Below are 57,671 nucleotides of genomic sequence, written 5' to 3' on the forward strand. Positions count from 1 at the left end.
TTATTTTTTGGCGCCCCCCGGCGGGCCTTTCCCGGTGCGGCGGGCGGGCAGAAAAATTTTTTGCATATGGATGGATTTCCTAATTTGGAAGGAGTTAAGCCACTAACTGCTCTGTGACCGAACCGTGCGATGGAAATTCTGGCATAACCAAAACGTTCGCCACCAATCCAGAAATCCATAATTCCCTTCCTATGAGCATGCGTCAACTCAAGATCTCGCAGTCGATCACGAACCGCGAATCGCCCAGTCTCGAAAAGTATCTCCAGGAAATCGCCAAGGTAGAAATGATCACCTCCGAAGAGGAAGTACGCCTCGCAGGCCGCATCCGTGCCGGCGATGCCCGCGCCCTGGAGCGCCTCACCAAGGCCAACCTGCGCTTCGTGGTGTCGGTGGCCAAGCAGTACCAGAACCAGGGCCTTTCCCTGCCCGACCTCATCAACGAGGGTAACCTCGGCCTCATCAAGGCCGCCCAGCGCTTCGACGAAACGAAGGGCTTTAAATTCATCTCCTATGCCGTTTGGTGGATCCGCCAGTCGATCCTCCAGGCCCTGGCCGAGCAGGCCCGCATCGTGCGCCTGCCCTTGAATAAGGTGGGGCTCACGGCCCGCGTGGCCAAAGCGGTAACGCAGCTGGAGCAGGAATACGAGCGCGAGCCCACCGCCGAGGAGCTTGCCGAGTTGCTCGATATGGAGATCGATGAGGTACGCGCCAGCCTGAGCATGAACAGCCGCCACCTGAGTGTGGACACCCCGCTGTCGGACGGCGAGGACGGCACCCTGCTCGACGTGCTGGAGAATACCAACTGCGAAAGCACCGACCGGGGCGTTGCCTACCGGGAGTCGCTGCGCACCGAAATCAAGCGCACCCTGCAAACGCTCACCGAGCGCCAGAAGGAGGTCGTGATCTATTTCTTCGGCATCGGGATCGCCGAGCCGCTCAGCCTCGACGACATCGGCGTGCGCTTCAACCTCACCCGCGAACGCGTACGGCAGATCAAGGACAAAGCCATCGCCAAGCTGCAGTCGACCCATAAAACGGCGCTGCTGCGCGGCTACCTCGGCGCCTGATAGCGCCGGAATATCAAATAACGAATTTCGAATATCGGTTTGCCGGCCTCCATGATGGGGGGCAAGCCTGCCTGTAAGGCCGATATTCGTCATTCAATATTCGTTATTCGATATTCTTCTAACGTATCTTTGCCCCCTCATTCTAAGTGAATCCTGTTGATTCACTTTTTCTTTTTAAAAACCTGACCTCAATATGTTCGAATCATTACAGGACCGGCTGGAAGGTGCGTTTAAGAATCTGAAAGGTGAAGGCCGTATCACCGATTTGAATATCGCCTCTACGATCAAGGAGATCCGCCGCGCCCTTGTGGATGCCGACGTGAACTACAAGATCGCCAAGGAATTTACCGACACGGTGCGCGAGAAGGCACAGGGTGAAAAGGTGCTCAACGCCATTTCTCCCGGCCAGCTGATGGTGAAGATCGTGAAGGACGAGCTCGTGAGCCTGATGGGCGGCGAGGTGGCCGAATTCAATGCGAAGGGCGCCCCGGCCGTGATCCTGATCGCCGGCCTGCAGGGCTCGGGTAAGACCACCTTCTCGGGCAAGCTGGCCAACTTCCTCAAAACACAAAAGAAGCTGAACCCCCTGCTGGTGGCCGCCGACGTATACCGCCCCGCGGCCATGGAGCAGCTCCGTGTGCTGGGCGAGCAGATCGGGGTGGACGTGCACATCGAAACCGAAAACAAGAACCCGGTGGAGATCGCGCAGAACGCCATCCGCGACGCCCGCTCAAAGAATAAGAACGTTGTGATCATCGACACCGCCGGCCGCCTGGCCGTTGACGAGGCGATGATGACCGAGGTAGCCAATATCAAGAGCGCCGTTAGCCCCAACGAGATCCTCTTCGTGGTGGATTCGATGACCGGCCAGGACGCGGTGAACACCGCCAAGGCCTTCAACGACCGTCTCGACTTCTCGGGCGTGGTGCTCACCAAGCTCGACGGCGACACCCGCGGCGGTGCGGCCCTTTCCATCAAGTACACCGTCAACAAGCCGATCAAGTTCATCTCCTCCGGTGAGAAGATGGATACGCTCGACGTGTTCTACCCCGAGCGGATGGCCCAGCGTATCCTCGGCATGGGCGACATCACCACCCTCGTGGAGAAGGCCCAGGCCCAGTTTGACGAGGAAGAAGCCAAGCGCCTCGAGAAGAAGATCCGCAAGAACCAGTTTGATTTCGATGATTTCAAAACCCAGCTGGAGCAGATCAAGCGGATGGGTAACCTGAAAGACCTCATTGGCATGATCCCCGGAGTGGGCAAGGCCATCAAGGACATCAACATCTCCGACGATGCCTTCAAGGGAATCGAGGCGATGATCAACTCGATGACCAAGCAGGAACGCGCAAACCCCGACGTGATCGATGCCTCCCGCCGTAAGCGCATTGCCAAGGGCGCCGGCAAGGACATCTCCGACGTCAACAATTTCATGAAGCAATTCGAGCAGATGCGCGAGCTGATGAAGATGATGAACAAAATGCCGATGGGCAAGATGATGCCCGGCGGCTTCGGTAAGCGATAGTGTGCTAGTGTGCTGGTTTGCTAATGTGCTAAAAGAAAGCCGCTCTGCAGGGGCGGCTTTCTTTTGCTGGTAGGTCAAAGGTATTAGCACACTAGCACAGGAACCCACTAGCACATTCTCCCGTGGCATGTGTTTTATGCGTAACTTATAATGTGCTGCACCGTTCTACCATACAACTACTGCGCTTTCCTTTTTCGCTCTTCCTGCTGCCGGTATACCTCTTTGCCATCAGCCAGGTGCCGGAGGTGGATCGCGGTCGGGCGGCACTGATCTTCTTCATCCTGCACGTGCTGGTATACCCGGCTTCTAATGGTTACAATTCGTATATGGACCGCGACGAGACGCCCATCGGCGGCCTCCGCGCGCCGCTGCAGCCCACACGCCAGCTGTTCTGGACCACGGTGCTGCTGGACGGCATTGCCATCCTGCTCTCGCTGCTTTTTGTGAACGCGGTTTTTGCGTTCGGCGTACTTGCTTATATCGCTGCATCGCGGGCCTATAGCTGGCGCGGCCTCCGTCTCAAGCGCTTCCCGGTGACCGGCTTTCTGACGGTATTCCTTTTCCAGGGCGCCTGGATCTACGCTGCCGTGGCATTGGCTTTTCACGCGGGGGGCGGCTCGCTGCTGCTGCCGGCGCTTGCAGCTTCCTGCCTTGTGGGCGCCCTTTACCCGCTGACGCAGATCTACCAGTTTGAGGCCGACCGCGCCGACGGCGTCACCACCATCTCCTACAAATTGGGCAAGCGCGGCTCCTTCCTGTTCAGCATGTTCCTGTTTGCAGCAGCAGCGGCATTACTTTTCTGCTATTTTTCAGCGGCAGGACAACTCAACCATTTTTACCGCTTTCTCGTTATTACCCTGCCGGTGGTCGGGTTTTTCTTTTACTGGATGAGGAAGGTGTGGCGCAATGAAGCCGCCGCCGACTTCCGCCACAGCCTGCAGATGAACCTGGTGGCAACAGCCTGCACGACCCTTTATTTTCTCACCCTCATCTATTCGAACCATTGAGCAAGATCTTGTCCATCGGCACTGCAGTACCCGCCTACGGCCACCGGCAGGAAGACATCCTGCAGTTTATGCAGGCAGTGTATGCCCCCGACGAGCCTGCGCGCCGCAAGCTGCGTTTTCTCTACGCGCAGAGCGGCATCGCGCAGCGCTACTCGGTGCTTCCCGATTTCAGCCGGCCGCCAACAGAATGGCGCTTCTTTCCCGCCACCGAAGGCCTCGAGCCTTTTCCGTCGCTGGAGCAGCGGATGGCGGTATACCACAAGCAGGCGCCGCTGCTTTCGGTTGATGCGGCCCGTGCCTGCCTGAAGCATAGCTGGGAGGCGCACAGCATTACGCACCTCATTACCGTAAGCTGTACGGGCATGAGCGCCCCCGGCCTCGACCTGCAGGTAATGGAGCTGCTCGACCTGCGTCCCGATGTCTTCCGCACCTCGGTCAACTTCATGGGCTGCTATGCGGCGGTGCACGGGCTGCGGCTGGCCGACGCACTTTGCAAAACAGACGCGGCGGCGCGGGTGCTGGTGATCTGCACCGAGCTGTGCACGCTGCATTTCCAGCGCGAAGCCACCATGGACAATATCGCGTCTTCGCTGCTGTTTGGCGACGGGGCGGCAGCCGTGCTGCTGGCACCCGACGATGCGCCGGAGGAAGGCCTTTTTCTCGATGGATTTCACAGCGAAGTGCTGCCGAAAGGCCGCCGCGATATGGCCTGGGAGCTGTCGTCGACGGGGTTCCTGATGACCCTCAGCGGTTATATCCCCGATCTGGTGGAAGCCGACTTCCGTCCCATCGTGGAGCGCGCACTCGGGCGGCAGGGCGTCGCGCTATCCGAGGTAAGCCATTGGTGCCTGCACCCGGGCGGCAAGCGCATTCTCGACGCCGTGCACCGGAGCATGGGCTTCAGCGGTGGCGAGCTGGAAGCTTCGAGGAGCGTGCTGCACGATTACGGCAACCTCTCTTCGGCCACCGTGCTTTTTGTGCTGCAACGCATGCTCGAAACGCGCGCGCCGGTAAGCAGGCTGGTGGGCGCCGCCTTCGGGCCCGGACTTACCGTGGAAACCTTTACCGCACACAGCTGATGCCTTCTTTACGTACACGCACATACGAAAAAGAGCTCCTCGACCGCGACGATATTCCCTTCGCCGACATCGCTCAGAATATGCGCGAGCTGGATGTGATCAACACCCGGCTCGGTGGGCACGTTATTACCACATCCGGGCTGCGGACATTGCTCGGGGATGAGCGGCCAACGCGGCCCGTGCGCGTGCTCGAGATCGGCTGCGGTGGTGGTGATAACCTGCGCGCCATCGGTCGCTGGGCCCGTCGCGAAGGGGTGGCCGTGGCGCTGACCGGCGTCGACATCAACCCGGAATGCATCGCTTTTGCCCGGCAGCGGCCCGGATCTGCCGGCATTCATTTTATTGAAAGCGACTACCGCACCCTGCAACCGGAAGCAGCTTACGATATCGTTTTCTCCTCGCTCTTCTGCCATCATTTTACCGACGCCGAGCTGGTGGAGCAGCTGCGCTGGATGCATGCCCGCGCGGTTCGCGGATTTTTTATCAACGACCTGCACCGGCATCCGCTCGCGTATCATGCCATCCGGCTGCTCACCCGGGCTTTTTCGCGGAGTTACCTCGTACGCAACGATGCACCGCTATCGGTTCGCCGGGGCTTTCAGCGGGTCGAGTGGACAAGTTTGCTGGAAAAAGCCGGGATCCGCAATTACCAATGCCGCTGGCGCTGGGCCTTCCGCTGGCTGATTATCGCACCTCATGAGTAGTGATTCACGATACGATGTCATTATCATTGGCGGCGGCCTGGGCGGGCTGGCCGCGGCCACCTGCCTGGCCCGGGCGGGCCACAGCGTTGTTGTTTTTGAAAAGGGCAATTATCCGGCGCACAAAGTCTGCGGCGAATATGTGTCGTTGGAAAGCTGGTGCTTTCTGCGCGACCTTGGGATGCGGCTCGAAGAAATGGACCTGCCGCAGATCGACCGCTTCCGGCTGACGGCGCCCGACGGGCGTGCCTTCGACACGCGCCTGCCGCTCGGCGGCTTTGGTATCAGCCGATTTGCCCTTGATGCTGGGCTTGCCGCCTGTGCCCGCGGCGCCGGCGCCACCGTGGTGGAGGGCGCGCGCGTGGAAGACGTATCCTTTGATGGTCGTTTTAGAGTATCCGTAGAAATACGGGGCGCGGGGCGAAGGGAGTTTGAGGCGGCCGCCTGCTGCGGCGCCTGGGGCAAGCGCAGCAATGTAGACCTGCGCTGGAACCGCGCCTTCCTGCAACGGCAGGACCGGCGGCTCGACAATTTTATCGGGGTGAAATACCACCTGAGCACTCCCTGGCCGCAACATACCATCGGGCTGCACAATTTCCAGGGTGGCTATTGCGGCATTTCGCGGGTGGAGGCCGGCCGCTCCAGCGTTTGCTACCTGGCGCGCGCGGAGGCGCTTCGTGCCTGCGGCGGCAAGCTTGCGCGCCTGGAGCGGGAAGTGCTGTGCCGGAATCCGCACCTCGCACGCATCTTCGACGATGCAGAAGCGGCTGAGCCTTTCCCACTCACCATTTCGCAGATCACTTTTCAAACAAAAGCACCTGTAGAGCAGGGCGTGCTGCTGCTGGGTGACGCTGCGGGGATGATCTCGCCGCTCTGTGGCAACGGCATGAGCATCGCACTGCACTGCGGCAAGCTGGCCGCCGCGGAGATCTCCGCCTTCCTGCAGGGAAAGCAGGGACGCGCCGCCATGGAAGCCGCCTACGCAGGGGCCTGGCGCCACCAGTTTGCCGCGCGGCTCGCACGCGGCCGCCTGCTCCAGCGCTTCTTCGGCGGGCAACGGGCAACCAATGCTTTTGTCCGGCTTTTCTGCGCTTTCCCGGCACTCGCCCGCCCGGTGATTCGCAGCACACACGGGGAGATTTTCTGATTTTGGATTTTGATATTTCCCGCAATGACGGTTGCGCCGTCGCGCAAAGCGCGGCCGCAATTGGCGCCAGCTTTCATGATTCAAGCTCCCGACACAGGCACACCCTTTGTACCTTTACGCCCATCGTTATGAGCCAATCGAAAAAAACATTGGTGCTGGGTGCCTCGGACAATCCCAGCCGCTACAGTTATCTTGCTATCCGCCGCCTGGCGGCCCACCAGTATCCGGTGGTGGCCATCGGCCGTAAAACCGGAGAAGTATCGGGTGTGCCCATCGCTACCGAAGCCGCGCCTGTAGAGGGCATCGACACGGTAACGCTTTACCTCAATCCCCAGAATCAGAAACCCTATTACGAATATATCCTTGGCCTCAAGCCGCGGCGGATCATCTTCAACCCCGGCACCGAAAACGACGAGCTCATCGAGAAAGCGGAAAGCGCGGGTATCGAGCCCGTCATCGCCTGTACGCTGGTGATGCTCAGCACCGGGCAATATTGATCGCAGATGTCAGATCTGAGATAGTTTGATCCGACATCTGAGAGGTATTAGCTCTTCCATAGGATAATTTTACCATATTTTAAAGCCTGTTCCTCCACGGAACGGGCCCATTGGGCGAAAACGCAGCTTCCGGGCTGCTGGGAAAGGGAACTTTGCGGGTCAACCTTACCGTAAAGCACCGACATGAAACCCTTTTTCCTCATCCTTTTCCTGCTGGGCAGCCTTTGCCTGCACGCCCAGGGCCGCGCGCCGCTTCGCGAGCCCGACCCCCATAAGCCGTTGCTTTTTGCGACCCTGCCTTCTGTGCAGCCGGTGCAGCCCGAAAAGCTGGAGGTGTTGCTGGGTCATGCCGTCGGCGATACGGTAACCTTCCAGCTGAGCCCGGCCCTTCGGGTGACGGGAGTGGTTACATCGGTATCCGATGGCAGCGATAAGACGCTCAGCAGCGTCGTTATCCGCAGCCAGGCACTGGGTGGCGCCACCTTCAGCTTTGCCCGCCGTATCGGCGGCGATGATACTGAATACACCGGCCGCCTGCTGAGCTATAACCACGGCGATGCCCTGGAGCTCGTGCGCGAAAACGGGAAATACCGCCTCGAGAAGCGCGGCCTCTACGACCTGCTGAGTGAATAACCTTTAACTGCTTTTGCCATGCGTGCCCTGCTCTCCTTACTGCTGCTTGTTTTTAACTGTGCCGTATTCGGCCAGACACCCCCGGCCTGGAGCTCGATGCCCGATGTCCGCCCGACGATCTTCCTGGATTTTGACGGCCATACTGTTACCGGCACCCAATGGAACACTGCCGGCCCCGTGGTATGCGGTCCTGCGAACATCACCCAGGCGCAGATCGCCGAGATCTACGAGCGGATTGCCGAAGACTACCGGCCTTTCGCGGTCAACGTTACCACCGACTCCACCAAATACTGGGCAGCGCCGGCCAAGCAGCGGATGCGGGTCATCTTCACCATCAGCAACAGCTGGTACAGCAACGGCGTCGGCGGTGTTTCGTATACCAACTCCTTTACCTGGGGCGACAACACACCCAACTTCGTTTTTACCACGCTGCTGCAATACAATACCAAGTGGCTGGCCGAAGCCGGCGCGCACGAGGTAGGTCATACGCTTGGCCTCCGCCACCAGGCATCCTACAACAGCTCCTGCGGCAAGATCACCGACTACTACGCCGGCACCGGATCGGGTGAGATCGGCTGGGCACCCATCATGGGCGTTGGCTATTACCAGAACATGACCACCTGGAACCTCGGACCGAATTCGCTTGGCTGCAACAACATGCAGAGCGATGTGGATGTGATTACGCGGACGCTGAACGGCGTGCCGGTGAACGGCATCGCCTACCGCACCGACGATGTCCCGGAGACGATGGCGGAAGCGGCAAACACCACTTTTGATGCCGACACCTTCCGCATCCAGGGCGTGATTGAGCGGGCTGCCGACCGCGACCTTTTCAAGTTTCGCCTCGACCGCGGCGCCCGCTTCCGCCTCGATGCCGTACCCTTTAACCTGGGCTCGGGTAATGTGGGCTCCGACCTCGACATCCAGGTGCTGCTCCTTGATGCCACCGGCACGCAGCTTGGCTCGTACAACCCCGCGCCGCTGCTCAACTCGGTGATCGATACGGCGCTCGCCACGGGCGACTATTACCTGATGATTGACGGCAAAGGCAACCAGTTTGCGCCCGAATACGGCTCTCTCGGCTCTTACGACCTGAAGGCTTCCGCAACGCCCTTCAACGTGCTGCCGCTCTACCAGCTGACCCTGCACGGCAGCAGTGCCGGCGGGCGTCATACCCTGAACTGGAAAGTAGTGGCCGATGAAGTGCTGACGGAGCAGGTGCTCGAAGCCAGCGACGACGGCCGCAACTTTTACGTGCTGGCCACCCCGCCCCCGGGCACCACCAGCTATACGTATACCGTTGCTGAAGGGGCCCGCCGCCAATACCGTATTAAAGTCGTTTTCAACAACGGCCGTTATTACTATTCGAAGGCCGTGCTGCTGGCTGCCGCTGCAGGCGCCACGCCGCAACTGCTGCGCACGGTAGCGCAGGGAGGCTCGCTGGCGGTGCAATCGCCGGTCGCCGGCCGCTACCAGGTGGGCAACGCGCTCGGCCAGGTAATGGCTGCCGGTGTGCTGCCGCAAGGAAGCAGCAACCTGCCGCTGCCCCGCCTCGCCGCCGGCGCCTACTGGGTGCGCTTTACGGTAGGCGGCTCGGAGACCGTACAGAAGTTTATCCAGCCCTGACCAGTACCGCCTTTTGCACAGATTTCCCACAAACCTGTTCCCTGCAGGAGTGAACCGGGCCCTACGGCCCGGTTTTTTCGTATATTGAGGAAATATCATACGTATGCGTTGGAGACGTTTTAACGGGGCCACCATCGAGTTGCCGATCTACCAGGCGGTGGAGGAGACCATCCGCCGGGAGACCGAAAACGGCAGCAAGCTGAAGGTGTGCATCGGCACCGACTCACAGGTAAAAGGGAAAGACACCGAGTTTGCCACGGTGATCGTTTTCCTGCGGGAAGGACACGGCGGCTTTATGTTCATTCACAACGACAAGACCGTGCAATCGTACACCATCAAGGAGCGGATGCTCGTGGAGGTGGCGAAAAGCATCGAGATTGCCTACGAGTTGTGCAACCTGTTTACCCAGTATAATGTGGACATGGAGGTGCATGCCGACATCAACACCAACCCCAGCTTCAAGAGCAACGACGCGCTGCGCGAGGCGATGGGTTATATCCTGGGCATGGGCTTCGCATTCAAGGCGAAGCCGGAAGCCTTTGCTTCGAGCTGTTGCGCCGACAAGATGGTGAACTGACCTGCCTGCTTCCGGTTTTATGCACGCCGGGAGGCGGGCCTGGGCTTCGTCGGCAATAAGATTTGGAAGGGGAAGAAGGTTTTTGAACCGCAAAGAGAAAAAGAAAAGAAGCGATACGCGAAGATGTTATGTAAAAGGTCCCGCAGGCGGGACCTTTTCAATTGTATTCCTTAGCGCAACGCTTATTCAACTTCTTTTCTTCGCGGTGAAAAACTCTTCTTCTCCTTTTCTCCCTTATTTCACTTTTTTCTTTTCTTCTTTCTCGTACCGCTCATTCAGTTCATGGATGAACGAAAGTATCTGCCGCACACCGGTGCGTTTTTCTGCGGAGGTAACGAAATACGGCGGCGGCTCCTCCCATTTTTCCAGCAGGGTATCGATAAAGCGGCGCACGTTGGCGGCCACCTCGCGCTGCGTGGTTTTGTCCGACTTGGTAAAGGCCAGTGCAAAAGGCACCTGCCATTCACCCAGCTGGTTGATGAATTCGAGGTCGAGGTCCTGCGGCTCATGGCGCGAGTCGATCAGCACAAAGAGAAACACGAGGCTTTCGCGCTTACGGATATAGTTCTCGATCATCTTCGACCATTCCTTGCGGAGGGCTTGCGAGCGCTTGGCGAAGCCATAGCCGGGAAGATCCACGAGGTACCAGGGGCGACCGTCGCGGGGCGTGATGGTAAAGTGGTTGATCAGCTGGGTCTTGCCCGGTGTACGCGACACCTTGGCCAGCTCTTTTTTGCCCGTCAGCGCGTTGATCAGCGAGCTCTTGCCCACGTTCGATCGCCCGATGAAGGCATACTCCGGGCGGTCGCCTTTGGGACACAGGTCGATGGACGGCGAGCTAATGAGGTATTCGGCTTTGACGATCTCCATGCCGCAAAGATAGCCGCCCGCGGCGGGTAAGAGAAAGAACGCAGATTTGTTATGATTTCTAGGATGAGGGCAGCCTTCGATTCCGTTCTTGCTGACAAGTGTCCGGGTGCGTTTGTTGAACCGTGACCCTTGTCCGCAAATCATAACCAATCATAATAAATCGGCGTATCCGGCTTGCGGGATCTGCGTTCTTTCTCTCCACGGCGTACCTTCGCGGCGCCATGGCGCGCTACGCACACGATAATATCAAGCCTTTCGCGGAGGAAGGCAACAAAAAGGAGCAGGTGGCCGGTATGTTCGACGAGATCGCCGGTCGCTATGATTTCATGAACCGCGTGCTGAGCGCGCGCATCGACGTATTGTGGCGTAAAGCCGCCATGCGGGCGCTGGCGCCCTACAAGCCGCAGCTGCTGCTCGACGTGGCTACCGGCACCGGCGACATGGCACTGATGGCGGCCCGCATCCTGCGCCCGGCGCGGATCGTGGGCATCGATATCTCCGAAGGCATGCTCGCCGTCGGCCGCGAAAAAGTGTGCAAGGCAAATGTTGGAACGCAAATTGAGTTGGTGAGCGGCGACAGTGAGACAATAAACGCGGCCGACAATTCGTTTGATGCAGGCATGGTGGCCTTCGGGGTGCGCAACTTTGAGCACCTCGAGAAAGGCCTGGGAGAAATCCTGCGGGTGCTCAAGCCGGGTGCGCCGCTGGTGATACTGGAGTTCAGCCGCCCACGGCTGCCGGTGATCCGCCAGCTGTACGGGTGGTATATGGGATGGCTGGCTCCGCAGATGGCAAAGTGGTTTAACCAGAACAAAAAAGCCTATCAATACCTCAACGCCTCAGCGAACGCTTTTCCCGACCGGCAGGATTTTGTCGCTATCTTGAAAAACGTGGGTTATATCGATACCTCGTTCAAACCCCTAAGCTTAGGAATATGTTGTTTATACGCCGGACGCAAAAGGCAGCCCTGATTGGAATACTACTACTGTGCGGATTTGCAATGGGTGCAAAGGCCCAGTTCATGAAGGAGATCAATATGGTGGAGCACGAAGCAAAGCCGTATTACTTCGGTATCACCCTGGCGGGCAATACGGCCCGCTTCCACATCGAGCAGCACGAGTCTTTCCTCGCGCAGGATTCCATCCTCGTGGCGGAGCCCACCAATTCGGGCGGCTTCGGTCTCGGACTCCTGGCCACCCTGCGTCTCAATCACCGCTTTGAGCTGCGCTTTAATCCCACACTCGTATTCATGGAGCGCAACCTGGTGTACCAGCAACGTTTCCGCGACTTCGACCAGGGCTTCGAGGTGACCAAAAAAGTGGAGTCGGTGATCACCTCCTTTCCGCTGCAGGTCAAGTTCCGCTCCGACCGGATCCAGAATTTTCGCGTCTACATGCTCGCCGGCGGCAAGCTCGATTACGACCTCGCCTCCAACGCCAAGGCCCGCCAGGCCGACGACATGGTGCGCATCAACAAGGTCGACTACGGCATCGAAGCCGGCCTCGGTTTCAACTTCTACATGAAAAGCTTCATCTTTTCACCCGAGATCAAGATCTCCAACGGACTCCGCAACATGCACGACCGCAACGAGAACCTCCGCTACTCCAGCGTACTCGACCGCATCCAGAGCCGGATGATCGTTTTCTCAATCCACCTCGAAGGCTAGGCTACGCGAAAACCGTGGAAAGAATGATATGGAAAAAGCCGCGCACGCGCACCTTTTATATTTCGTTTTCGCAATTCCGCGTTCCTAATTCAGCATGCTCGAATGCTCCTTCAGGAGCTGCTTTTCTTTCTCGCTCAGCGAGCCATAGCCTTTTCGTGCGATCTTGTCGAGGAGGCGGTCAACGGTCTCCTGGCGGTCGCGGCGCTCGAGGTTGTATTTTTCATCGATGGTGAGTCCGCTCTGCGTGTCGCCGAGCACATGGGTGCGCTGCGCTTTGCGTGCAAAAAAGTAAAGCAGTAAGCCGATGGCCACGAGTCCCAATATTCCCGGAAACATAAAGTAGCTTGTTTGAATGCCTTTTGGCTGCGATAAAAATACCGCAAAAAGCGCTTCACAGCTGTTAAATCAGGGCCGGGTCAGTATCCACAGGCGCCACTGGCCGATAAGCTGCGGCTCATCGAGGCCGGTAAGCCGGAGGGCCTCCGCCCGGGTGGTGCAGGCAAGCAGGCGGCGCAGCAGCGACCGCCCGTAGCGGGCATCCAGCCAGGCCACTACCGAGCCCGCGAGCGCATAACGCTCCCGCCCCTTCCAGAAACCGTCGAGGCTTTCCGGCGCGCGTCCCGACGCGACGAGGCGGCCCACCTGCCCGCGGCGGGTGCTGTCCCACTGCCCGGAGGCATAGGTGGCCATTCCTTCCACCAGCCAGTCGAGACCGGTCACAGCGCTGAAGTCGCCCGAAGGATTGCGCTGGCCGTGGTAGACATGCACCAGCTCGTGGGTGATCACCTGCTGTGTTGCTGGCCGGTCTTCGGCCCGGTGCTCGCAGGCTTCGTCCTTCCACCGGCGCCTTGCCAGCAGGTCGAGGCGGTGGGCCACGCCGCTGGCCACCATCCAGCACTCGCTGCGGAATGAGGTGTCGCCCCACTCGCGGCGCCAGGTGCTGTCGAGCGAGGCCCGCGACGGATGCACATACACTCCGAACGGCTTCCGGAAAGCGCTGTCGAAGAAGCGGCTTACGGCTTTCCTACCGCTACCCACGGTTTTGCGGTAATAGCCGAGGTCGGGCCGGTCCGCAGCCGTATACAAAAGCACGTATCCTTTTTCAACCGAGCGGTTCCATCCCGGCGGCTGGCGGTGGCCGGTAAGCAGGAGGAGGAGGAGCAAGAGCAGGGGCGGTCGTTTCAGGCAATAGGGCATAGCAGGCGTATTTGGGTTGAAGTTGCCTGTCACTCCGAAGGTACCGATCGCCTCCTGTTCATCCGCCGCCTTGTGATGAATGGCCCGGATAATGACACAAAGGAAAAGCACAGCGGGAGGCTGTGCTTTTCCAGGGTTATCAGTCAGCGTTTTTGACCTTGACAATTTTGCCTTTTTTCTTGTCCCGGTGCTTGCCATAGATGTAGCCTGCGCCGGCACCGACCACACCGCCGATCACGGCGCCCTTGCCTTTTTTATGGCTGACCACGGCACCCGTGGCGGCGCCTGCTGCAGCACCAATAGCCGTGTTTTTGCGCGCCCGGCTATGGGTTACCACTTTTGTCTGCGCGGAAGCGTCACCGGCTGCGAGGCATACCATCGTGAGTGCCAGGAAGCCACTATACAGGAGCTTTTTCATAATGCTGCTTTTTATAAGCTAAACCGGTGCAAAAGCATGCCAAAACCTGGTGGAGACTCAGCACTGGCAATTGCAACACCTGTTAAATCAATTCGTCCGCCCACTCGTAGCGTGCATACCAGAAGAAATATTTCCCGAGACTGAGCAGGTCTTCATCGCTGAAAGGGCGCGACAAAAAACGGTCGCGGATCTCCTGAAGCACGCGGTCTTTTTCGGTGTAGCGCCCAGTGCTCATAAACGTTTCGCAAAGCAGGATCTTGTGGCCGCGTCTGCCCTGAATTGGATGCCGAAAAGCACTTCGCGGGGACGGCTTTCAATGAGCGCACGCTGCTGGCGCACATCGTAGCTGTTGGAAAAAGGCGATCCCCAAAGGCGCTTGGTTGAATGCTTGGTTTGTGGCAAATACCAGGAGCAGCAGCAGCGGTGTTCGCATATTCTAAAGATGCGGAAAGTTTCCAAATCCCATAAAAGGATACACCTTGCTTGCTGCTCAGGGCTTCGGCTTTGCACGATCGTATTGCTCCGGCCACGGAAGATCCACGCCCAGTTCGGTGGCGGCATGCATCGGGAAGTAGGGATCGCGCAGGAGCTCACGTGCCAGCAGAACGATGTCGGCTGAGCCTTCCTGCAACACTTGCTCCGCTTCCTGCGCGGTACGGATCATGCCAACGGCACCCGTGGCGATACCGGCTTCCTTCCGGATGCGTGCAGCAAAGGGCACCTGGTAAAGCGGGCCCACGGGGATGGGCGCGCGGGGCACGTTGCCACCCGTGGAGCAATCGATGAGATCTACGCCTGCCGCGCGCAGGCGGGCTGCCAGCGCCACCGAATCTTCGGCGGTCCAGCCGCCTTCGGTCCAGTCGGTAGCGGAGACGCGCACCAGCAGCGGCAGCTGCGCCGGCCACAGGGCCCGCAGGTCGGTGGTGACCTCCATCACGAGGCGGATGCGGTTTTCGAAAGAGCCGCCATAGGCATCGTCGCGGTTATTGCTGAGGGGCGAGAGAAACTGGTGCAGCAGGTAGCCGTGGGCGGCATGTATTTCTGCAACTTCGAAGCCGGCCTTCAGCGCCCGTTCCGCCGCGGCCCGGAAGTCGGCTTTCACCTTTTCAATTCCGGCTGCGTCGAGTTGCTGTGGCTGCGGGTAGTTCGGGGCGAAGGGCTGCGCCGTGGGCGCCACCGGTGTCCAGCCGTTTTCGGCAACCGCGCCGCTGCCTTCCCAGGGGCGCAGCGTGCTGGCCTTGCGGCCGGCATGCGCCAGCTGGATTCCGGCGATGGCGCCTTGTGACTTGATGAAATCCGTAACGCGGCGCAGTCCCGATATATGCTCATCACTCCATATGCCCAGGTCCTGCGGACTGATACGCCCTTCGGGCGAAACCGCCGTAGCTTCCGTAATAACGAGCGCCGCGCCGCCAACGGCGCGGCTGCCGAGGTGCACGAGGTGCCAGTCGTTGACGAAGCCCTCGCTGCTGCTGTACTGGCACATCGGTGAAACAGCAATGCGGTTTTTCAGGGTGAGGCCGCGAAGGGTGAGGGGAGCAAACAGGAGCGCCATGATTGTAACGGTGTTTGCCGCAAACCTAAGCCCGGGCCAAATGCCTCCTGCAACCGCCCACGGGCCCCGCGGGATCCGGTTCATCATTTCCTGCTTGTCTACGAGGCCCCCGGTAAACCCCGGCGCTATTGACACGCAGCGGCCGGGGGGATGGGCGTGGCAAAGACGCCGAAACAGAAAGGCACGGAATCAAAGAAGCGATATCGGGTTGCAGAATTCATGCTTCCTAAGGATAGCAAGCTCCTGGAAAAAAAAGAGCCCCTTGCAAAGGCAAGGGGCGTGGACAATCTACATTGTTATGAGAAAAATATAGGGTGCCCCGGAGCGGGGTGTTGAATGCGGTATGGCGACCGCCGGCTATGCGCTGGCGCGCCACCGCTGCGGCTATAAGAAATTGAACGGGTAAAAGGTGAGGCATACTGAGTGAAGGCGAATCATTGCTAGTTGGTTTCGATGCTTTGATATACGGCACTTTGCCGATCGCAGTTGGGTCGGAAGCCTGATAAATATATGCAATTGTTACCGGATGCTGCTTTCGTGCTGCACCGGTTTTATTCCGAGCGACTGCACCGGCAGCAGCAACTCGAAGGTGGCGCCTTCGCCCGGCTCGGAGCTGGCGCGCACCACGCCGCCGAGGCGGTTGGCCACTTTCTGTACGATGGCGAGGCCGATGCCGGAGCCCTCATACTCGGCGCGCCCGTGGAGGCGCTGGAATACCTGGAAGATGCGCGTGGCATATTTCTGCTCGAAGCCGATGCCGTTGTCGCGCACATCGATGGCGTACCAGTCGCCGGTAACCGACAATGGCAGTCCTTCCCGCGCCGGGTCGCCGGGCGGCAGGATGCGTCCGCTCACCGATACTTCCGGGGCCACGCCCGGCCGGTGGTATTTGAGGGCATTGCCTACCAGGTTTTGAAACAGCTGTTGCAGCTGGCGGGCATCGGCTTCCAGCTGCGGCAGGGGTCCTACCTGCACCTGGGCGCCGGTCTCCTGGATCACGCCTTCGAGGTCGAGCAGCACCTCCTGCATCACCGCGTTGAGATCAACCGTTTCCGGCACCACCTCGCGCGCGGCGCGGGAGTAAAGCAGCAGGTCGTCGATGAGGCGCTTCATGCGGCCCGCGGCCGACTGCAGGCGCTGCAGCAGTCCTTCGTGCGAAGGCGACAGCTTGCCTTCGAGCTCGAGGGCGAGGCGGTCGGAAAAGGTGGAGATCTTGCGCAACGGTTCCTGCAGGTCGTGCGAGGCAACGTAGGCAAACTCCTCGAGCTCGCTGTTGGTATGCTGCAGCTGCAGGGTCCGCTCGTGCAGTTCCTGGATGGCCCGCTTTTCGTCGGTCCGGTCCTGCATGGTGGTGAGCACGCCGCCGCCGAACTTGACCCGGTACACGCGCGCATAGCGGTCGATATTGGAATAATACAGGTCGGAGACTACCGTCTCGCCCGTTTCGTACGACCGGCGTATTTCGTCGAGCACCTGCCCGCGCATATTCTCGCTAAGCCAGGGGGTGGTTGATACACGGAGTTTGCCGAGCTCGGTTCCCGGTACTTTCAGGAAGCTGAGCACGGCTTCGTTTCCAAACTCGTATACAAAATCGGTGACGGCGCCCGCGTCGTTAAACAGGGGGCGGAGCCAGATAAAGGCAAGCGGCTGCCAGTCGAAGAATTCGGAAAACTGGGCGGCGTCGAGGTTCGGCGTGTGCTGCATCGTAAGGTTAAGATGGGCAAATTAGGGGAATTCGGTTCATGGTAAACGGATGAGTACGCCCGCAGGAACAGCGGGCGAAGAAAAAGCCCCGGCTTGCGCCGGGGTTCCGTTCAGTGCGCCGGCTCCGGCACTTCGGCCGTGGTGGGGTCGATGACCGCTACCACGCGGTTGACTTCATTGGCCGGGAAGCCACCCTTGCTCGCATGGCGCCGCACCGTCTCTTCGTCGGGTGCCACGTACACGCAATAGATCTTGTCGGCCGTTACATAACTCTGCACCCACTGGATGTCGGGTCCCATCTCATGAAGCACGCCATTGGAGGTTTGCGAAATGGCCTGGAGTTGCTCGCTGCTCATTTTACCGGCGCCGGGCAGGTCGCGTTCAATCACGTATTTGGGCATATGCTTGGGGTTTGATGACGGTATTGGTGCGGGAGACACTCCTAATTTACAAAAAAGGCATGCAGGCGCGGAAACTCTTTTTACCCGCTGATGACGGGCTTTCCTGCCGACCTTTAACGGCACAGATGAACCGCTACGCACTGCTCCGTACGCTGATGGCCCTTGCCTACATCGCTGCCGGCATCAATCACTTTGTTCACCCGGGTACCTACCGTGCCATCATGCCGCCCTGGCTGCCCGCGCATGCGGCGCTGGTTGCTGTGAGTGGTGTGGCGGAGATCCTGCTCGGCGCCGGGTTGTTGCTCCCGCGAACACGCCGCGCCGCCGCATGGGGCATCGTAGTTCTACTGGTAGCGGTTTTCCCGGCTAATATTCAAATGGCGCTGAACTGGTGGCGGAGCGGGCACCCCCACCTCTGGATCGCCTTGCTGCGGCTTCCGCTGCAGGGGCTGCTGATCTGGTGGGCACTGCTGTATACGCGCAGGAACAACTAGCCACATCGGCTACTAATAAAAGCCCCGCGCGGGCAGTGCTTCAAATTCATTTATCCAATCACCGAATCATCGCGCGTTCCGGCACGGAGTCTTTTCGAAGGTGGCTGAGGCCGTAGAAATACCGGATCGGCGTCGCCCGCGCTCCGCCAGCAGCACCGCGCCGCAGCCCGCGGCATAGGCGAGGATGTCGGTGGGGGCACCGTTTGAGATCCACAAGTCTTATTGCTTCAGGTAAACGCGGCGGTAGTACCGGCCGCCGTTGCTGCTGGTTTTCATCCAGTCGAAGACGGCCTCTGTGGGTGTGAGCACCCGGATATAGCCGGTGTCGAAATAACGCAGGTTACTGATCCAAAGACGGTTGCCGGGCAAGAGCTGGTAAGTGCCGCTTTCGGTCATCCCGTTTTCACGCACCGCAAACTGCCCGGTGCTGTCAAAGCGCCAGTAATCGGATGCGGTGCCCCAGTAGGTGCCGGGGTTAGGGTAGCCGTATTCGAACACGAAGTTGTTGACGTTGGAAATGGAGTCCTTATACACTTTCCAGCTGCGGCGTATGATGCCGGTGGTATCGCCCGGTTGCGGGGGCGGAGGCGGGATGGGCATGGGAACCGGTGCCGGTTCGGGGGGCGCCGGCTCCTGGTTTTTGGAGCAGGCGACAGCCAGGGGCAGCAACAGGAAGAGCGTGTATTTCATAACGTGCGGTTGGTGGCGCAAAAGTAACATGGCCGCGCCTGCCGGGCAAGCGCGGCCATGGGGCGTTAGTTCGCTGACTTCGGGTCCCAGCCGATGTTCCAGCGTACACCGAAACGGTCGGTGACCACGCCGAAGAGCGCGCCCCAGAACTGGATCTTGAGGGAGTCGAACACGTTGCCGCCTTCGGATATCTTTTCAAAAAAGCGGCGGCATTCCTCTTCGGTGGCGCAGGCCACCATCACGGAGAAGTTGTTGCCGGTGGCATAGGGCCCCGGGAACATATCCGAAGCCATCAGCACGAAGGCGCCGTTATTGAGCTGGCCGTGCATGATGCGGCCGTGGGCTTCGGCGGGAAAGCGTTCGGCCATGGGCGAGGCCCCCACTTCGAGCAGCTGCAGCTCGCCGCCGAAGCAGTTCTTATAAAATTCGAGGGCTTCGCGGGCCTGGCCGTTGAAGTTGAGGTAGGGAATCGCGTGTGTTTGCATGATGGATTTGCTTTGGGCAAACGTATTGGAAAAGGTGGAGACGCAGGCGTGCGGTTTGCGACAAAATGGAAGGGGGCTTGGACGCACCCGGGAAAAATCCCCTGAAATCCTGTTGAAAAACCCATGGCCGACAGGCTGGAGGTGACGAGCTTGCTGAAAAAACTATGGCGAACACTTATTCTCAGAGCCACGTCCATGTGGTGATGGCGGTGCGAAACCGTGCGGCGCTCATCGGGCCATCGTTCCAGGAGCGGATGCACCAGTATATGACCGGTGCCGCGCAGAACCAGGGTCACCGGCTGCTGGCGATCAATTCAATGCCCGACCATCTTCACGCCGTATTGGGCATGGGACTGCACCAGGCACCATCGGATTTTATGCGTATCTGGAAAGGCGACACTTCCGAATGGATCAACAAGAGCGGCTTATGCCCGGAACGTTTCAATTGGCAGGGGGGCTTCGGCTGGTTTCACCTGGACCGCTCCCGTCTTTACCCGGTAATCGATTACGTGATGCATCAACAGGAGCATCACCGCAATGTTCCCTTCCGGCAAGAATATATGGGGCTGCTAAACGAGGAGAACGTTCCGTTCGATCCCCGTTATATTTTCCGCGACCCCGAATGATTGGCAACGGTCGTTCCGTCGCACGTTCGAACGTTTTGCCCCTACGGGGCAATCGGATCATTCATGCGCACATCGGCTACCGACGTTTTGTCCCTACGGGACAAGAGGGAATTTGCTCCTGGTTGCCTCGATGGTTTGTCAGGCGCAGGTCGGTAGCGAATTGCCCCATAAGGGCAACATGTCGGTACCGACGTTTTGTCCCTACGGGACAAGAGGGAATTTGCTCCTGGTTGCCTCGATGGTTTGTCAGGCGCAGGTCGGTAGCGAATTGCCCCAAAGGGGCAACATGTCGGTAGCGAATTGTCCCGTGGGGACAAAACGTTGGTAGATCGTGGCAACATGGATGTTTTGTTTGCCCCGTAGGGGCAAAACGTTCGACCGCCGGATAGCAACAGCACCTGAGAAAAAAAAGCATCCGCACGCGGGCGGATGCCTTGAAAAGCCGTCCTTAAATGGCTACACCATTCCCGGTGCCTCCGCCTTCTTCCGCCCCGCCCGGTACAGCAGGTCAAAGGCAAAGAAGGATGCGCACTTGTCGGCATCGCCGGGGAAGCGGGCGCCCACTTCATGAATCGCCTGGCACAGTGCCAGCTCGAGGCTGCGGCGCGCGGCGCGGATGGCGGCCGCCTTTTCGTCTACCTTGCCCGACTGCCCCTGCTGCCCGCTGCGCACGGTGAGCCAGCCGCCTGGGAAGGAGCGGAGCTCGTCGGCCAGGTCGGTGCCGAGGAGGGCCGCATGGCGGGTGGCTGCGTCGGCTGCCAGCTGCATCAGCGAAGCAGCGTTGCCGCGGTTGATATCGTTGTAGCCGTCGAGGCCCTGGGGAAAGAATTCGAGGTAGATGGGATCGCCCTTGCGGATGCGTTTGGCGCCGAGGGTGTCTTCGGCCTGGCGCATCGTGTCGAGGAAGGCTTCGGTGTAGTCGTCGGTGGTGGCGGTCTGCCCTTTCAGCACGGCGCGGGCAGAGACGATGCCGCCGAGCAGCTCGCGGTAGTTGTTGAGGGGTGCCTCGATGCCGGCGGCCACGTCGGCAAGAACTGTATGAAGCGCGGCATAGCAGGCTTCGCCGTGGAGCAGGAGGCGGTAGTTGGAGATGTGCGTGTCGTCGTAGAAATTGCCGAAGATCTTGATAGGGTTGATAATCATTGTAAACGGTTTTGTGGTGATGGGTGTGGGAGAAGAAATTGACAGAATTGTCAATGACGCCGGGTAAGTGACGGGTGGCGTTGACAAAACTGTCAATAGCGTCAATCGGTTGGGGGATGCCGTTGACAAAATTGGCAGCGGCATCATCCGGATCCTGGATGCCGGTGACAGAATTGTCAAGGGCATAGATCCGGCGCGGGATGCCGTTGACAGTTTTGTCAGTGCCGTTGATCCGCCGCCGGATGCCATTGACAAAACTGTCAATGCCATCCGGCGGCCGCGGCATGCGGTTGACAATTTTGCCAGTGGCCCTTCGGAAAGCCGGTGCCGTTATGCGGGTAAAGCGGGAAGTAGTTTTTGATGACGCCATACGTTCGGTTTAGGGGGAACGGGGGCGGTGTTGATCAGGAGGGTAGCAGTTGGTTTTGGAGCGGAGGCTGGATGTTTCTTAAAGATAGTTCGTCCTTTTGGGATGTGCAAGCGGGGAAATACGTAAAGACCCATCCCCAACCCCTCGCCCCGGAGCAGCGGGGAGCAGAATTGAGTTGCCGGTTGGATAGGTGTGCTACCGGGAGATCCCGGGAATGAAGATTACATGATCACAGATTACATGATCAAATGAATACATGAGGGAAGGGGAGAAGTAAAAGGTAAGGAACGTGCGTCACCTCTATAATCATGTATTCATGTAATCTGTGATCATGTATTCCACCCTCAAAAAACCAAAGGAGAAGCTGAAACCTAATCGGCTACACTGCTCTTCTCTCCTTCTCCCGCAGCAAGAGGGGGCCGGGGGTGAGGGGCATGCACGGCTGCGGTGGGCCCGCCGCAGGCGGTTCAGGGTCCCCGACCCGAATGTCAACGGCGACACGGCCGCCACCCGGGGGCCTCTTTTCCGCCCAAGCCCTGCCTTCATCCTTTTTCTACTTATCCTACCTTTGGCGCCTATGATTCAGAAAATCAACGCAGCCATTACCGCCGTCGGCGGCTATGTTCCCGATACCAAGCTCACCAACGCCGACCTCGAGAAGATGGTGGACACCACCGACGAGTGGATCCGAACCCGTACCGGCGTCGAGGAGCGCCGCATCCTCAAGGGCGAAGGTCTCGGCACTTCCGACATGTGCGTACCCGTGATCCAGCAGATCTGCGAAAAACGCGGCATCTCGCCCGAAGAGATCGACTGCATCATCGTGGCCACCGTAACACCCGACATGGTGTTCCCCGCCACGGCCAATATCGCCGCCGACAAGGCCGGCGCCAAAAACGCCTGGGGCTTCGACCTCGAGGCCGCCTGCTCGGGCTTTCTCTTCGCCCTCACCACCGGCGCCGCCCTCATCGAAAGCCGCCGCTATAAGAAAGTAATGGTGATCGGCGCCGACAAAATGAGCTCCATCATCGACTATACCGACCGCCAGACCTGCATCATCTTCGGCGACGGCGCCGCGGGCGTGCTGCTGGAGCCCAACCACGAGGGCTTCGGCGTGCTCGACTCCCTGCTCAAGGCCGACGGCTCGGGCCGCCAGTACCTCCACATGAAGGCCGGCGGGTCGGTGAAGCCCCCGAGCGCCGAGACGGTCGCCAACAAAGAGCACTATGTATACCAGGAGGGGCAGACCGTATTCAAGTTCGCCGTAAAAGGCATGGCCGATGTGAGCGCCGAGCTCCTCGAGCGCAACAACATGACCGGCGACGACATCGCCTGGCTGGTGCCCCACCAGGCCAACAAGCGCATCATCGACGCCACCGCCAACCGCATTGGCCTCCCCGCCGAAAAAGTGATGCTCAACATCCATAAATACGGCAACACCACCGCCGCTACCATCCCCCTCTGCCTTTACGAATGGCGGCACGAGCTCAATAAGGGCGACAACATCGTGCTGGCAGCCTTCGGCGGCGGCTTCACCTGGGGCGCCACGCTGGTCAAGTGGGCCTATTAAAATGTATGATGTCCGATGCCGGGTGTCTGATTTTGGTTCGATACTATTGAAGGAGACACCTCGCTTGAACGGGGTGTTTTTTTGTTAATCAGGCTTCGGCTCCGCTCAGCCTGACAGCGGCTTGTCACGCTGATCGTATCCGAACCCGGTCATCCTGAGCGGAGCCGAAGGATGGCCCCCGAAAGGGGTGGTGCCGCCGTTGGCATTCCGGTCGGGGACCCTGAACCGCCTGCGGCGGGGGCACGCCCGGCCGCGCCGCTCCTTTTCGCTCCCCCGTTCCCGTTGCACTCCTCCCCGCGCCAACAAAACCCTTCAGAACCCTTCAGAACCTTCTAAAACCCCGCTAAAACCTTTCGTTTACCCTTATTTTCGTAGATATGATCGCTTTTCTCCGGGGCAAGTTTGTCAACCTTACCCCCGCCCACGTTTACATCGACGTCAACGGGGTGGGTTACGAGGTGCACATCAGCCTCCACACCTATAGCCAAATCCAGGAGCAGAAAGAAGGTACCCTGTTCACCCACCTGCTGGTGCGCGAAGACGCCCACATCCTCTACGGCTTTGCCGATGAAGGGGAGAAGGACCTCTTCCTCAAGCTGCTGGGCGTTTCCGGCGTCGGCGCCGCCACGGCCCGCGTGATGCTGTCGTACCTGAAACCCGAAGAGCTCGGCCGCGCCATCATGAACGGCGACGCCCGCTCGCTGGAGCGCGTCAAGGGCATCGGGCGGAAAACCGCCGAGCGCATCGTGCTCGAGCTCCGCGACAAGCTGATCAAAAACCCCATCGAAGGGGGCACCCCGACCACTGCTAATAATTCCGGCTGGAAAGGCAATACTTTGGAGACCGATGCGTTAAATGCGCTGGTGGCTCTCGGTATCGCCCGGGCGGCCGCCGATGCCGCCGTGCGCAAGGTTGTGGCCCAAAACCCCGACCTCGGGGTGGAGGAAGTCATCAAACGCGCCCTGCAAAGCTTGTGAGATACTATTCATCATCGCTAATTGACTGAGGAAACCGCTTGAACCGACGACAGATGACGATCGCCCGCTGGCTGCTGGCAGCCATCCTACCCCTTGCCCTCGTGGGCACCGCTTCCGCACGCACCCCCGAGATCTTTCAGCAAGGCACAACCGATACTACCCGCCCCCAGGGCGTTGACACGTTGCGCTATCCTATCCGCGACCGCCGCACCGACGCGCTCAGCGGCGGCTACCGCAACCCCTTCGACCTGAAGGATACCGCCTACGTGAAGCGCTCCGTCGAGTACGATCCCAAAACGAAGCAATACTATATCGTGGAGCGCATCGGCGGCCGCTACTTCCGTACGCCCACCACGATGACGCAGGCCGAGTTCCTGCGCATGCAGGCCCGCAACGACGAGAACGAATACTTCCGCCGCCGCGCCAATACCCTCTATGCCCTCAACAACCGTCGCGCCCGCCCCAACTTCGGCTTCTCCAAAGACTGGATGAACCGCGTTACCGGCATGGGCAAGGTGTCCATCAACCCCACGGGCTACGTCGACATCGCCGCCGGCTACCAGGGCCAGAAGGTCAACAACCCCACGCTCCCGGAACGCGCCCGCCGCAACGGGGGCTTCGACTTCCAGATGAACGCGCAGCTGCAGGTGGACGCCAAGATCGGTGACAAGATCAACCTGCCCATCAACTACAACACCCTGGCGCAGTTCGACTTCGAAAACCAGCTCAAGCTCGATTACCAGGGCAAGAACGACGAGATCCTCAAGCTGCTGCAGGCCGGTAACGTCAACTTCGCCTCCAAGGGCACCCTCATCCCGGGCGCCCAGTCGCTGTTCGGTGTGAAAACACAGCTCCAGTTCGGCAAGGTGTACGTAACCGGGGTGATGGCCAACCAGCGCTCGCAGCGCCAGAGCGCCAACATGCAGGGCTCCGCGGCCACCATGCCCTTCAGCATCCGCGCCGACGAATACGAGGAGAACCGCCACTTCCTGCTCGGTCACTTCTTCCGCCTTAATTATAATAAGTGGCTGCAGAAGTTGCCGCTCGTGACTTCCAATGTGCAGGTAACCCGCGTGGAAGTATGGGTAACCAACCGCACCGGCGCCACCACCAACACCCGCGACATCGTAGCCTTCATGGACCTCGGCGAGCCGGGCACCGGCTCCTTCGGCAACAGCGGCGTTCCCACCGCCAACATCAACGGTCCCACCTACTCGCTGATCACCAACAGTCCCGGCGCCCGCAACTCCTCTACCGCCACCAGCTCGCTGGTGGCTTTGGGCTTTGCGCCGGTGCAGGACTTTGAAAAGACCTTCGCCCGCAAGCTGCAGGCGGGACAGGACTTCACCTTCCAGAACGAGCTGGGCTACATCTCGCTGGCGCAGCCCCTGCTGCCCGACGAAGTGCTCGGCGTGGCCTACGAATACACGTACAACGGTAAGCGCTACCAGGTGGGTGAATTCTCGCAGGACGTGCCGCCCGACTCCAGCGGCAACTCGCAAAAGGTGCTTTTCCTCAAATTGCTGAAGGCTACCTCGCAGCGCTCGCAGCTGCCCATCTGGCGCCTCATGATGAAGAACGTGTACACCGTGGGCTACGGCTCGCTCCAGCGCGAGGACTTCAAGCTCGACGTCGTATACGAACAGCCCTCCTTCGGTGAGAAGCGCTACCTGCCGCTCAACGACACCTTCCAGCAGTTCACACCCGTGCCGGCCACCATCACGCCCACGGTGCGCGGACCCTACCGCGGGGTGCCGCTGCTGCAGCTGGTCAACCTCGACCGCCTCAACAACCAGAACGACCCGCAACCCAACGGCGTCTTCGACTTCATCGAAGGCGTGACGGTGGTATCGGGCCAGAGCCGCATCATCTTCCCGGTGCTCGAGCCCTTCGGCCGCGACCTCGAATACGTATTCGAGAACGGGCCCTCCAACGCGCCGGATACCATCAGGAAACGCTATATCTATTACCCGCTGTACGATACCATCAAGGCCATCGCCCAGACCTATGCCAACCTGAACCGCTACAAGCTGGTGGGCAAATCGAAGCAGGCCAACAACGTCGACTACCAGCTGGGCTTCAACATCCCGCGCGGATCGGTTACAGCTACCGCCGGCGGCCGCATCCTCCAGGAAGGCGTCGACTACGAGATCAACTACGACCTCGGCACCCTCCACGTGATCAACCCCGCCATCATCCAGAGCGGCATACCCGTACAAATACAGTTTGAGAACAACGCCACCTTCGGCCTCCAGCAGCGCAACTACCTGGCGATGCGGCTTGACTACCTCGCCTCCAAGCACCTCACGGTGGGCGGCACGGTGGTGCGCCTGTCGGAGCGGCCCTTCTTCACCAAGCAGCAGTACGGCGAAGACCCGATCCGCAACACGATGTACGGTGTCGACTTCAACTACACCAACGACATCCCGCGCCTGACGCGCCTGCTTAACAAGCTGCCCTTCTACAACACCAAGGCCATGTCGGGCATCACCGCCTACGGCGAGGCCGCCTACCTGCAGCCGGGCCACGCCCCGCAGATCGGCAAGGGCGACGCCGGCCAGGTATATATCGACGACTTCGAGGGCACCCGCTCCTCCATCGACCTGCGCTTCCCGATCAACTCCTGGACCCTCGCCTCCACGCCGCAGAAATCGCGCGACCAGTTCGGCAACCTGCTCTTCCCCGAGGCCGAGCGCAGCAACGACCTTACTTATAATGACAACCGCGCCAAGCTCGCCTGGTACAATATCGAGCCGGTGCTGCAGGAAAAGACCAACAGCAACAACCCGCTGCGCTCCAACCTGCGCGAGCTGTCGAAGCCGGAAACCCGCCAGGTGTTCCAGAACGAGATCTTCCCGAAGCGTACGCTCGACATCGGCCAGGGCATTCTCACCACCTTCGACATGGCCTTCTACCCGAATGAAAAAGGACCCTATAACTACCGGGTAACGGGCATCGACCAGAACAACCGCCTTACCACGCCGGCACAGTCCTGGGGCGGCATCATGCGCGCCATCGACCAGACCGACTTCGAGACCGGCAACGTGGAGTTCATCGAGTTCTGGGTGCAGGACCCCTATACCCTCAAACCGAATGCTACCGGTGGCAGCCTCTATTTCAACCTGGGTAATATTTCGGAAGACGTGCTTCGTGATGGCAAGCGTCAATACGAGAACGGCCTGCCGACGCCCTCGCAGCCGGCCATCCTCACCGACGAGACCGTCTGGGGCCGCGTGCCGCGCAACCCGCAGCAGGTGACCAATGCCTTCTCGAATGATCCGGCCGACCGTCCCTTCCAGGACGTCGGCTTCGACGGTCTCGCCGACTCCGCCGAGCAACGCAAGTTCGCACCTTACCTGACGCAACTGGGCGGCCTCAACCCCGCCGCCCGCCAGCAGGTGCAGGCCGACCCGTCGAACGACAACTTCAAACATTACCGCGACGCTTCGTTCACTTCCGACAACGGCATTCTCGAGCGCTACAAGAACATCAACAACCCACAGGGCAACTCGCCCGTGGCTACCCGTGCCGACGAGTTCTCGCAGGCCTTCACCCTCTATCCCGACCAGGAAGAACTGAACCGCGACAACACGCTCAACGAAGTGGAAGAGTACTTCCAGTACCGCGTGGAGCTGAAGCCCAATATGTCGGTGGGCACCAACTTCATCACCGACAAGCGCGTGGTGACCGTGCGTCCTGCCGACAACAGCGCGCCGCGCAACGAAACCTGGTACCTGTTCCGCATCCCGGTGCAGCAGTGGCAGACCAAGGTGGGCAATATCCCCGACTTCAAATCGATCCGCTTCATCCGGATGTTCATGACCGGCTTCGACGATACGCTGGTGGCCCGTTTCGGTAAGCTAGAGCTGGTGCGCAACCAGTGGCGCCGTTATAACTACGACATCGATAGCACCGGCAACCTGGCTGCCTTCGCCAACCCGGGCACCTCCGCCGAAGTGCTTGCCGTGAACCTCGAAGAAAACGACCAGCGCAAGCCGATCCCCTACGTAACACCGCCGGGCATCGAGCGTCAGCAGCAGATCTCCAACAACAACACCCAACTGCTGCAGAACGAGCAGTCGCTGAGCCTCAAGGTGTGTGCGATGCAGCCGAAAGATGCGCGCGGCGTGTTCAAGACGATGAACATGGACCTGCGCCAGTACGGCAACCTGTCGCTCTTCATCCACGCCGAATCAAGCAACGGACCCTCGGGCACCGATCTGAAGGACGGCGACCTGAGCGCCATCATCCGCATCGGCTCCGACTTCTCCAGCAACTACTACCAGATTCGCATCCCGCTCAGGATCACGCAGTGGAATACGTCCAACCCCGAGCAGATCTGGCCCTCGGTCAACACCCTCGAGCTCGCGCTCGACAAGCTGACCCAGGTGAAGCAGGCCCGCAACCGCGCCAACTTCTCGCCCTCGAAATTCTTTACCCAGACCATCGATGGGCAGATATTCTCCATCATTGGTAACCCCAACCTCGGCGAGGTGCGCGGTATGATGCTGGCGGTGCGCAACGAGAAGATCGAGCCGGTATGCGCCGAAGTATGGTTCAACGAGCTGCGGCTCTCGCGCATCGACGAGCAGGGCGCCTATGCCGCCCTCGGCCGCGTAGACCTGCGCATGGCCGACCTCGGCACGCTGAGCCTCGCCGGCTCGGTGAAGTCGAAAGGCTGGGGTACCCTCGAGCAGCGCGCCAACGAGCGCACCCGCGAGGACTTTTACCAGTACGACCTTGCCGCCAACCTCGACCTCGGCAAGCTGCTCCCCAAGAGCACCGGCCTCCAGATCCCGGTATACCTTGGCTACAGCAAGGCCGTGGCCACCCCCGAGTACGATCCCTATGACCTCGACATCAAGCTGAAGCAAAAGCTGAACGACTCGCCCAAGGAAATGAAGGACTCAATCCGCAGCAACGCGGTGGATCAGCGCACCATCAAGACGGTCAACTTCACCAACGTGAGGAAGAACAAGATGAATGGCAAGCCGACGCAGCCCTGGGACATCTCCAACATCGACCTCAACTTCTCCTATACCCACGACCAGGCGTCCAACCCGATCATCGAGCTGGACGACGTGAAGCGCACCCGCGCCGCCGTGGGCTACAGCTATGCACCGCAGCCCCAGTACCTGACGCCGCTGAAAGGAATCGTGAAGTCGCGCTCGCCCTGGCTCGCCTTCGTGCGTGATTTCAATTTCAACTACAAGCCCAATATCGGAGTGAAGGCCGACGTGTTCCGCCAGTTCGGTGCCCTGCGCCCGCGCAACGTGGGTGCCGACAACGACTACAAGCTGCCGGAGACTTACGACAAGAAGTTCACCTTCGACCGCTACTATACGCTGCGCTGGCAGCTGACGCAGTCGCTGCTGCTCGACTTCAACTCCACCACCAATGCCATCGTAGACGAGCCCGTGGGCCGCATCGACACCAAGGGTAAGAAGGACACCGTGCAGAACAACTTCTGGAAGGGTGGCCGTACCACGCACTACTCGCAGGTGGGTACGCTGTCGTATACCCTGCCCACCACCAAGTTCCCGATCCTCGACTGGACCAGTGCCCGTGTGGCCTATACGGCGCGTTACGACTGGATCGCTTCCTCGCTGGCGGCCCGCTCCATCGATCCCAACGGCTTCGATTTCGGCAATAAGCTGCTCAACGGGCAGACGAAAGACTACACCGCCGAACTCAACTTCGACCAGCTGTATAACAAGTTCCGCTTCCTGCGCAACGCGCTCAACCCGGCTGCGTCCGGCGGTGGTGGCAATGCGGGCCGCGGTGGTGCCGCGCCTGCACGCCCGCGCAACGCGCGCGACAGCGCCCGCCGCGCCCAGCAGGCCGAGCCGAAGCAACTGGGCTTCCTCCCCAAAGCACTCATTGGCCTCGCTACATCGGTGAAGCGGGTAGGCATCGCCTACAACACCGATATGGGCACCGTGCTTCCGGGCTTCCTCGACAGCGCCCAGGGTATCGGCGCCAACTTCCGCCCCGGCTCGCCGAGCTGGAAGTATATGTTCGGTTACCAGCCCGACACCAACGACATCAACCGCCTCGGCGCGATGGGCCTGCTCACCCGCAGCGACATCTTCAACGAGCTGATCCAGCAACGCTACAAGCAGACCCTGCGCATCACCGCGCAGCTGCAGCCCCTCCGCGACCTCACCATCGATGTGAACTGGGACAAGAGCTTCGAGAAAAACTATTCGGAGCTGTTTAAAGACACCAGCACCACCGACAACAAAGGCCTCGAGCGCTTCAACCCCGCCGCGGCCGGTGCCTTCAACGTGTCGTACATTTCGTACCAGACCCTGTTCACGAAGTTCGACCCCAACGAGGTGTCGGAGACCTTCCGGAAGTTCGAGAGCTACCGCTCGGTGCTGTCGCAACGTCTGGCGGCACAGAACCCCTACTTCGCCCAAAATGGTGGCACCATCGGCGCCGACGGCTTCGCCACCGGCTATGGCCGCTATGCGCAGGATGTGGTGATCCCGGCATTTATCGCTGCCTATACCGACAAGGATCCCAACAGCGTGGCCGTGTTCAGGAGCAGCAATCCGAACATCAAATCGAACCCCTTCAGCGCACTCATTCCGAAGCCGAACTGGACGATCAGCTATTCGGGCCTGTCGCGCCTGAAGCCCCTGGAGAAGATCTTTACCAACTTCACCCTCCGCCACGGCTACCAGAGCACGCTGGGCATGAATAACTTCAACACCTCGCTGCTCTTCCAGGATCCGCTGCAGGTAGGGTTCCCGCGCTTTATCGATACCACGGCGGGCCGCAATTCCTATATCCCGTACTTCCTGGTGCCCAACGTCACCATCGACGAGCGCTTTCAGCCCCTGATCGAGGCCGATATGACCTTCACCAACCAGCTGTCGGCCCGGTTTGAGTTCAAGAAGAGCCGTATGCTGAGCCTCAGCCTTACCGATTACCAGCTGGCCGAGAACCGCTCTACCGAGTACACCTTCGGCTTCAACTGGCGCAAGCGCGGCGTGCCCTTCCTGCAGAACCTGCGCATCGGCAAGAGCGGCAAGAAGCTCGACAACGACGTGACCTTCCGCTTCGACTTCAGCCTCCGCGATGATGCCACGGCCAACTCGAAGCTCGATCAGAACACGGCCTACCCGGCCGCCGGCCAGAAGGTTGTCCGCTTCTCGCCCACGATCGACTATGTGCTCAACAACCGTATCAACGTGAAGCTCTATTTCGAGAACAACAAGGTGATCCCCAAGCTGGCCACCACGGCCCCGATGAGTACTACCCGCGGCGGCGTCCAGATCCGCGTGTCGCTCGCGCCTTAACATGTGAAATGGTTAATGGTTAATAAGTGAAAAACCCCTCGAGTGAGGGGCTTTTTCGTAGGTAGGAGCGAGAGAAAGAACGCAGATCTTTTATGATCTGTTATGATGAGAGCGGATATCGGTACCAACATCCGCATAAATCATAAAAAAATCTGCGTATCCCGCTCGCGGGATCAGTGTTCTTTCTCTATCCCGCCTTCGGCACCGGAAATAAAAAAGCCGCCTTGCGGCGGCCTTCGTATCGGTTAATTCTTTTTCTCGAGGTACTGGTCGTAGTTGTTTTTCTTTTTCGGTGTCGAATCGTTCTTTACCGGCTCGGGTAGTTTCGGGTCTTCGGCCACCTGCGCTACCGCGTGCGTTTCGGGCATCGCCATCCCGTATTTCTTTGCCTGGGCTTCCAGTTCTTCCTGGCTGTGCGTACGGCGGAAGAACATCACGTAGCCGGGCAGGTCTTTTTTCTTCGCCTTGTTCACCTGCAGCACCTTGATCATGTGGTACTCATCCTGCCCCGAAGTGTAGGGATATTGGATGATGTTGCCGTCCATATCGCCCCACATGTGCTTTTTGTAAAACACCTGCTTCTCGCTCCAGTCATACATGCGCACCTCGTAGAGCTTGGAGCTCATATCGCCGATGAAAACAAAATGATAGGGTTCGCCGGCCTTCAGGGGTACGATCACGGGGAACTCGTACTGGCTTTCCATATTCACCGAGTTTTCCTTCATCAGGATAAAGCCGGCCTTAAAGTAGAGCTCACGAAGCGAGTCGGCCTGCCGCTTGATGGACGGGTCGAAGTTTTCTTTGTACCGGATGGTTTCCTGGGCACCGGCGCCAAAGCCGGCCAGCAGCAGGAAAAAGGCGAACAATAGGTTTTTCATGTCGGACCTGGTTAAGTAGGTGTGTTGCATAAAATTATCATATGTGGCGGCCGACGCTCCGCACTTTTCGATGAAACCCCGCAAGGGGCGGGTATTTTAACAGGATCCTTGCATGAGCTGTACAACAGGCTCATGCGTAGCAGAGACGCTAAGCCCGGCTATTTGGATGGCTCCTTGTGAAAATAAAAAGCGTCGGCCTGGGCGGTGCAGGTGAGCACGAGGTCGTTAACGCACACATGCGGCGGCAGGGTGGTGGTGTAATAGATCACCTCGGCCACGTCGCGGGCCGAAAGGGGCTGGAAGCCCTGGTATACCTTCTGCGCCGTGTCGGTGTCGCCCTTGAAGCGAACAAGTGAGAATTCCGTTTCGGCAGCACCGGGGTGGATGCCCGTTACCTTGATGCCACCGGCCAGCAGGTCGATGCGGAGCGAGCGGTTGAGCGCGTCAACGGCAAACTTGGAAGCGCAGTACACATTACCGCGCTCATACACTTCCTTGCCGGCCACCGAGCCGAGATTGATGATATGCCCGCGGCGGCGCTCCAGCATCCGCGGCACGAGGGCGCGGGTAACGTAGAGCAGTCCTTTCACGTTAGTGTCGAGCATCTGGTCCCAGTCATCGAGCGAGGCATCCTGGAAGAGGTCGCGGCCAAGGGCGAGGCCCGCGTTATTGATCAGGACGTCCACATCGCGCCATCCGGCCGGCATGCTTTCAATAGCTGCCGTAACCGCCGCGCGGTCGCGCACGTCGAAGGGGAGGAGGAGGCTGTCGGTGCCGAAGCGGGCCCTGAGGTCGGATGCAATCGCCTCCAGCCGCTCCTGGCGGCGGCCGTTGAGCACGAGACGATGCCCGTTCTCCGCAAAGATCCCGGCACAGGCGGCGCCAAAGCCCGACGTGGCACCCGTAATAAAGATGGTCTTGGACATGGCGCGAAACTATTTGAATAACGAATATCGAATAACGAATATTGAAGAAGGGAAATATTCAATAATCGATTTTCAATGTTTAAGTCTCAAGGTTTGGCTCTTTTGAAAATTGAATTTGGAGCATCTGATATACAAAGCCCCGACCATAGGCCGGGGCTTCGTCATTTCGATATTTGATATTCCTTGCTCGATATTCGATATTCGCTGATCCGCCTAGCGGATCAGCGTCACCGTTCCTTTACGGAAATACCGCGCGCCGCGGAAGTCTTCGGCTTCGCATACCCACACGTACACTTCGGTGTTCTGTTCCTTGCCCTTGATGGTGCCGTCCCAGCCCTGGCCGTTGACGGTGGTTTCGAATACCAGCTGTCCCCAGCGGTTGAAGATGCGGAAGAAGCGGATGGTGCGCATACCCACCGCGATGGGTTTCACCTCGTCGTTTTTGCCGTCATGGTTGGGGGTAAAGGCCGTGGGTACGAAGATGCTGGGCTCCGTGCGGAACACACGTACCCGCACGCAGGCCGAGTCGACGCAATTATACGGGTCGAAGACGCGCACGAAGTATTGAATGTATTCGGGGTCGATGTCGTAAAAGCCGATCGGGTTGGCGACGTCGGTGCGGTTGAGGCCGGTGCCGGGTGTCCACTCGTAGCGTACGCCGCCGGTGGCCTGCAGCTGCAGGGGCTGTCCGGCGATCACCGCGGTGTCGTTGCCGGCGCTGGCGTGGATACGCGGCGTCACGTTCACCACCACGGTATCGAAGGAAGGCTTGGGGCAGCCGCTGAGCGTGTCGCGCACGGTAAGCACGTACATCGTGGTATCGGGCGGGCGGGCGACCGGCGTCAGCGTGTTGGCATTCGTCAGCCAGGTCTTCGGGTTCCATTCAAAGGAGGTGCCGTTGTGCGATGCCTGCAGCTGCACGGAGGCGCGGAAGCAGATCAGCGTATCGCCCATGAGCGTGATCTTCGGGTAGGGCACCGTGCGTACGCGCAGCATGCCGCTGTCGATGCAATGCCCGATGCGGGAGTATACCTTGTAGTCGTTGATGGCCAGCGTCGGTACAACAAAGCGGTCCACTTCTCTCGATTCTTCCGTTTCCAGGCTCGGGCGCCACAAATAGCGCAAGCCATTGGAAAAGGCATAGAGGTGCGCCGTATCGGTAAGGCAAATGGTGGTGTCGGCCGGCATCCGCAGCGTCACCAGGTTTACCACCCGCACCTGCATGGTATCCGTGGCGATACAACCGTCGGCGTCGAGCCTGACGGTGTATGTCGTGGTAACGGTAGGCCAGGTCAGCGGCGTCGCCGTGTTGGCGTTCAGCATCCGCGTGTTGGGCGTCCAGCTGAAAAGGCCGTCGCCCACCGCGCGCAGCTGCATCGTGTCGCCGCTGCACATGAGGGTGTCGCGCGCCGGGATGGCAAGCGGTGGCTTGTCGGTGATGAACACCTGTTTCTCCACCGTATCGAGGCAGCCCTTGCTGGTACCCACGATCATACGCACCATGTAAGGCTGCGGCGTGGGATAGGTATAGGTCGGGTTCTTCAGCCGCGAGGTATCCGCACCGGTCGTCAGGTCGCCGAAATCCCAGCTCCACTTGTCCACCACGCCGTAGCGCGTTGTGGTGCTGTCGAAGAAGCGGGTAGGGAAGTTGGCGCAGACGCCCTTCCAGTTGAAGTTGGTAAAGAAGCCGGGGAATACGCGCACGGGCGCGGTCATCGAGTCGGCGCATTGGTCGCCGCGGTTCACCACCAGCTTCACCATATAAACACCTGTGTCGGGATAGCTGAAGGGAGGCGCGGCGAGACTCGAAGTGTCGGAGCTGATACCGGGCACGCCGAAGTCCCAGCTGGAAGTACGCACGCCATTGGGACTGTTGTTGGAAAACTGTACGTTGAAGTCGTTACAGTTGACATAGCTCGGATCCAGTGTCGCTTTCACCACGGAGCAGTCGGCCACCTTAACATGCAGCTCTTTACGGTTGAAGCCAATTGTGCGGCCGTTGCGGCGTTCTTCCACACATACGGTGATCACATACTCGCCGATTTCAGGACCAATGCCGCTGATAACGCCCGTGTTTGGATCGATCGTAACCTGGGGTCCCAGTGGCGTCGTGCCCGAAAACCCGTTTTCATAACTGACAAGTGGATAAGGGGGCGGCGCTGCCGGGTTGGGCGCAGCGGTGTTTGGGCCCGTTCCAGGCCCGGTCGATTGACCACCGCCAACCCAGGCATCGCAAAACGAGTAGTGCAACTCGTCCCCGTCCGGATCGGTCGCCTGGAAGGAGTAACGAAAGAAAGAGTTGCGGCAGATCACCACGGTATCATTGGTGAGGAAGGTACTGCTGCTATTGGTCGGTCCGAGCGGATGCAGGTTGGTGCCGGGGATATTGATCGAGTATGTATTGCCGACGGCGTTCGACGGGGGCTGCAGGTTGGAGATTCCAATGATGCGGCAGCAGCGTTGGTAGGAAAGTACATACCCGCCGGCAGAAGGAGCCAGGTCAACGTTTGAACGGTAGATCAACACTTCATAATAGCAATTGAGCGGGGTGTTGGTGACACAGGGCTCCGGAACAGACTTGCCGATCTTATACTGATTGATCTTCGGAAAGTCGATCGTATTGATCTCCGTATTCGTCGATGCATTGAAAATAGTCACGGGCACTGTTGCCGAGGCCCGCGGGTCGGTCGTGCCCACGGGAATGCAGATCATATACACCGTCAGCGTCACTTCATAACGGATGGTGCCGGGAGAGCTTCCCGGCTGGCCGGTATTGCGATAGGTAAAAAATCCACCCTTCAGGTGCTCGGCATGGACCTGTGCGAAGCAGCATGTCAGAACGAGGAAAAGAAGGAGTTTTTTCATTCGGCAGCAGTGCGCTGGTTAATGTATCGGACGTAATCGGTCAGCAACTTGTTGGACAACTCCGGGCACTCCCGCATCCCCATATGGCCCGCATTTTCCAGCAGGTGCACCTGCGCGATCGAAGGCATATGACATTGGGCGAGCCCGTCGCTTAAAGGTACGGCATTGTCGGCCCTGCCCAACACAAACAAAACGGGTATTTTGACTTCTTTTAACAAGGCGGTGCGGTCGGGCCGGGCGATCATGCCGGCGTAGTATCCTATTAACGCATCAGCCGCCGATGTCGTTGCCTCGGCGAGGTGCTTTTCGATAAGCTCCGGTTTTGTGTCCCTGTTTGCCGGGTGGTACAGGGCCGGCGTGCTCGTCTTCAGGAAAGCCGCTGCCCCGTTCGTTTTGATGAACTCCATCCCTTTCTGCCGCGTTGCGATCTTTTCTGCGCTGTCGGCGCGGGCGGTGGAATGAAAAAGCCCGAGGCCCAGCAGGCGTCCGGGCCACTTTTCGGCAAAGGCCAGCGCGGCATAGCCGCCCATGCTATGGCCCACCAGGATGCATTGGCCAACCCCTTCCGCGTCGAGCACGGCCCTGATGGCTTCCGCCAGCGACTCCATCGTGCCGTCGCCGGTTTCTGATGCGCCGCTGCCGGGCAGGTCGGGGATGATGAGGCGGCAGTGCTCGGCCAGCGGGGCCTGCCCGTTCCAGACGCGGCCGTCTTCGCCGAAGCCGTGCACCAGCACCAGCGGGGTGCCGGCACCGTTAGTGGTGTAGTGCAGCTTTCGGTTCCGGTGTTGCAGCAGGGGCATTATAGTGGGGTTTTAAGATGATGAGCCAGGCGCGCAGCAGCAGCAGTAAGACCAGCGGGAGGAAGCCCACGTTTAATTCCTGGGGCAGAAAGAGCCAGCCCAGCACCACGCCCGCCGCGATGATGATCGTAGCCAGCAGGTACCAGTTCATCCAGCGCCGCTCGCGCAGCAGGAAGGGCGCCGCCACCGCGTGGGTAGGCAGGGCCCAGGCGAGGTTCCAGTTGTTGGCGCACCAGTAGTGGTCGGTGCCGAACCACATGAACAGCAGCAGGATGCCCACGAACCCCGCCAGCAGGAAGAGCGCGAAGTCGAACACGCGGAGGAAGGCACGCACGCCGCGCGCGGGCACGAAGCTCAGGACGGCGATCAGCAGCAGCAGGGCGCCGAAGGCGATACCCGGGGTGATACCCCAGGCGGTGTCCTGCGGGCGCGCGGGCACCAGCGGCCGCGCCGGGCCCACCAGCGGCTGCCCCGCCGCCGTGGCACCGGTGAAGCCGGCCAGCAGCTTTTCGGGAAGAAACTGCGCACCGGTGTTGCTGGCACGCCGGTCGAGGCGGGCGCCGAGCAGCAGGTCGATGCCCAGCTTGCTCCAGGGATGCCGCCCGCGCACGAGGTATTCGGTGATGAGGTTGCGGTAGGTAGGCGCGTGGCTGCTGTCGGCCGGTATGATGCGGGTGCGCTGCACCGGCTGGGGCGCGGCCTTTTCAATCATGGCGCCGGCGCGGGTGGTGCAGTTGTCAAAGATGAAATCGTAGCGGTAGGCGCGGTTCTGTGGCAGGGCGTTCTCCTGCAGGGCGCGCAGCAGCGCGCCCTTTTGGGCGCAGGGAAGCAGCACCTCTTGCTCCACGATGCCGCGGCCTTCCTTCCGGTACATATCCTCGAAGCCCCACTCGCCGCCGAAGGGTTCTACCGACAGGTAGTAGGGGAGCTTGCCACGCACGAACTTCATGTAGAAGTCGGGGTCGTCGAAGGGAAAGGTGCCATAGTTGTACACGATGTCGGTGCCCGTGGCAGCCTCCTGCACGTGGATGGCGGTGTGTCCGAAGGTGGAGTAGAGCTCTTCGCCCGGCGAGCAGGTGAGCAGGGTGATGCGGAGCCCGCAGGTATCCTGGGCGGCGGCGGTAAGTGAAAGAATGAATAGGAACAGTGTCGGGAGGAGGCGCTTCAACGTGATGGTGAGTTTTGCGGCAAGTTAGCGAAACTCCGGCCCGGGCCCGACCCATCTCTGGCCCCTTCTCTAAAGGCAGGGAGTCGAGGGCAGATTACATGATCACAGATTACATGAATACATGATTGAAGAGGTAGGTTGCATCACCCCTCGTACTTCTTCCCTTCCCTCATGTAATCATGTATTCATATGATCTTAAATCATGTAATCAAAAATCCGGGATGCTGATCCTCTCACCAATCGGCTGCCCCGCGCGGCCATCGCGATCCGATCCCCCCGGAAAGGGGCAGAGATGTGGGAAGAATCCCGGCCGACGCGCGGAGGCAGTCAATTACTTACACTCCTACCGCGCGCTCCGCGCGACGCCGTCCAAACACTTTGGACAGTACCGCGCGTCATTCGCAAAGCTGGCCAAACCGTTTGGATCCTGTCCCGCTTCGCGCGCGGAGCTGTCCAAACCCTTTGACTGATCCGGCGCGCCGTTCGGGAAAGGAAACACACCGTTTCGAAACCTGCGCGCGTTGCGCGTGGCGCTGTCCATACTACCCAGGAAATAAATTTACCGGCCGCAAAGCTTTATAGTTACGGAAAGACTTTCTAAATTGAAGAAACGTTCATCCAAAACCAGCTATTTATGAAGCAGATTTTCAATTTCCACGCATTGCGTAACGGTGAAGCAATCGAATACCTCGACCTGTTGCTTGCCAAGTCCGATCCCGGTTCAGCCAGCGTTCCCGGTGGCTATGACGTCATTCGGGCCCAGGTACGAACGGTCGCCGGGCTCCTCCGCGAAGCTTATGCACGCGACCCCCGGTCGGAACAGACGGACATCATCGTCCAGGAAGATGGTAACCGCGACGATTGCCTGGCTGCGCTGTTCGGCATCATCGGGCATTTTCGCAGTCATCCGGAGAATGCCGCCATCCGCGATGCGGCGAAGAAAGTTTTTCAAAAACTGTCGGCGCACGGTACCGCCGGGGAGATCGGCAAGGATGATATCCTGACCGAGTCGGCCACCGTAGAGAAGATCGTCACGGAGCTACGCGGTCGCGACATGGCGCCGCTGGTGGGCTTACTGCCGGTGGAACCCTGGATCAATGCGCTGGAGCGATCGAATAGCGCGGTCCGGCAGGCATTCCAGTTGCGTGGCGACGAGCGGGCGCCTGAGCAGGCGGGCGAACTGAAGCGCCTCCGCCAGCAGGCCAGCAAGGCACAATACGCGCTGGTGCGGCGCATCGGGCTTTATGGGGAAGATGCCGAGTGGGCGGAGCCCTGGAGGTCCGTCAACGAACGGGTGAATGAGTTGCGCACTGATTTTCGGAACCGCCTTGCCCAGCGTGCCGGCATTGCCGCCGCCGAGGCGGAGCCGGGTGCCTGATCGTAGAAATACTGGAAACAAAAAGCGCCCCGGACCGGGGCGCTTTTTTATGCAGTGCGGTGGTGTAAAGAAGTGGTTACAGGTTCACCTGCACCAGAACGCTGCCGCCCGGGGCCACCGTCACGGTGTCGCGGCGGGTGGTGGCACCGCTGAACTCGAGGTAGGTGGGCACACCGCCGGCGGTGATGATGCGGAAGGTGGTGTCGAGGTTTCGGTCGGCACGGATCATTGCCGTTGTCTGTGCAAAGCCCAGTGGCGACGGCGCGTTGAAGCTACGCTTCTGCAGGATCATCGCGCCCGCGGGCTGCGCGGCGGTGGTGAGGTGCACGTTGACGGTAGCCTGCTGGTAGAGCAGGAAGCTTTTTTGAAGCACGTTGCCCGACGGGGTGCTGAGGATGGCCACATCGTCGGTGTCGAAGTCGTTGGTGAGGAAGTCGTTCTTTGAAGCGCTCAGCACCACGCCCGCGCCCGCGCCCGCGAGGTAGCCCCGGTCGATCTGGAAGGAATAGCGCCCGTTGGCGTCGGTGCGGGTGCTGGCCAGCTCCATGCTGTTGGCGCCGGCGACGGTGCCGGCGCGGACCAGCACATCGGGCACCGGCGCGCCGGTGGGCGGTGTGGTTACCTGGCCGCTGACGGTAACACAATCGGTGCATACGATGCCGCCGAGGGAAGCCGTATCGTTTTTCTTGCAGGAGACGCCTGCCAGCAGCAGCAGGGCGAGGGACAGTTGGTTGCGCATGGCGCGAAAATAAGCAATGGGGCGCACTCCCGCTTATTGGCGTTTTTGGTTCAGGTCTTTCCGGCCCGCCACGGGGAGCAGGGGCGGCGTCACCGAAGTGCCGCCATTCACCGGCCTCGACTCCGGTGAAATCCTGGGAGAGAGTATCCGTTGAAAGGCGCCCCGGGTGAAGGTGAAGGAAATGGTACCGTAGTGCTGGCTGATATAATCCAGCAGGTAATAGCTGAACAGGATCAGGCCCGACATCTCGAGGCCCTCTTCGAGCATGGTGCTGAGGCTGTAGTAGAAGTTTTTCCCGTGCGTTTCGAGATAGTAGCCATCGAGGGCTTCCATACCGAGTGCACCACTGAGGTAAACAATGCCGGAGACGATAAAGCCGATCCGCGTGCGCTGCGGCAGGGCCGCCAGGAAGCGGATATAGCTCAGTCCCACCAGCAGCGCAACGGCAATGCCCGGGATGATCCAGGCATTGTAGAAGACGCCCAGGTGTTTGTTGCCAAGCCGTTGGCGGATGGGCCCGATGAGCTCTTCGTGCAGGGTCCAGGCTTCATCCATCGCCATTACTACGAATCCCACCGTAAGGATCAGCCAGGGAAGGCCTTTCAGGCGCTTCCCCCTTGCCACCTGCCGGGTGATCAGCAGCAGCAGCGCCGCGTCAAAAAGGAGCAGGAACACGTTGAAGGCCGTGGGCACGTTGCGCTCACCGTCGAGCGAGAAGATCCGCTGCCAGCCCCGGACGTCCCCGGCGCCGGGCGGCTGCCGGAATTCTACAAACAGGTTGGCGGCGATCAGTACAAAAAGTATCAGGAAAAGGGCTTTGGTAACCCGGGTGGCACGGACATAGACAGGCTGGTCCATAAAACACATTTTAGATGAGTAGTATGTCATCCGGAGGTCCACCGCGAAACAAACACGACTGCTTTATTTCAGGGTCAAATATCGTGCTTGAAAACCCTGGCTTGGTGGGTGAAATGCCCTGGTATCCGGCCCGCCGGCTGCGGGCGGCGCAAATCCCTGATGAATGTGGCCCGGGGATGTACCCTGCATGGCCGATCGCGGCCGGCGCAGCTCACAGGGCCGGGAGCCAGGCACGGTATTGTGCCCTTCTTTTTTCCGGTGTGAGACTGCCCCACTGCTCGGCCAGCGGCGACGGCGAATAAAGGCTCACCGTTTCGATGACGCGCGCTGCGCCCGTAGAACTACGGTAACTGAATGTGCGCCGCCGCGGCCCGCGTTCCTGCACGATCTTCATCGCCGACAGGCGTCCCGAGGCACGCAGCATCCGCAGCGTCAGCGTCTCGGCATTCACCTTTCCCGACGAAGAAGTGAAGTAAAGCCGTTTGACGAATGGATGCAGTTCAAGGTCCTGCAGCAGTTGTTCATTGAGCTCGATATCCTGGAGCGCGGTATCCATCGCACTTCCTGTTGTATGACAGGCAAAGATGGCGTCGGAAAGCCCGAGCCGCAGGTCGTCGAGCAGCTCCATGCGTTGCGCGATCGCTTTCTCCGTGCGCTCCTGGTCGAGTTGCCGGCCGTAGATGACGGCGAGGTCGCGCCAGAAATTGTTGTCTTTGCTGCCGTAGAAAAAGTCGACGTCTTCGGGCCGGATCCTGCCGAATGCTTCGCGGATGAGCACGCTGGGAAAGGTACCCAGGAGGATGGCGGTGGCGCCCTCCGGAATATACCAGCCGCGGGCGATGTAGGAATGAACGACACGCATGAACCGCTTGGGGCAATTTTTACGCCGACCTCACCCCCGGCCCCTCTCCCTGGGGGAGAGGGGTGCCTCTGTTGGACATTCAGTATTGTATGAAACTTTCTGCTATTTGAATTTCAAAAGCAAAGAGCGGATGACTATAGCATCCGCTCTTTTAGTATTTGGATCAACATAAGACTGTTCCAAACAGTAATACCTCTTCCCGAGAGTCACCCCTCTCCGCTCCGGAGAGGGGCCGGGGGTGAGGTTATTTGCGGCTGTAATTCGGCGCCTCCCGCGTGATCTCCACGTCGTGCGTATGGCTCTCGCGCATGCCCGCGTTGGTGATCTTCACAAAGGTGGCCGACTGCAGCGATTCGATGTCTTTGGCGCCGCAGTAGCCCATACCCGCACGGAGGCCGCCTACATATTGGTATACGATCTCTTTCAGGGAGCCTTTGTAGGCCACGCGGCCCTCGATGCCCTCGGGCACGAACTTCTTCACGTCGGCCTCAGGGTCCTGGAAGTAGCGGTCGGAGGAGCCTACCGACATGGCGCCCAGCGAGCCCATGCCGCGGTACTCCTTGAACTTGCGGCCTTCGTAGATGATGGTATCGCCGGGGCTTTCTTCGGTGCCCGCGAAGATGGAGCCCATCATCACGCAGTCGGCGCCGGCGGCGAGCGCCTTCACAAGATCGCCGGTATAGCGGATGCCGCCGTCGGCGATGAGGGGAATGTTTTTCGGCTTCAGCGCGGCATGCGCCTGCATGATGGCCGTAAGCTGCGGCACGCCCGCGCCCGCAACGATGCGCGTGGTGCAGATGGAGCCGGGGCCGATACCCACCTTCACGGCGTCGGCACCTGCCTCGGCAAGGGCCAGCGCGCCTTCGGTGGTGGCGATATTGCCTGCGATCACCGGGAGCTGCGGGAAGGCTTCTTTTACTTTTTTGAGCGAATCGATGATGCCCTTCGAATGTCCGTGGGCCGAGTCAAGCACCACCACATCAACACCTACCGACTGCAGTGCCGTAACGCGCTCGATAATGTCTTGCGTAACGCCGATGGCGGCGCCAACGAGCAGGCGGCCCAGGCTGTCTTTTGCGGAGTTGGGAAAGGAGCTCACCTGCAGGATGTCGCGGTAGGTGATGAGGCCGATTAGCTTGCCGTTTTTATCAACGACGGGCAGCTTTTCAACCTTGGTCTGGCGGAGGATGGCCTCGGCCTTTTTGAGGTCGGTGCCTTCGGGGGCGGTCACAAGGTTTTCTTTCGTCATTACTTCGGTCACCGGCCGGCTCATGTCTTCCTGGAAGCGCAGGTCGCGGTTGGTGAGGATGCCGGCGAGGGTGCCGCCGTCGGCCACCACGGGGATGCCGCCGAAGCCGTATTCCTTCATGATGCGCCGTGCATCGCCGATGGTGGCGGTGGTGGGCAGGGTCACCGGGTCGAGGATCATGGCACTCTCGCTGCGCTTCACGCGGCGCACCTGGTCGGCCTGCTTTTCTATGGTCATATTCTTGTGCAGGATGCCGATGCCGCCTTCGCGGGCCAGGGCAATGGCCAGCTTGGCCTCCGTTACGGTGTCCATGGCTGCCGACAGCAGGGGCACGTTCAGCGTAATGTCGCGGGTGAGGCGGGTGCGGATGTCAACGGAGCGGGGGAGGATCTCGGAATAGCCAGGGACGAGCAGCACGTCGTCAAACGTCAGTCCCTCGATGAAATTGCGGGAAGAGGAGTTTGTTGCCATGTGCAAAGGTATAGGATGTGCCGGCTTCCCTTCGTGAAGGAATTGTGAACGGGTGTGGAAAAGCAGGTTTGCTATGCGCTTTGGTACCGCTTCCCCGGCAATCCTTCCACCGCCCCTTTGAGTTCCAGTTCCAGCAGCAGCACCGCCACTTCGCTGGTGCGCATACCGCTGCGGATGTTGAGCTCGTCGATATGTACCGGGGTGCCGGCCGGGAGCAAAGCCAGGAGCCGGCGCTCGTTTTCACTGTACTCCGCAAACAGCGCGGTTTGCGCGGGTTTCGCCGCAGGGCGCTCCTCCCAGCCCATGGCCTCAATCAGTTCACCGGCATTGGTCAGCAACTGCGCCTTCTGGCCCCGGATGAGGCTGTGGCAGCCGCTGCTGTTGCGCTCGCCCACGCGTCCCGGTACGGCAAACACGTCGCGGTTGTAGCTGTCGGCCAGCCGCGCGGTGATCATGCTGCCGCCCTTCTCGGCCGTTTCCACCACCACCACGCAATCCGACAGGCCGGCCACGATCCGGTTGCGTAATGGGAAATGGTGTTTGTCGGGGCCCGTTTCGCTCAGGAACTCCGTCAGCAGGCCGCCGCCCTGCCGCACCATGTCGCGTGCCATCGCCGTATGCTCCTGCGGGTAGATGCGGGCAAGCCCATGACCCACCACGCCGATAGTAGGCAGCCCTTCACGCAATGCGGCTTTATGCGCCACGGCATCGATACCAAAGGCAAGCCCGCTGATGATGGTAATACCGAGCGGAGCCAGCCCCGAAATAAAGCGTTCGGTCCACCGGCGCCCATAATCAGACGCATTGCGGGTGCCGACGATCGACACCGTGCGCGATGCGTTCAGGTCGGGATCGCCTTTGAAGAAAAGCAACGCGGGTGGGTCGTAGCAATGGAGCAGGCGTTGCGGGTAGCCCGGATCGGTAAGAAAGCAGGTGCGGATGTCATAGCGCCGGATGAAGTCGATCTCCGCTTCCAGCGCTGCGAAGCCGCGGAAAGTCCGGATGGCCTGTGCCCGCGCCGTTCCGATTCCCTCGATGCGCTCCAGGTCGCGGCTCCGCGCCCCGAACACCGCCGAGGCGCTGCCGCAGTGCTGCACCAGGATGCGGGCGTGCACGTCGCCGATGAGCGGCACCTGCGTCAGGGCCAGCTGGTAAAGTAGTTCCGAAGACATGCTGCAAATTGTGCCGCCGGCGGCAACGGTCCATGTGAAAATCAACAGGAAATTCTGGGAAAAGGATCAGGGTTTTAGGCAGGTGGTTCGCGAAGCGAATCACCGTGTCATTGCGAGCGCAGCGAAGCAAACTCCCCGAACTGAAGACTGACCGTAGCCAACAAGAGCTTTAGTTCGCAATCCTTTCGGTTCGAACACCCTGCGTAAATCAGGTGTTTGCTTCGCTGCGCTCGCAATGACGGCCGGAGGCCGTCGCGCAAGCGACGCCTTCGGCAAAAGTTCTGCGTTTTCCGCGTGTCTACTTCGCAATGACCTTCAGCTCGGTTCTCCGGTTCTGCGCCCTTCCTTCCTCCGTTGCATTATCGGCAACGGGATGTGCGGCGCCGAAGCCTTTGGCCACAAGGCGGTCGCTCCTGATGCCTTTCGACAGGAGGTAATTCACCACCGCCTTCGCGCGGTTGTCGGAAAGCTTCTGGTTGTCGGCGGCGACGCCCTGGTTGTCGGTATGCCCTTCCAGCTGGATGCGCACCGTGGGGTTATCCTGCAGCAGCTGCACCACGCGGTCGAGTTCTACCTGCGACTCCGGCTTCAGCTCGAACTTGTTCACATCGAAGAACACGTTCCGTAGAACTACGGCCGCATTCACCTCGATCGGCACCAGCGGGATGTCTTTGCGGTAGGTAGAATCCGGTGTCTTATCACGCAGGAAATAGTGATCGGAATAAAACAGGTAGCCGCGCCGGTTGACGTTGAAGAGATAGTCCTTGCCTATTGGCAAAGTGATCAGGTAATCGCCTTTTTCATCGGTCTGCACCCGCGATACTTCCTGCCGCGTTGCCAGGTCTACCAGCGAGAGCGAGGAGGGAAGGCCGTTGCGTGTTTTGGAATCGTATACGTTGCCGCGCACCCAAAGCGTGCGCACGGGTTGCATCGAAGGCCGCATGTCGAAACTGTAGATATCCATGCTGCCGAATCCGCCGGCGCGGTCGCTGGCGTAGTAAGCGGTGACGCCGTCCGAAGCAATGGCCAGCGTGCTTTCCTCATCGATCGTGTTGATCGGGTAGCCGAGGTTCTGCGGCTTGCCCCACTTGCCGTCTGCACCGCGGCGCACCACGTACAGGTCCTGGTTGCCATAGCCGGGCAGACCGTTGGAAGCGAAGTAAAGCGTCTGGTTATCGGCATGTATAAAGGGTGTCAGCTCGTCGCCCGGGGTGTTGATCTCGGGGCCCAGGTTTTCGGGCTCGCTCCAGCGCCCGTTCGGCAACTGGTGCGATACGTAGATATCCGAGCCGCCGAGCCCGCCGAAGCGACGGCTTACGAAATAGAGGTCTTTCTTGTCGGGCGACAGGCAGGGCTGCGTTTCCCACTGGTCGGTGTTGAGCACCGGGCCCATATTGACGGGCGCGCTCCAGCCTTCCCGCTGGCGGTAGGAGATGTACAGGTCGCAGGAGCCGGCGCCGTCGGGGCGATGGCAGCCCGTGAAGATAAGCCAGTTGCCGTCCTGCGACACGTTTTGCGCGCCTTCATTCTGCGGTGTGTTGATGGCTCCGTTGAGGTGATAGGCAGGGCCCCACTTGCCGCCTTCGCGGTGGCTCAGGAAGAAGTCTTCGTTGCGGCCGCCGAGGCGCCGGGTGAAAATCATATCATTGCCGTCGATCGTCAGCGACGGAAAATACTCGGGCTCGGCACTGTTGATACCGGGGCCCAGGTTGCGGGGGTTGAAAACGTAGTTGTCGGGATGGCTTTGCGCAAAGTCAACGGCAAACTGGAAACTCTTGCGGCGATACTCCGCAGCCTTGCGGGTGTTGTTGGAAACACGCGGCAAGGCCAGCAGGCGGTTCACCGCATCGAGTGCTTTGCTGAACTGCCCTTCGCCGGCAAGCGCGATGGCATAAGCGAGGCGGATATCGGTGAGGTAAGCGGTGTCGATTGCAAATGCCCGCTCATAGTTTTCGATGCTCTTGCGGCGGTCCTTAAGTTCACTATACACGCCGGCCAGCGACACATAAGCTTCGAGGTAGCGTGGCTCGCGGCGGATGGCCTCCTGGAGCGATTCCAGCGCATCATCCCATTTTTCCTGGTCGATCTTGACCAGTGCTTTTTCATATGCCTCCCGGGCTTTGGCGGGAATGCGGGAGGGATCATACTGGGCCTGCGAAATAAGGGTGATGCACAACAGGCCACATAGGATAAGGAACCGGTTCATCCGATGAAAATACGGTAAGAAATGACTTGCTTCAGGCAGGGCTTGGTGATTTAACGTTCCCTTCGTAGCGTCGGGTCGTGAATCGTGAATCGTCAATCATGAATGCTGACGCCTATTACGAAGAAAGGGCTGCCAAAGGCAGCCCTTTCTTGTTATTGCGCATCACGAATTCACGATTGAAGATTCACGCTCAATGCTTCAACGCACAGGCATGAAACGTATTCTTCATCAGCGCGGCAATGGTCATCGGGCCCACGCCGCCGGGAACGGGGGTGATAAAGGATGCTTTCGGCGCAACCGCGTCAAAGTCCACATCTCCCGAAATACGATAGCCCTTTTTCTTTGTCGGATCGTCAACACGGGTGATGCCTACGTCGATGACTACGGCACCTTCTTTCACCATATCGGCCTTTACGAAACCGGGGCGTCCGAGTGCCGCGATGACGATGTCGGCGGAGCGGCAGATCTCGCTGAGGTTGACCGTATGCGAATGGCAGATCGTAACCGTGGCATTGCCCTGCGGGCCTGCGGCGCTGAGCAGGATACTCATCGGGCGGCCAACGATATTGCTGCGCCCGATCACAACGGCATGTTTGCCCTTTGTTTCAATCTTGTAATGCGCCAGCAGCAGCATGATGCCGTAAGGCGTCGCCGGGATGAAGGTGGGTTGCCCCAATACCAGCTTGCCCACCGTGCTCGGGTGAAAGCCGTCCACGTCCTTCGCGGGGTCGATGGCATTGATAATTTCTTCGGAGGAGATATGTGCCGGCAGCGGCAGTTGCACCAGGATGCCGTCGACATCAGGATCGCCGTTGAGCTCGCGGATCGTTTCGAAGAGCCGGAAGGAAGTGACACTTTCCTCGAAGCGGATGAGCGTCGACTTAAAGCCTACTTCCTCGCAGGCTTTGACCTTGGCGGCAACATAGGTTTCGGAGGCACCGTTGTTGCCAACCAGTATGGCAACCAGGTGGGGAACTTCGCGGCCGTTGGCGGCCAGTTGCGCTACTTCTATTTTAAGCGAATCTTTGATGGCCTGGGCTGCTTCTTTCCCGTTCAGGATCTGCATGCGCCAAAGGTAAAATCCCACCAAATGATGGGAAAAACATTTTCTTTTCACGCGGTGGACAAATGAGCTTTGCTGAAACGCAAAACCATGAAATACACCTTTCTTTTTGCCGGCCTCCTGTTTGCCTGCGGCGTGGGCGCGCAGCCAATGACAGAGCCGCTCAACACACGCCCCGCGCTGCTTTCAGCACTATGCCCTTTCTTCCGCAATGCCTTTTCTTTTTCCGGCAACCCGGCCACCCTTGGTGGCGGTGGAAAACTTATGCTCGCTGTTGCCGGTGAGCGGCGCTTTGCGCTGGCTGAGCTCGGCAGCTATGGCCTTGCGGCGCGCCTGCCGCTGGCGGGTAACGGTATCGGCATCCGGGTGGGACAAGGTGGGGCCGCGGGATGGAGCGCTACCTCTGTGGCGGGCGCTTACGGGATGCAGCTCGGTACGCTGGCAGCACTCGGTCTGGGCTTCGTCCATACCCGTTCCGGTACACCGGCCCTGAGGTCGGGAAGCAACGCCGTACAGGCCGGCGCCACGATTCGCCTGCGGCCGCAAGCGCTTTTTGGTTTGTCGGCCACCGAACCCTTGCCACGCACCGGCACCAAGGAGGCTGCCGGCGGAGAGGCACGCTACACCATGGCGCTTGGATGGGAAGAGCCGGGGCAGTGGATGCTGGGCCTGGAACTCTTCCAGGCGGGCGACCGGCGGCCGGCCTTGAGCGCGGGTTTCCAACTGCTTGCGGGAAAGGTGCTTCGCTTCGGAGCGGGCATTGACACCTCATTGAGTAGCATGTACGTGGCGGCTGCAGTGCCGCTCGCCGGGATGTTGCTGCAGATTTCGGTTATGGTGCACCGTCAGTTAGGCCCAACGCCCGGTCTGTTACTTTCCTATCCTGCACAATAGCCAACCATGAAAACACGACTGCTTATCACCTTTTTCCTGGTAAGCCAGGTTGCAGGCGGCCAGAATACCGATGCGCTTGAGCTGCTCCAGCAGGGCCGCGAGCGGCCACTCGACCCCGAGTCTTTCGGGCAGGAATGGCAATACCGCCGGCGGCATCCACTGTCGCTTAATTCCGCCAGTGCCGACGAGTTGCTCGCACTCGGCCTGTCGGGGCAACAGGTACAGGCGCTGCTGGCGCACCGCCGCCAGCTTGGGCCGCTGGTCGCCATCGAGGAGCTCCAGGCCGTGCCTTTTTGGGATGCCGAAACAATCGCGCGGGTACAGCCTTTTGTAACAACAGAGGTCCCGCAAAGCATCAGTAGCCTGTGGCAGCAGTTGCGCGGCGGCGACCACCAAGCAGTGCTGCGCTGGGGACGCCGTCTGCCCCAGCCTTCCGGTGCGGCCTCCTGGAGGGGCAGTCCCGACCGGCTGTATGCCCGCTACCGTTACCGCCACCAGGACGGCCTGCGCTGGGGGATCACCGCCGCCAAGGATGCCGGCGAACCGCTGTTTCGCCGGGGTTCCGGTGTCGATTTCCTTTCCTTTCACCTTGCAGGTACCGGTAAAGGCATGCTGCGGCAATGGTACCTGGGCGACTACCAGGTGAACCTGGGGCAGGGGCTCCTCTGCTGGCAGGGGCTTGCTTTCGGGCCGGGTGCCGACCTGTCGCTGCTGAAGCGGCAGGGCCCCGTCCTTACCCCTTTACTTGCCGGTGATGAGTTTGGCTACTTCCGCGGTGCCGCTGCCGCGCTGCAGCGCGGGCGCTGGGTGCTCCATGTTTTTGGTTCGCGGCGACGCCTCGATGCGCCCGCCGGTGCCGACAGCAGCGGGGTAGGGGCCCTGCGCACCGGTGGGTATCACCGCACCCCGGCGGAGGAGGCCGCGCAGGGACGCCTCGCGCAATGGGCCGGCGGCGCGCGGCTGGCGCACGAATGGGACGCGTTCCGCGTGGCCGCGCAGGTGCAGGCCTTGTCCTTTTCAGAAGCCATACTGCCAGCAGGCGAAGCCTACCGGCGATTTGCGCTCAGCGGGCGCGGATTGACCAGCAGCAGCATCGACTGGAGCGGCACCTGGCGCAACCTGCATTTCTTCGGCGAGTATGCACGTGGCGGCACGGGCGGCGCGTTGGTGCAGGGGCTCCTGTTCAGTGCCGGCACACAGTGGGACGGTGCCTTGTTGCTACGGCTCTTTGCACCGGGCTATACACATATATATGGTGCGCCCGCCGACCACTGGGGGCAGGGAGCCAACGAGCAAGGGCTTTATCTCGGTTTTCAGCTACGGCCGGCACCCGGCTGGCAACTGGCAACCTGGGCGGATGGGGCCCGGGCACCCTGGCTGCGCTACCGGCTCGACGGATCGTCGGGGGCATTCGGAGGCGGCTTGCAGGCAACCTGGAAGCCGGAGCGAAAACTGGAGGCAGACCTGCGGCTTCGCCTGCAGGATGAAGACCGGCCGGCAGAGGGAGCGGAAAAAGGGCTACGGCCGCCGGAGCCGCAACGCCGGGTGTCCGCCCGCTTTGTGTTGCGCGACGACCGAAGCGCGCAGCTTACCATGCAGGCACGTGCCGAAGCCGTTTGGACCGAAAAAGAGGGAGGCTATCTTTTGGGTGCCGGATGCAAAGCGCATACAATAAGGTGGGGCAACGTCTCGTTTCGGTTTCTCTTATTTCATACGGACACCTATGACACACGCATTTATGTGGCCGACCCTGATGCCGGGGGTGGGGCAGGTATCTTTCCCGTTTATGGACGTGGGTACCGCTATTCTTTATTTTATCAATATCAATTGGGTAGGCGTACACAGGTGACCCTGTATTATGCCGCTTCACAGGTAGGGGCGGATACTGAAAATGGTCTGCTACCCCGTTCGGAATGGGCACTGCAGATGCGCAGCGGGTTCTGAAGCACGATTTTGTGTTGAAAAGCAACAATTTTTTAAAGACGGAAAAAAATTTTGTTAGAAAAACCATAATTTGGCGCAGCATATCCGCTTGAACTGTTGTCTCTGCTTCAATAGTTCTCCTCTTGCGGAGCAACGCGATAGAATGTATTTAAGGCTTTTTAACACTTAAAAAACACGTCTCAATGAGAAAAATTGCATCGCTACTTACGGTGTCAATGTTCTTCTGTTCATTGGCATTTGGACAGCCTCGTCAGGTGACGGGGACGGTACGGGATGCGAATGGAGCTCCTGTTCCTTTTGCAACGGTTACCGAGGCTGGTACCCGCAACGCGGTTACCGCCGATGCGAATGGTAACTTTACCATCCGCGTACCGGAAAACGCCCGCCTGACCATTTCTTCCACTGGTTTCACTGCCACTACCGTGGCTGTAACCGACGCTACCAACGTTCTGCTGGCACGCAACGCCAACGCCGGACAGCTGGATGAAGTGGTAGTTACGGCACTTGGTATCCGCAAGAAAGCCAAGGAAGTTGGCTACGCCACCTCCCGCGTTAATCCTGACCAGATCACTGCCGGCCGCGCCACCAACATCGGACAGGCCCTGTCCGGTAAGGTTTCCGGTCTGCAGATTGCCAACACTTCTTCTTCCGTGAACCAGGCGCCCCGCATCACCCTGCGCGGTCTGCGTTCGATCACCGGTGACAACACCGCACTGATCGTACTGGACGGTGTTCCGGTTCCCGCAAACACCATCAACTACCTCAACCCGAATGATGTTGAGCGCGTGGACGTGCTGAAAGGCGGCCAGGCGGCTACCCTCTTCGGATCCGAAGGTGTAAACGGTGCTATCGTTATTACAACCAAGAAAGGCACCGGTCGCCCCGAGATCACGGTAACGCACTCCAGCAATATCGAATCAGTTGCCTACCTGCCTAAGATGCAGGACGAGTTCGGTTCGGGTTCTGCTTATGGCGGTAACCGCTCTGAGAACTTCAACTCGGTTGAAAACCAGCAATACGGTGACCGTTACGACGGAAGCATGCGTGGTCTTGGCCGCGTACTTGTCGACGGAAGCCAGCAGGTTGTTCCTTACTCCAACATTAAGGATGCCCGCAAGCAGCTCTGGAACCGCGGTTATACCGCTCAAACCGATTTCTCCTACCGCGCCGGTGATGCTGCAAGCAACTTCTTTGCTTCGTACCAGAACCTGCATACCGACGGTATCGTTTACGGCGACAGCTATAACCGTAACGTATTCCGCCTGAATGCCGGCCGCACCTACGGAAAGATCAACGTTGGATTTGACGCCACCTACACATGGGACAAGTCTGATCGCACGAACTCTGACTTCTACTTCTTCGCACTGAATACCGCTTCGTGGATACCCATCGGTTCTTACCGCGACTGGCGCAACAACAAGTTCGCCGATCCGAACGGATATTTCAATGACTACTACAACAACCCCTGGTGGGAGAAGGACAATGACCGTTTCACCACGCGTAACAACTTCTTCAACGGCAACGTTCGCCTTGTGTTCAAGCCGATCAGCTCTGTTGAAGTAACTGCACGTGTCGGCATTGCCAGCACCAACGGAACAACCGAAACCTTTGCCAACCGCTTCGATTACACGGAGTATGCAAAGTCGGGCGCTTTCTTTGGCAACTTTAACTCCGACTACCTGTACCTGAACGATCCGGGTCGCTATGATGCCGCCAACAACCCTGTGAACGGCAGCTTTGGCGAAGGCTTCTCGCGCGGAACGCGTACGACGGCCGACCTGTTCGCTTCGTACCGCAAGGAGTTCAACAAGATTTCGCTGAGTGCTACCGGTGGCTTTACCGGCCGCGAAAGCCGCAGCGAAACCTTCAACACCAGCACGAATGGTATCCTCACTGCAGGATTGGTGAACGCGTCCAACGCCGCAACCAGCCAGTTCGTTACCACGAATAGCAATTCTACTACCCGTAAGATCAGTGGATTTGCCGAAGCAACCGTTGGATACAACAACTATATCTTCCTGCACGGTTCCTTCCGCCGCGATTACACTTCGGTATTCTATAGCCCCGAGGTTGGATTCAACCAGCCGGCTTACAATACCTACGGTGGTGACGTTTCCTTCGTAGTTACCGATGCCTTCCCGTCTATCCGGAACCGCGTTCTGGACAACCTGAAGCTCCGTGTATCCTACAACCGTAACGGTAATGACAACCTGGGCGCTCAATTGCTGCAAACCACCCTGGTGAACAGCTCGGGCTTCCCCTATAGCGGCCTGGCCGGCTACACCCAGTCGGGTACCCTGGTTCAGCCCGGAATCCATCCGGAAGTTGTAAAAACGGGTGAAGTAGGTCTTGAAGCTGGTTTCTTCAAGAACCGCGTAACCTTCGAGGCTTCTTACTACAACCAGCGTTCTAACGAGCAGATCATCCCGATCCAGATCTCGAACGCTTCCGGTTTCCAGAACCTTCGTCTCAACGCCGCCGACCTCAAGAACTGGGGTATGGAATTCGACGTGAAGGCCAATGTTTACCGCAACAAGAACTGGTCTGTTTCCGTTAACGGTAACTACAGCCAGAACCACAACGAAGTGGTTGACCTCGCGGGCGCTAACGTGGACCGTCTGACCCTGCAGAGCACCTCTCACTACTCAGTGGATGCCCAGAAAGGCACGATGTTCCCGTACCTCCGTACCGATGCCTTCATGCGCGATCCCGAAGGTCACGTAGTTATCGACACCACGAACGGCTGGCCCCGCCTTGGCGCTGACCTCGTTGGACAAGGTACTACCACCCCGATCCACATCCTTGGTCTCGGCATGAACGTATCGTTCAAGAGCTTTACCCTTATTGCTAACGCCGAATACCGTGGTGGTAACGTGATCTATAACAACCTCGGCTCGCAGATGAACTTTACCGGTTCCGGTGCGCAGACGACGATTTACGAGCGCCAGGTGTTTGTATGGCCGAACTCGGTTTACCAGGATGCTTCGGGTAAGTATATTACCAACACGAACGTTGCTGTATCCAGCCGTTGGGCAACCCACCGTGGCTATGGTGATATCGCCAACCCGAGCGGCTTTGCCAACATTGGTGAGATCCTTGTTTCTTCCGGTGCTTTCTGGAAACTGCGTGACGTTTCCCTGGCTTACGAACTGCCGAAGAGCGTGGTTGGCGGCCTCAAAGTGGTACGCGGTATCAACCTGAGCATTTGGGCACGTAACCTGGTGACGATCCTGCCGAAGGACAACTGGTGGACTGACCCCGAGCTTTCGAACACTTCGGGTAACTCCCAGGGTGTAAACAACACGCTGAACACGCCGCCGACCCGCCAGATTGGTGGTACGCTCCGCGTAAACTTCTAATCCACTGTCAGAACCTTTAAATTTTCGAAGAAATGAAGCATATCATAAAAGGCTCATTCATTTTAGCATCCGCTTTGATGCTCGGCGGATGTAAAAAATTCGTCGACGTCAACCAGAACGTCAACAACCTGACCTCTGCACCGGCAGAGCAGGTTTTCTCTGGCGCCCTTGGATACACCTATGATGTCCAGGTAAGCACCAACGTTATGATCGTACCGGGAACCTGGGCAGGTATCTATGCCCACTCCACTTCCTTTACCGGTGGTGGTACCGAGAAGACTTACGACTTTACGGCTAACAACTTCAACGCTTTCAGCTCCATTTACGACGTACTGAATGATTACCAGTATGTAAAGGATAATGCTGACAAGTCCAACTCGTCGGTTCTCCGTGAGCCGGCTGATGTGATGCAGTGCTACCTGTTCCAGATGCTCGTGGATATGTACGGCAACGTACCTTACTCCGAAGCGCTGAAGGGCGTGGCGAACACGACTCCGAAATATGATGACCAGAAGGCCATCTATGAGGATCTCGTGAAGCGCCTGGACAGCTCCATGGCTCGTATGAAGCGTACCACCTGGCCTTCCGAGAACCGCCTGGTTCGTCAAGACGTTCTTTTTGGTCTTGATAAGGATTCCTGGATTCGTTTCGCCAATACGATCAAGCTGCGTATCCTGCTGCGTCAGTCCTACATCGCCGGTCGCGACGCTTACATCACCACGAACATCAACAACACCATTGCCAACGGTTATCTCCAGACAAACGCCGCCGTTCGTCCCGGATATGCCAATACCGCAGGTAAGCTGAACACGTTCTATTCCAACTTCGGATACGACGAAGTAGGAACGGTGAACTCGAACTACAACTACCGTAAGATGAACGCCGTAATCGTAAACTGGCTTAAAACCAGCATCACGACCACGCCTCCCACGCCTCCGTCTTCAACGACTCCGGCTGCCAACTCTTCGGCTGATACGTTCCGCCTCGAGCGCCTCGTAGCTCCGAAGCCGAACTCTGCCGGTGCTCCGAACGATTTCGTGGGTGTTCCGCTCGGTTCCACCTCTGGTTTCGGTACGGGCGCTACCTCGGCGATCGGACCCTTCGCGATCACTCTCGGCGAAGGCAACCACCCGGGCTTCCTGATGCTCGCTGCCGAGTCTTACTTCCTCCAGGCTGAAGCTGCACAGCGCTACTCCATCATGTTCGGTGGAATGGATGCCAAGGCTCTGTACCAAATGGGCGTTCACTCGCACTTCTGGACAGTTGCTGACCCCTTCAGCGATGGTGCTACGCCCAACGAAGGCGAGGACTATGCTTCGCGCTACCTGGCCCGGACCGGTACCCGTGCTGACAACATCAACTTCGACTTGTCTGTGAATAAGATCCGTGCAATTCAGATTCAGAAGTGGGTATCGCTGGTACACATCAATGGTCTGGAGGCCTGGAGCGAATACCGCCGCACCAATGGTACCCCCGAGGTGAACGTGCCGCAGTTGCCGAAGACAATTGGCTCCACTTCGAACCCGGAACCGAATCGTTATCTGATCCCGCAGACCGAGCTGAACACGAATTCGGCCAACGCACCGCGTAACGACCGTTTCGCCCGCCTGTTCTGGGACGTTAACTAATTGCTTACCTTAAATTCCATTCAAGAAATGAAAATCTTAAAATATAGCGTTTTTGCCCTTGCGGCACTTTCGCTGACATCCTGCCTGAAATCGAAGACCGATTTCGGTGGTACGCTCAACGACGGGGGCGGTATTGTTAGCTTGATTGCTGAAAAAGGCTATCAGGCAACTACAACTGGTAACCTGGGCCTGACGTATCGCATCGCTACGAACTTCAACTTCAGCGCTCGCCCGAATGAGGCCGTGAAGTTCTTCACGATCACTGTTTCCCAGCCCCGTGAAGCTAAGCTCAGCGGCCCGATGACGATCAACGTGGACATGGCCCCGCTGCCCTCCAACGCAATCCCGGCTCCGGGTACTACGGCTTTCTTCCCCGCTGGTGCGGTGAACGTTCAGCCTGTAACGATCCAGCCGTCCGACGCGCCCGAAATCAACGTTCCGGTATACTTTACCGTCAACAAAACGCTGCTTGATCCTACGAAGCGCTACGGTGCCCGTTTTACGATCTCCAGCCCCACCCAGGGCGTTGTTTCGAAGAACGAAGGTTTTGCAGACGTTTATGTAAACCTGAGCGCAGCGTTCAACAACTCGAACTACACGGGTCGTTATGTTGGTACGAACACCATTGTTGACTCTGCAGGTATCTACGGCATCGTTAACAACACGCGCCAGATGCGTCTTTACGAGGGCGATCCTTTTGTTGGCTTTATCCCCAACATTATTTCCCCTATTTCCCGCTACGATCTGGCCTTTACGGGGCAGGCGCTCTTCTCCATTCAGGCTCCGAAACTTTCCGAGGGTGGTTTCAGCTACCAGCTTGTTGCTGCGCAGTATAAGCTCGATGCTACCGGCAAGGTGATCGACGTGATTGACGAAGCCACCGGCCTCAGCCTCAACCCGATCTTCGACAATTCGGTTCCGAATTCCTTCGTCTACACGGCAAACGATCAGCGCGTGCTGTGGGTTAAGTACAAGATCCGTCTGGATCCTGACAACAACCTGCGCCGCTCGTTTACCATCGAAGAAAAGTTCGTATACGACGCGCTCCAGACCTATTAATCAGCCCTTGCTGACGTAATATCGTCTTAGCCTTTAAAAAGTCCCGGTTGCTTTCCGCAGCCGGGACTTTTGTTTTCCGGCGCCCCGGGTATTTTCTTTTCCCCGGATTATTGTTGCAGACAGCCGCGTGTTTCTGTATCTTACCTTAGCGGAACTTCTCAATCATACCAACTATGCAAGAGCAACCAGGGGGAATCAACATCGAAATTTCAGAGGAAATCGCAGAAGGTACGTACGCCAACCTGGCGATCATTACCCACTCACATGCCGAGTTCGTGATCGACTTCGTCAACGTGATGCCGTCTACACCCAAAAGCAAGGTGAAAGCCCGGATCATCTTTACGCCCCAGCATGCAAAGCGCTTTATGAAGGCCCTTACCGAAAACCTGCAGCGCTATGAAGCCGCCAACGGAGAGGTCAGAGACCTGGAGGAAGTGCAGGTGCAGGTGCCGCTTACCTTCGGCGGGCCCACTGGCCAGGCCTGAACCAACAACTGTAAACAATGCATATGAGAAAACTTCTGCTTCTTCTTTCGGTGGCGGCCGCAGCCCGGGCGGACGCGCAGACCTATGTCATCGAGGTGGGCCAAAGTCTGAACGACGTGCTCCGTCAAAACGACCTGTTTAAGTACAGCACGTTCCGACCGGGCATTGTCCGTTTCCGCGACGGCTACCAGAAGCCCACCCTGCTCAATTACACCTACTACGATGCGAGCCTCCTGTTCATCGGCCCCAAAAAAGACACCCTCGCGCTTTCCGGGCTGGAGGAGCTCGAGCTGGCAACGGTTGGAACCGATACGTTTTATTTCCACGACGGCGTGCTG

General features: G+C 59.2%; 48 protein-coding genes (1 of these 48 running past the window's edge). 25 read left to right on the plus strand and 23 right to left on the minus strand.

All coding sequences use genetic code 11. From position 1 onward, the window contains the following. Window positions 1-191: 191 nt before the first annotated feature. The 10 genes from EPD60_RS13270 (at window position 192) to EPD60_RS13315 (ending at window position 9,856) form a co-directional block, all read left to right on the plus strand. On the plus strand, window positions 192-1,067 hold the full coding sequence (locus EPD60_RS13270; protein ID WP_243647836.1) for a sigma-70 family RNA polymerase sigma factor: 876 nt from the start codon (window positions 192-194) through the stop codon (window positions 1,065-1,067). Window positions 1,068-1,260: 193 nt separating this feature from the next. Next, a complete protein-coding gene (ffh, locus tag EPD60_RS13275; protein WP_131450009.1) occupies window positions 1,261-2,589 on the plus strand; it encodes a signal recognition particle protein in 1,329 nt (442 codons plus the stop codon). A gap of 152 nt (window positions 2,590-2,741) precedes the next feature. Beyond that, window positions 2,742-3,596 (plus strand): UbiA family prenyltransferase, encoded by an 855-nt coding sequence (locus EPD60_RS13280; RefSeq protein WP_165871542.1) that lies wholly within the window; start codon window positions 2,742-2,744, stop codon window positions 3,594-3,596. Continuing rightward, the gene (locus tag EPD60_RS13285; protein WP_131450011.1) at window positions 3,593-4,675 is read left to right on the plus strand and encodes a type III polyketide synthase; all 1,083 of its coding nucleotides are present in this window, start codon (window positions 3,593-3,595) and stop codon (window positions 4,673-4,675) included. Before EPD60_RS13280 ends, EPD60_RS13285 begins: the two co-directional genes overlap by 4 nt. Beyond that, the gene (locus tag EPD60_RS13290) at window positions 4,675-5,379 is read left to right on the plus strand and encodes a methyltransferase domain-containing protein (protein WP_131450012.1); all 705 of its coding nucleotides are present in this window, start codon (window positions 4,675-4,677) and stop codon (window positions 5,377-5,379) included. Before EPD60_RS13285 ends, EPD60_RS13290 begins: the two co-directional genes overlap by 1 nt. Further along, a complete protein-coding gene (locus EPD60_RS13295) occupies window positions 5,372-6,523 on the plus strand; it encodes an NAD(P)/FAD-dependent oxidoreductase (RefSeq protein ID WP_131450013.1) in 1,152 nt (383 codons plus the stop codon). The genes EPD60_RS13290 and EPD60_RS13295 overlap by 8 nt, the downstream gene beginning before the upstream one ends. A gap of 128 nt (window positions 6,524-6,651) precedes the next feature. Continuing rightward, entirely contained in the window at window positions 6,652-7,020 is a 369-nt protein-coding gene (locus EPD60_RS13300) for a CoA-binding protein (RefSeq protein ID WP_131450014.1), read from the plus strand. A gap of 183 nt (window positions 7,021-7,203) precedes the next feature. Further along, entirely contained in the window at window positions 7,204-7,653 is a 450-nt protein-coding gene (locus EPD60_RS13305) for a hypothetical protein (RefSeq protein WP_131450015.1), read from the plus strand. A gap of 18 nt (window positions 7,654-7,671) precedes the next feature. Further along, entirely contained in the window at window positions 7,672-9,279 is a 1,608-nt protein-coding gene (locus EPD60_RS13310) for a pre-peptidase C-terminal domain-containing protein (protein WP_131450016.1), read from the plus strand. Window positions 9,280-9,382: 103 nt separating this feature from the next. Continuing rightward, on the plus strand, window positions 9,383-9,856 hold the full coding sequence (locus tag EPD60_RS13315) for a ribonuclease H-like YkuK family protein (protein ID WP_131450017.1): 474 nt from the start codon (window positions 9,383-9,385) through the stop codon (window positions 9,854-9,856). 234 nt (window positions 9,857-10,090) lie between these two features. On the opposite strand, the gene yihA is transcribed toward EPD60_RS13315, so the two are convergent. After that, complete coding sequence (gene yihA, locus EPD60_RS13320; RefSeq protein WP_131450018.1) at window positions 10,091-10,726, minus strand: ribosome biogenesis GTP-binding protein YihA/YsxC; 636 nt, start codon at window positions 10,724-10,726, stop codon at window positions 10,091-10,093. Between the two features lie 221 nt (window positions 10,727-10,947). On the opposite strand from yihA, the gene ubiE reads away from it, so the two are divergent. Beyond that, a complete protein-coding gene (gene ubiE, locus EPD60_RS13325) occupies window positions 10,948-11,697 on the plus strand; it encodes a bifunctional demethylmenaquinone methyltransferase/2-methoxy-6-polyprenyl-1,4-benzoquinol methylase UbiE (RefSeq protein ID WP_131450019.1) in 750 nt (249 codons plus the stop codon). After that, window positions 11,661-12,392 carry a type IX secretion/gliding motility protein PorT/SprT gene (gene porT / locus EPD60_RS13330; RefSeq protein WP_484488974.1) on the plus strand — a complete coding sequence of 244 codons (732 nt, stop codon included), beginning with the start codon at window positions 11,661-11,663 and terminating at the stop codon, window positions 12,390-12,392. The genes ubiE and porT overlap by 37 nt, the downstream gene beginning before the upstream one ends. An 84-nt stretch (window positions 12,393-12,476) precedes the next feature. On the opposite strand, the gene EPD60_RS13335 is transcribed toward porT, so the two are convergent. From EPD60_RS13335 to EPD60_RS13360, 7 genes are all read right to left on the minus strand, one after another. Then, window positions 12,477-12,728 (minus strand): DUF6576 domain-containing protein, encoded by a 252-nt coding sequence (locus EPD60_RS13335; protein WP_131450021.1) that lies wholly within the window; start codon window positions 12,726-12,728, stop codon window positions 12,477-12,479. Between the two features lie 69 nt (window positions 12,729-12,797). After that, a complete protein-coding gene (locus EPD60_RS13340) occupies window positions 12,798-13,589 on the minus strand; it encodes a hypothetical protein (protein WP_131450022.1) in 792 nt (263 codons plus the stop codon). A gap of 139 nt (window positions 13,590-13,728) precedes the next feature. Continuing rightward, the gene (locus EPD60_RS13345; protein WP_131450023.1) at window positions 13,729-14,007 is read right to left on the minus strand and encodes a YMGG-like glycine zipper-containing protein; all 279 of its coding nucleotides are present in this window, start codon (window positions 14,005-14,007) and stop codon (window positions 13,729-13,731) included. A gap of 82 nt (window positions 14,008-14,089) precedes the next feature. Then, on the minus strand, window positions 14,090-14,242 hold the full coding sequence (locus EPD60_RS17020; protein ID WP_165871543.1) for a hypothetical protein: 153 nt from the start codon (window positions 14,240-14,242) through the stop codon (window positions 14,090-14,092). A 255-nt stretch (window positions 14,243-14,497) separates the two neighbouring features. After that, the gene (locus tag EPD60_RS13350) at window positions 14,498-15,562 is read right to left on the minus strand and encodes an NADH:flavin oxidoreductase/NADH oxidase (RefSeq protein WP_131450024.1); all 1,065 of its coding nucleotides are present in this window, start codon (window positions 15,560-15,562) and stop codon (window positions 14,498-14,500) included. Between the two features lie 519 nt (window positions 15,563-16,081). Continuing rightward, window positions 16,082-17,266: a sensor histidine kinase gene (locus EPD60_RS13355; RefSeq protein ID WP_131450025.1), complete on the minus strand. Its 1,185-nt coding sequence runs from the start codon at window positions 17,264-17,266 to the stop codon at window positions 16,082-16,084. Between the two features lie 110 nt (window positions 17,267-17,376). Further along, window positions 17,377-17,667 carry a DUF4242 domain-containing protein gene (locus EPD60_RS13360; protein ID WP_131450026.1) on the minus strand — a complete coding sequence of 97 codons (291 nt, stop codon included), beginning with the start codon at window positions 17,665-17,667 and terminating at the stop codon, window positions 17,377-17,379. Window positions 17,668-17,792: 125 nt separating this feature from the next. Here EPD60_RS13360 and EPD60_RS13365 point away from each other — a divergent pair, with 125 nt between their 5' ends. Beyond that, entirely contained in the window at window positions 17,793-18,161 is a 369-nt protein-coding gene (locus tag EPD60_RS13365) for a DoxX family protein (RefSeq protein ID WP_131450027.1), read from the plus strand. A 219-nt stretch (window positions 18,162-18,380) separates the two neighbouring features. Here the strand turns inward: EPD60_RS13365 and EPD60_RS13370 are convergent, their stop codons facing one another. Both EPD60_RS13370 and EPD60_RS13375 read right to left on the minus strand, forming a co-directional pair. Further along, window positions 18,381-18,851 (minus strand): hypothetical protein, encoded by a 471-nt coding sequence (locus EPD60_RS13370; RefSeq protein WP_131450028.1) that lies wholly within the window; start codon window positions 18,849-18,851, stop codon window positions 18,381-18,383. A gap of 65 nt (window positions 18,852-18,916) precedes the next feature. Further along, window positions 18,917-19,336: a VOC family protein gene (locus EPD60_RS13375; protein WP_131450029.1), complete on the minus strand. Its 420-nt coding sequence runs from the start codon at window positions 19,334-19,336 to the stop codon at window positions 18,917-18,919. 164 nt (window positions 19,337-19,500) lie between these two features. On the opposite strand from EPD60_RS13375, the gene EPD60_RS13380 reads away from it, so the two are divergent. Next, window positions 19,501-19,962, plus strand: a complete 462-nt coding sequence (locus EPD60_RS13380; protein ID WP_131450030.1) for a transposase — start codon at window positions 19,501-19,503, stop codon at window positions 19,960-19,962. A 456-nt stretch (window positions 19,963-20,418) separates the two neighbouring features. On the opposite strand, the gene EPD60_RS13385 is transcribed toward EPD60_RS13380, so the two are convergent. Then, window positions 20,419-21,105 carry a hypothetical protein gene (locus EPD60_RS13385; RefSeq protein ID WP_131450031.1) on the minus strand — a complete coding sequence of 229 codons (687 nt, stop codon included), beginning with the start codon at window positions 21,103-21,105 and terminating at the stop codon, window positions 20,419-20,421. A 947-nt stretch (window positions 21,106-22,052) separates the two neighbouring features. On the opposite strand from EPD60_RS13385, the gene EPD60_RS13390 reads away from it, so the two are divergent. The 3 genes from EPD60_RS13390 (at window position 22,053) to sov (ending at window position 31,329) form a co-directional block, all read left to right on the plus strand. Continuing rightward, window positions 22,053-23,045: a beta-ketoacyl-ACP synthase III gene (locus EPD60_RS13390; RefSeq protein ID WP_207896656.1), complete on the plus strand. Its 993-nt coding sequence runs from the start codon at window positions 22,053-22,055 to the stop codon at window positions 23,043-23,045. A gap of 377 nt (window positions 23,046-23,422) precedes the next feature. Next, window positions 23,423-24,022, plus strand: a complete 600-nt coding sequence (gene ruvA, locus EPD60_RS13395; RefSeq protein ID WP_131450032.1) for a Holliday junction branch migration protein RuvA — start codon at window positions 23,423-23,425, stop codon at window positions 24,020-24,022. 38 nt (window positions 24,023-24,060) lie between these two features. Next, window positions 24,061-31,329, plus strand: a complete 7,269-nt coding sequence (gene sov / locus EPD60_RS13400) for a T9SS outer membrane translocon Sov/SprA (RefSeq protein ID WP_131450033.1) — start codon at window positions 24,061-24,063, stop codon at window positions 31,327-31,329. A 245-nt stretch (window positions 31,330-31,574) separates the two neighbouring features. Here the strand turns inward: sov and EPD60_RS13405 are convergent, their stop codons facing one another. From EPD60_RS13405 to EPD60_RS13425, 5 genes are all read right to left on the minus strand, one after another. Continuing rightward, window positions 31,575-32,207 carry a hypothetical protein gene (locus EPD60_RS13405; RefSeq protein WP_131450034.1) on the minus strand — a complete coding sequence of 211 codons (633 nt, stop codon included), beginning with the start codon at window positions 32,205-32,207 and terminating at the stop codon, window positions 31,575-31,577. Window positions 32,208-32,365: 158 nt separating this feature from the next. Next, window positions 32,366-33,133, minus strand: a complete 768-nt coding sequence (locus EPD60_RS13410; protein WP_131450035.1) for an SDR family NAD(P)-dependent oxidoreductase — start codon at window positions 33,131-33,133, stop codon at window positions 32,366-32,368. Window positions 33,134-33,346: 213 nt separating this feature from the next. After that, complete coding sequence (locus tag EPD60_RS13415) at window positions 33,347-35,998, minus strand: T9SS type B sorting domain-containing protein (protein WP_131450036.1); 2,652 nt, start codon at window positions 35,996-35,998, stop codon at window positions 33,347-33,349. Then, a complete protein-coding gene (locus tag EPD60_RS13420; protein ID WP_131450037.1) occupies window positions 35,995-36,798 on the minus strand; it encodes an alpha/beta fold hydrolase in 804 nt (267 codons plus the stop codon). The genes EPD60_RS13415 and EPD60_RS13420 overlap by 4 nt, the downstream gene beginning before the upstream one ends. After that, complete coding sequence (locus EPD60_RS13425) at window positions 36,752-37,966, minus strand: lipoprotein N-acyltransferase Lnb domain-containing protein (protein WP_165871544.1); 1,215 nt, start codon at window positions 37,964-37,966, stop codon at window positions 36,752-36,754. Before EPD60_RS13425 ends, EPD60_RS13420 begins: the two co-directional genes overlap by 47 nt. A gap of 634 nt (window positions 37,967-38,600) precedes the next feature. Between EPD60_RS13425 and EPD60_RS13430 the strand changes: the two genes are divergently transcribed. Then, window positions 38,601-39,344: a DUF6261 family protein gene (locus tag EPD60_RS13430; protein WP_131450039.1), complete on the plus strand. Its 744-nt coding sequence runs from the start codon at window positions 38,601-38,603 to the stop codon at window positions 39,342-39,344. A 76-nt stretch (window positions 39,345-39,420) separates the two neighbouring features. Here EPD60_RS13430 and EPD60_RS13435 read toward each other — a convergent pair whose 3' ends face one another. The 7 genes from EPD60_RS13435 to EPD60_RS13465 form a co-directional block, all read right to left on the minus strand. After that, window positions 39,421-40,083, minus strand: coding sequence for a carboxypeptidase regulatory-like domain-containing protein (locus EPD60_RS13435; protein ID WP_131450040.1), 663 nt, complete (start codon window positions 40,081-40,083; stop codon window positions 39,421-39,423). A gap of 33 nt (window positions 40,084-40,116) precedes the next feature. Beyond that, window positions 40,117-40,941: a multidrug transporter gene (locus EPD60_RS13440; RefSeq protein ID WP_131450041.1), complete on the minus strand. Its 825-nt coding sequence runs from the start codon at window positions 40,939-40,941 to the stop codon at window positions 40,117-40,119. Window positions 40,942-41,152: 211 nt separating this feature from the next. Continuing rightward, the gene (locus EPD60_RS13445; protein ID WP_131450042.1) at window positions 41,153-41,803 is read right to left on the minus strand and encodes a uracil-DNA glycosylase family protein; all 651 of its coding nucleotides are present in this window, start codon (window positions 41,801-41,803) and stop codon (window positions 41,153-41,155) included. Between the two features lie 244 nt (window positions 41,804-42,047). Continuing rightward, window positions 42,048-43,523 (minus strand): IMP dehydrogenase, encoded by a 1,476-nt coding sequence (guaB, locus tag EPD60_RS13450; protein WP_131450043.1) that lies wholly within the window; start codon window positions 43,521-43,523, stop codon window positions 42,048-42,050. Between the two features lie 71 nt (window positions 43,524-43,594). Then, complete coding sequence (gene dprA / locus EPD60_RS13455; RefSeq protein WP_131450044.1) at window positions 43,595-44,695, minus strand: DNA-processing protein DprA; 1,101 nt, start codon at window positions 44,693-44,695, stop codon at window positions 43,595-43,597. 298 nt (window positions 44,696-44,993) lie between these two features. Further along, the gene (locus EPD60_RS13460) at window positions 44,994-46,901 is read right to left on the minus strand and encodes an OmpA family protein (RefSeq protein WP_131450045.1); all 1,908 of its coding nucleotides are present in this window, start codon (window positions 46,899-46,901) and stop codon (window positions 44,994-44,996) included. Between the two features lie 190 nt (window positions 46,902-47,091). After that, on the minus strand, window positions 47,092-47,967 hold the full coding sequence (locus tag EPD60_RS13465) for a bifunctional 5,10-methylenetetrahydrofolate dehydrogenase/5,10-methenyltetrahydrofolate cyclohydrolase (protein ID WP_131450046.1): 876 nt from the start codon (window positions 47,965-47,967) through the stop codon (window positions 47,092-47,094). A gap of 87 nt (window positions 47,968-48,054) precedes the next feature. On the opposite strand from EPD60_RS13465, the gene EPD60_RS13470 reads away from it, so the two are divergent. From EPD60_RS13470 to EPD60_RS13500, 7 genes are all read left to right on the plus strand, one after another. Next, a complete protein-coding gene (locus EPD60_RS13470; RefSeq protein WP_131450047.1) occupies window positions 48,055-48,858 on the plus strand; it encodes a hypothetical protein in 804 nt (267 codons plus the stop codon). 6 nt (window positions 48,859-48,864) lie between these two features. After that, window positions 48,865-50,802, plus strand: a complete 1,938-nt coding sequence (locus EPD60_RS13475; RefSeq protein WP_131450048.1) for a ComEA family DNA-binding protein — start codon at window positions 48,865-48,867, stop codon at window positions 50,800-50,802. Between the two features lie 182 nt (window positions 50,803-50,984). After that, a complete protein-coding gene (locus tag EPD60_RS13480) occupies window positions 50,985-54,161 on the plus strand; it encodes a SusC/RagA family TonB-linked outer membrane protein (RefSeq protein ID WP_131450049.1) in 3,177 nt (1,058 codons plus the stop codon). A gap of 32 nt (window positions 54,162-54,193) precedes the next feature. Continuing rightward, complete coding sequence (locus tag EPD60_RS13485; protein WP_131450050.1) at window positions 54,194-55,789, plus strand: SusD/RagB family nutrient-binding outer membrane lipoprotein; 1,596 nt, start codon at window positions 54,194-54,196, stop codon at window positions 55,787-55,789. 27 nt (window positions 55,790-55,816) lie between these two features. Continuing rightward, complete coding sequence (locus EPD60_RS13490; RefSeq protein ID WP_131450051.1) at window positions 55,817-56,848, plus strand: hypothetical protein; 1,032 nt, start codon at window positions 55,817-55,819, stop codon at window positions 56,846-56,848. Window positions 56,849-57,021: 173 nt separating this feature from the next. Further along, entirely contained in the window at window positions 57,022-57,333 is a 312-nt protein-coding gene (locus tag EPD60_RS13495; RefSeq protein WP_131450052.1) for a DUF3467 domain-containing protein, read from the plus strand. Window positions 57,334-57,356: 23 nt separating this feature from the next. Further along, on the plus strand, window positions 57,357-57,671 hold the 5' end (the start) of the coding sequence (locus EPD60_RS13500; protein ID WP_131450053.1) for a hypothetical protein. Its footprint extends 378 nt past the window's final position; only the first 315 of its 693 coding nucleotides appear in the window; the start codon lies at window positions 57,357-57,359; its stop codon lies off the right edge, out of view.

The sequence above is a fragment of the Flaviaestuariibacter flavus genome, from assembly GCF_004337505.1.
Lineage (GTDB): Bacteria > Bacteroidota > Bacteroidia > Chitinophagales > Chitinophagaceae > Flavisolibacter > Flavisolibacter flavus.

What these genes read in the sequence shown, in the direction of transcription:
- dprA (WP_131450044.1), bottom strand. Translation starts at nt 44,695, where the DNA reads ATGTCTTCGGAACTACTTTACCAGCTGGCCCTGACGCAGGTGCCGCTC.
- EPD60_RS13375 (WP_131450029.1), bottom strand. Translation starts at nt 19,336, where the DNA reads ATGCAAACACACGCGATTCCCTACCTCAACTTCAACGGCCAGGCCCGC.
- yihA (WP_131450018.1), bottom strand. Translation starts at nt 10,726, where the DNA reads ATGGAGATCGTCAAAGCCGAATACCTCATTAGCTCGCCGTCCATCGAC.
- EPD60_RS13495 (WP_131450052.1), top strand. Translation starts at nt 57,022, where the DNA reads ATGCAAGAGCAACCAGGGGGAATCAACATCGAAATTTCAGAGGAAATC.
- EPD60_RS13310 (WP_131450016.1), top strand. Translation starts at nt 7,672, where the DNA reads ATGCGTGCCCTGCTCTCCTTACTGCTGCTTGTTTTTAACTGTGCCGTA.
- porT (WP_484488974.1), top strand. Translation starts at nt 11,661, where the DNA reads ATGTTGTTTATACGCCGGACGCAAAAGGCAGCCCTGATTGGAATACTA.
- EPD60_RS13415 (WP_131450036.1), bottom strand. Translation starts at nt 35,998, where the DNA reads ATGAAAAAACTCCTTCTTTTCCTCGTTCTGACATGCTGCTTCGCACAG.
- EPD60_RS13295 (WP_131450013.1), top strand. Translation starts at nt 5,372, where the DNA reads ATGAGTAGTGATTCACGATACGATGTCATTATCATTGGCGGCGGCCTG.
- guaB (WP_131450043.1), bottom strand. Translation starts at nt 43,523, where the DNA reads ATGGCAACAAACTCCTCTTCCCGCAATTTCATCGAGGGACTGACGTTT.
- ffh (WP_131450009.1), top strand. Translation starts at nt 1,261, where the DNA reads ATGTTCGAATCATTACAGGACCGGCTGGAAGGTGCGTTTAAGAATCTG.
- EPD60_RS17020 (WP_165871543.1), bottom strand. Translation starts at nt 14,242, where the DNA reads ATGAGCACTGGGCGCTACACCGAAAAAGACCGCGTGCTTCAGGAGATC.
- EPD60_RS13355 (WP_131450025.1), bottom strand. Translation starts at nt 17,266, where the DNA reads ATGCAGCACACGCCGAACCTCGACGCCGCCCAGTTTTCCGAATTCTTC.
- ruvA (WP_131450032.1), top strand. Translation starts at nt 23,423, where the DNA reads ATGATCGCTTTTCTCCGGGGCAAGTTTGTCAACCTTACCCCCGCCCAC.
- EPD60_RS13490 (WP_131450051.1), top strand. Translation starts at nt 55,817, where the DNA reads ATGAAAATCTTAAAATATAGCGTTTTTGCCCTTGCGGCACTTTCGCTG.
- EPD60_RS13485 (WP_131450050.1), top strand. Translation starts at nt 54,194, where the DNA reads ATGAAGCATATCATAAAAGGCTCATTCATTTTAGCATCCGCTTTGATG.
- EPD60_RS13300 (WP_131450014.1), top strand. Translation starts at nt 6,652, where the DNA reads ATGAGCCAATCGAAAAAAACATTGGTGCTGGGTGCCTCGGACAATCCC.
- EPD60_RS13290 (WP_131450012.1), top strand. Translation starts at nt 4,675, where the DNA reads ATGCCTTCTTTACGTACACGCACATACGAAAAAGAGCTCCTCGACCGC.
- EPD60_RS13380 (WP_131450030.1), top strand. Translation starts at nt 19,501, where the DNA reads ATGGCGAACACTTATTCTCAGAGCCACGTCCATGTGGTGATGGCGGTG.
- EPD60_RS13445 (WP_131450042.1), bottom strand. Translation starts at nt 41,803, where the DNA reads ATGCGTGTCGTTCATTCCTACATCGCCCGCGGCTGGTATATTCCGGAG.
- EPD60_RS13470 (WP_131450047.1), top strand. Translation starts at nt 48,055, where the DNA reads ATGAAATACACCTTTCTTTTTGCCGGCCTCCTGTTTGCCTGCGGCGTG.
- EPD60_RS13340 (WP_131450022.1), bottom strand. Translation starts at nt 13,589, where the DNA reads ATGCCCTATTGCCTGAAACGACCGCCCCTGCTCTTGCTCCTCCTCCTC.
- EPD60_RS13430 (WP_131450039.1), top strand. Translation starts at nt 38,601, where the DNA reads ATGAAGCAGATTTTCAATTTCCACGCATTGCGTAACGGTGAAGCAATC.
- EPD60_RS13335 (WP_131450021.1), bottom strand. Translation starts at nt 12,728, where the DNA reads ATGTTTCCGGGAATATTGGGACTCGTGGCCATCGGCTTACTGCTTTAC.
- EPD60_RS13440 (WP_131450041.1), bottom strand. Translation starts at nt 40,941, where the DNA reads ATGGACCAGCCTGTCTATGTCCGTGCCACCCGGGTTACCAAAGCCCTT.
- EPD60_RS13420 (WP_131450037.1), bottom strand. Translation starts at nt 36,798, where the DNA reads ATGCCCCTGCTGCAACACCGGAACCGAAAGCTGCACTACACCACTAAC.
- EPD60_RS13315 (WP_131450017.1), top strand. Translation starts at nt 9,383, where the DNA reads ATGCGTTGGAGACGTTTTAACGGGGCCACCATCGAGTTGCCGATCTAC.
- EPD60_RS13460 (WP_131450045.1), bottom strand. Translation starts at nt 46,901, where the DNA reads ATGAACCGGTTCCTTATCCTATGTGGCCTGTTGTGCATCACCCTTATT.
- EPD60_RS13435 (WP_131450040.1), bottom strand. Translation starts at nt 40,083, where the DNA reads ATGCGCAACCAACTGTCCCTCGCCCTGCTGCTGCTGGCAGGCGTCTCC.
- EPD60_RS13360 (WP_131450026.1), bottom strand. Translation starts at nt 17,667, where the DNA reads ATGCCCAAATACGTGATTGAACGCGACCTGCCCGGCGCCGGTAAAATG.
- EPD60_RS13390 (WP_207896656.1), top strand. Translation starts at nt 22,053, where the DNA reads ATGATTCAGAAAATCAACGCAGCCATTACCGCCGTCGGCGGCTATGTT.
- EPD60_RS13365 (WP_131450027.1), top strand. Translation starts at nt 17,793, where the DNA reads ATGAACCGCTACGCACTGCTCCGTACGCTGATGGCCCTTGCCTACATC.
- ubiE (WP_131450019.1), top strand. Translation starts at nt 10,948, where the DNA reads ATGGCGCGCTACGCACACGATAATATCAAGCCTTTCGCGGAGGAAGGC.
- EPD60_RS13385 (WP_131450031.1), bottom strand. Translation starts at nt 21,105, where the DNA reads ATGATTATCAACCCTATCAAGATCTTCGGCAATTTCTACGACGACACG.
- EPD60_RS13350 (WP_131450024.1), bottom strand. Translation starts at nt 15,562, where the DNA reads ATGGCGCTCCTGTTTGCTCCCCTCACCCTTCGCGGCCTCACCCTGAAA.
- EPD60_RS13345 (WP_131450023.1), bottom strand. Translation starts at nt 14,007, where the DNA reads ATGAAAAAGCTCCTGTATAGTGGCTTCCTGGCACTCACGATGGTATGC.
- EPD60_RS13475 (WP_131450048.1), top strand. Translation starts at nt 48,865, where the DNA reads ATGAAAACACGACTGCTTATCACCTTTTTCCTGGTAAGCCAGGTTGCA.
- EPD60_RS13405 (WP_131450034.1), bottom strand. Translation starts at nt 32,207, where the DNA reads ATGAAAAACCTATTGTTCGCCTTTTTCCTGCTGCTGGCCGGCTTTGGC.
- EPD60_RS13370 (WP_131450028.1), bottom strand. Translation starts at nt 18,851, where the DNA reads ATGAAATACACGCTCTTCCTGTTGCTGCCCCTGGCTGTCGCCTGCTCC.
- EPD60_RS13305 (WP_131450015.1), top strand. Translation starts at nt 7,204, where the DNA reads ATGAAACCCTTTTTCCTCATCCTTTTCCTGCTGGGCAGCCTTTGCCTG.
- EPD60_RS13465 (WP_131450046.1), bottom strand. Translation starts at nt 47,967, where the DNA reads ATGCAGATCCTGAACGGGAAAGAAGCAGCCCAGGCCATCAAAGATTCG.
- EPD60_RS13410 (WP_131450035.1), bottom strand. Translation starts at nt 33,133, where the DNA reads ATGTCCAAGACCATCTTTATTACGGGTGCCACGTCGGGCTTTGGCGCC.
- EPD60_RS13480 (WP_131450049.1), top strand. Translation starts at nt 50,985, where the DNA reads ATGAGAAAAATTGCATCGCTACTTACGGTGTCAATGTTCTTCTGTTCA.
- EPD60_RS13270 (WP_243647836.1), top strand. Translation starts at nt 192, where the DNA reads ATGAGCATGCGTCAACTCAAGATCTCGCAGTCGATCACGAACCGCGAA.